Source organism: Nonomuraea sp. NPDC005501 (assembly GCF_040605905.1).
Classification (GTDB): Bacteria; Actinomycetota; Actinomycetes; order Streptosporangiales; family Streptosporangiaceae; genus Nonomuraea.
Map to the genome: position 1 here is coordinate 225,682 of NZ_JBEXDT010000001.1, position 54,878 is coordinate 280,559.

The following is a 54,878-nucleotide window of genomic DNA, read 5'->3' on the forward strand; positions in this document are numbered from 1 at the left end:
TCCGTCGCGTCCTGCGGTCCGCCCTTGGTCACGCCCTGCGGGAGGAACTGATCTCGAAGAACGTCGCATCGCTCACCACGCTGCCAAGCCCCAACACGACCAAGAAGAAGCGCCAGCACGCAGTGTGGACGGTCGACGAGGCCCGCAAGTTCCTCGAACACCTCAGAGAGGCTGATGACCCGCTCTACGCGGCCTACGTGCTCATTCTCGTCCTGGGCTTGCGCCGCGGGGAAGTCCTCGGCCTGGCCTGGGACTGCGTGGACCTGGGCGGCGAACAACTCTGGATCTCCCGCCAGCTCACCAGGGTCGGTGGCCGGCTACTCCACCGCGAGACGACCAAGACAGACGACTCGACGGCCTCCCTCCCCCTGTTCGGCCTCTGCGTCTCCGCACTCCGACACCGCCAGCGCGTCCAGGAGGAGGCACGCAAAGCAGCCGGAGACAGATGGAAGCCCTCAGACCTGACCTTCACCACTCGAACCGGCACACCGATCGAACCGCGCAACTTCAACCGCGCCTTCGAAACCCACTGCCGCAACGCGGGCGTCCCGCGCATCCGCGTACACGACACCCGCCACACCTGCGCCTCGCTCCTGGCCGCCCTCGACGTCCACCCGCGCGTGGCTATGCGTATCCTGCGGCACTCGCAGATCTCGATGACCATGGACGTCTACACCCAGATCCCCAGCCCGGAAACCCGCAAGGCACTCGACCGGCTCGATCAGAGCCTCGACCGCTCAAGCGAGACATAACAAATCTTCCGCTACCGCAAAGCCCCTTTGGAATCACCCTAAAGGGGCTTTGTTCGTTCTCGACCTCTTCTCATAGCCGAATAGGCATGCCGGACTGACTACGGCGACCATTTCGCTTTTCGGCGTATGTGGTTCAAAGGAATAGGGCTTCCAGCGAGTCGCCAGTTCACTTTCCCGAACGTAGCGGAGGGCGAATGACGCACCCTGTGAGTTGTGAACGGGCCAAAGGGCATCAATGTGGATGTTCCGCGTGCGGCGGGGCACAGCATGGCTGGACCCACAGCCTCTTGCTGGCTCGTGACCCCTCCCCCGTGGCTCGTCAAGAGGCGAGAGACGACAGCGACCGCAGATGGGCGGCGGCACCACCGCCCATCGGACGACGACAGCCATCCAGCCGGAGAAAGGCAGCCGCCACCGATAGCGCCACAGCCGATCTCGTCGACTGGCTAGCCGAAAACCCTGACACGATCGAACGCATCCAGGAAGTCGGAGACGTCCTAACCGGCCCCGTAATCGAGGAACTCGATAAGAGGTTCGGCGGCAGCAAGCCACGAGAGGCCAGAAGACGACTTGCCGATCACTTCTGGTGCGACCTCCTCGCCACCCTGGCCGAGGCCATCGAGAAGTTCTCGAAAACCATGGACCAAATACCGGAGTACGTGACGACGGCCATCATGCAGTCCCGAAAGACCGATCGACGCAGCCCTCTCCTCGAACCGCTGGTGGGGCTTGCTGTACGAACGGCGTGGGAGCCCATGATGAGCATGATCCAAGCCACCGGGATCGAGGATCTGCAACGGACGTGCCAGATCCTCGCCGTCCTGATCTGTCCGGCCCCCGAGAATCACAAGGCCGTTCAGGACGGCGCTCTCCTTCCGTTGGCGAAGGAGGGGATGTTGGAAATCAGTAGAGAGCGGCTTGAGCTGGTCTTCCCTGCGGAGTGGGTTCGCCGCCTCCGGGAAGGCCTCGAGGGCGCCTGAGCAGGGTCGTCGGTGGCCGCCCCTGGGGGTCAGGGCGCAGGGCCTGCTGCGTGCGTCGGACTCCGGCTGTGTGAGGCGACGTTGCTGTACAACGCTGCTGTACGGCCACGAAAAAGGCCCTCCAGGATGATCCTGAAGGGCCTTTGATCTGCTGTGCGGCCGGAGGTACTCGAAACCCCAACCTTCTGATCCGTAGTCAGATGCTCTATCCATTGAGCTACGGCCGCTCGCTGCGTAAGCAAGCATAGCGGACCTTCGGCTGTGCCTCGAACCGGATTTGGGGTCAGGATCTGGCGGACTCGGGTTTGCGGGGCCAGAGGGTGTAGCTGACCGGCCAGATCAGTGCGATGAGGGGGATCTTGAGGAGGCCGCCGACGAAGGCGAGGAGGGGGTCCGTGCGTGTCGGGTCGGCTACCAGCCAGATGAGGGCTTGGACGAGGGCCCAGGTGAGGGCGTAGGCGAGGACTATGCGGAGCCATAGGGCCCATTCGTAGCGGGCTCGGGGCATGCCGCCCGCCGGTGGGCGTGGCGGTGGGGGGCCGCCGGCGAAGCGGTGGTGGAACTTGGCGTCGGCCCAGCGGATCGTGCGGTGGCCGAAGACGATCGAGTACGACAGGTAGGCGGTCGCGAGGCCGTGTCTGATGTCCGCCACGGCGCCTCCTCTCATGTCGATGACGGCTGCCGTGAGCAGGATCACGTCCAGGAGCGGTACGCACAGGAGCAGGGCGGTGCTGAGGGTCCGGCGCTTCCACAGGTATCGGGAAGCCAGGCCCAGGGCGAGGAGAAGCCAGAAGCCGATTTCGCAGCCGATGAGGATGGCGACAATCACGACTTCCATGGTGGCGGGGACGAGGGCGTCGTACATCGTCAGGGGATAGGAGCCTGTGGATACATCGAAGGGTGTATCCACAGGTGGCCCGAGGGGGGAGGGGCTTGGCGGCGCGAGGTGGTGGGATGGGGGCATGCGGAGAGCAGGGCTGTGGGCCGTGGCGGCGTTCCTGTGCGGGGCGCTGCTCGTCGCGGGTGGCGCCTACCTTCGCCGTGGGGCGGATGAGTGGGCGCTCCTTGTTCCGCTGGCGTTGACGTGCGCCGGCGTCGCCGTGCGGTGGCGGACACCGCTCGGGGCGTTGGGGCTGGGGACGTTGGGTGTGGTGGTGGACCTCTTCGTGGGGCCTTCGCTGCCTACGTTGTTGATCTATACGGACAACATCTACGCTGCGGCGCTGTATGGGCCGGCGAGGTTCTCGCGGTGGTTGCTGGGGATTGCGTGTTGTCTCGCCGTGTTGGTCGGGGCGTTGACGTGGTTTGTGACTGAGGACTGGCGGTTGCCGGCCGTTTATGCGGTGCAGGCCGGCCTGGTGCTGATTTCGCCGGTTACGACGGCGATGGTGCTGCGGCAGCAGCGGGAGCAGGCCGCCGCCGAGCGGGCTCGGGCGGAGCAGGTGGCGCGCCTCGCGGAGTTGGATCGGCAGGCTGCCATCGCGAGTGAGCGTGCTGCGATGGCGCGGGAGCTGCATGACATGGTGGCCAACCACTTCAGCGCCATTGCCATTCAGGCCACGGCCGTTCTGTCCCGGAAAGATCTGGATTCGATGACCGTGCGGGGGGTCATGGAGTCGGTTCGGGAGAACAGCGTCAAGGGGATGGCTGAGATGCGGGCCATGATCGGGCTGTTACGGCAGGACAGTGGCGAAGGTCCAGGTGGAGGCGCGGGCGGGGGTGGTGGTGACGCCGTGCGGCCTCGGCTGGCGGACGCTGAGAGTTTGGTGGAGCGGGCCCGGCGGGCCGGGATGGAGGTCGGGTTGCGGGTCGAGGGGGAGCCTCGGGAGTTGCCGGCCTCGGTTGATCTGGCGGGGTATCGGATCTTGCAAGAGGCGTTGACCAATGCGCTGAAGCATGGGGAGCGGTCGGCCGAGGTGGTGCTGGGTTATGGGGCTGGGTGCGTGACGGTGATCGTCGACAATCCCGTCCGTGGGTCGAGTGGGGCTGGGGTTGTCGCCCGTACCGGCAATGGTTCGGGGGCTGGGGTTGTCGCCCGTACCGGCAATGGTTCGGGGGCTGGGGTTGTCGCCCGTACCGGCAATGGTTCGGGGACTGCGGTTGGGGTCGGTGGAGGTACGGAACAGGAGCCGGGTGATGGGGTGGGCCTTCGCCGGGGTGAGGTGTGGTTGCCGGGGTCGGGGGCGGGGATCGTCGGGATGCGTGAGAGGGCTGCGCTGGTAGGTGGATCTTGTGAGATCGGGGCTGTCGTCGGAGCTGGTGCCTCGGCTGTGAGGGCGACCGCCGGGTTGGATGCGGCTGGGGTGTGGCGGGTGAAGGCAGTGCTGCCCACCGGGTTGGTCTCCGCGTGAACGGGGGGTGGGTGCGGGCGCCGAGCGGTCGGGTCCAGCAGGTGGTGTGGGCGCCGGACCGCCGGGGCGAGTGGGTCATGTGGGCGCTGGATCGCCGGGGCGAGTGGGTGGTGGGTGGATGACGATCAGAGTGGTGGTGGCGGATGATCACGCGGCGGTTCGGGCCGGGATTGCGCTGATTCTGGGGGGTTTGGATGACATCGAGGTCGTGGGTGAGGCGGCCGACGGGGAGGAGGCGGTGGCGGTCGCTCGGGAGATGCGGCCGGATGTCGTGTTGATGGATGTGCGGATGCCCCGGCTGGATGGGATATCGGCTACTCGGGAGTTGGCCGGGGTCGCCGATGTGCTGATCTTGACGACGTTCGATGTGGATGAGTACGTCTTCGGGGCGCTTCGGGCTGGGGCGGCGGGGTTCTTGTTGAAGAACACCGATGCCGACGGGCTGGTGGAGGCCGTGCGGGTGGTGGCTCGGGGGGATGGGCTGATTTCGCCGGCGGTCACTCGGCGGTTGATCTCGGCGTTCGCGGGGTTGCCTCCGCCTCGCGATCGGCAGGCTGTGGCCGGGTTGACGCCTCGGGAGCGGGAGGTGCTGGCTTGCGTGGCCCGGGGGTTGTCCAACGCGGAGATCGCGAAGGAGCTCGACATGGCGGAGGCCACGACGAAGACGCATGTGAGCAGGGTGCTCAACAAGCTGGGCCTGCGAAGCCGGGTGCAGGCGGCGATCTACTACTCCGCCTATGAGGGGGAAGGGCCGGCTGTCTGACGTCACACCTCTTCTCTGGCAGGCTCCGGGGGCCGGTGGTCAGGCGGGGGGACCGTGAAGGCGGGGGACCGCAAAGGCGGAGGTTCGCACAGGCGGAGGTTCGCAAAGGCGGGGGTCAGTGAAGGCGGGGGACCGTGAAGGCAGGGCCCGTGGGTTCAGGTGGTTGTACGGGTGTAGGTGAGGGTGAAGTCGACGTTCCAGGCGGTGCCGTCCTTGGAGAACTCCCATTGGGCGTCGATGGCGTCCCCCTGGAGGGTGCCGGTGAAGCGTTGGTGGAAGCCGGGGGCATTGCGCCAGATGCGCCAGATGCCGTCGATGAAGGTCATCCGGTAGACGCGGTGAACACCTCGGGCATCGGCGTACAGCATGGTGAACTCGCCCGTGGCGTCGTCCAGGCCGATCAGGACGGTGGTGGGGAAGGGTGCGTGCTCCCGCCACTCCTGAGGAGCGGATTCCGGTATTTCGTCGATGTCGGAGACCTGGCGGAGGAACAGGCCGTTCTCGGCCCAGCTGAACTCGCTCCAGGCGGGGGTGAGGCCGGGTACGTGTGTCTGGACGGTCCAGCGGCCGACGAGGGGTGCCAACGGGGCGAGGAGGGCCGGCGCGGGCTGGAGGTTCGGGTTCATGTCTTGCTCCTCGGCTTTCGCTCGGGTGGCTGCAATCAGCGTGCCCAGTACTGACCGTTCGGGGAGTGGAAACTGAGCGCTCGACGGCCGGACCGGAAGCCGGAAGACAGACGGCCTATCTCCTGTCGGGAGTGGCCCGTAGGCTGGCCGTCGTGAGTTCTCCTCCGCCTCCGCCCTCCCCGGGCCAACCCCCACCCTCACAGACCGGGCAGATCGTCGGGCTGGCCTTCGCGGGCGCCTTCGGGTACTGGATCGTGAACGTGGTCGTGGGCCTGGCCGTGCTGCGCGTCGGGTCCGCGGCCGGGATGGGGGTCGGGGCGGCGTTCCTGGCACTCGGGGCGTTGGGCGGCGGAGTCGTGCTGGTGCTTCGGCGTAAGCCGTGGGCGTTGGGGCTGGGGCTGGGCCTGATGATCGGGTGGGCGTCGGCTTCGATCGTGTCCGCCGGGTTCTGTACGGGGCTCAACCCGGATCTCTACTCGTAGCGGGGAGTGTTCTGAGGATGGGCGCACCACCACCGCCGCCACCGCCGCCGCCGGATGGACCGTACCAGCACGGGCCGCCGCCGTACGGCGCGTGGCCGCCTCCCCCGAAGCCGCCCCGGGAAGGGTCCCCGGGCCTGGTCATCGGGCTGGCGTTCGCCGGGGCGGCTCTCTACAGCCTGGTCAACGTCGTGCTCGGCCTCCTGATGTTCTTCGCCGCCATGGGGCGGAACGGCGGCACGCCGTGGATGGCCGTCGGCGCCGTCGCGCTGGCTCTGGTCGGGCTCGGGGCGGGCGCCGGGTTGCTGTTCGTACGGCGGCCGTGGGCGACGGGGCTGGGGCTCGGGCTGATGATCGGCTGGGCGTTGTGGTCGATGGTGTCCGCCGGGTACTGCACCGGCCTCAACCCGAGTTTGTACGGCTGACATGCCGCTGCATGAGATCTTCGTGGGGCTCGGGGTGCTCGTCGCCTCCGTCGTGTTCGTACGGGAGGCGCGGCGGCGGGGCGCGCTCAGTGAGCAGTCCCTGGTGGCCGTCACCGGCGCGCTGGTCGGCGGCGCCATCGGGATGCGCCTGGCGGGCTGGATGGAGACGCTCGACCTCCAGGATCTGTGGCTGTACGGCTCCCGCAGCATCCTGGGCGGCCTGACCGGAGCGTACGCCGGCGTGCTGATCGCCAAGCGGATCATCGGCTATCAGGAGCGCACCGGCGACCTGTTCGCCCCGGCGGTGGCGCTGGGCATGGCCGTCGGGCGGATCGGCTGCCACCTCACCGAGGCCCCCGGCCGGCCCACCGACCTGCCGTGGGGCGTCCACGCTCCCCCGGCCACCCCCGAGTGTCCCGGCTGCCTGACCGGCCAGGCCATGCACCCGTCGTTCGTCTACGAGATCATCTTCCAGCTCGTGGCGTACGGCGCGCTGGTCTGGGCGCGGGACAGGGTGACGCGGCCGGGTGAGCTGTTCACGCTGTACCTCGCCGGCTACGCGGTCTTCCGGTTCCTGGTGGAGTTCACCCGGGCGAACGAGACCGTGTGGCTCGACCTGACCCGGCCGCAGTGGTTCCTCGTCCCCGGGCTGCTCCTGCTGGCCGTACGGGTCGGGTACGGCTGGCGGCGCGGCCGCTACGATGCGCTTCTCCGGCGAAAGGTCAGGTCATGAGCACTGGGATGGGACTGCGGGGCGACCGCATCCTCAGGTACGTCAACGCGTTCTGCCCGCACTGTCACGGCCAGGAACTGGAGCGGGTGGAGCGGCTCAGCGGTTACCTGGCGGTCCGGGACGGCCGGGTGTGGCTGGAGCGCGGGTGCCGCGAGCACGGCCTGGTCCGGACGTTGTACGACGAGGACCCCGAGATCCTGACGTACCTGGAGGAGTGGACCGCTCCCACCAAGCAGCACGTCCCGGACGTGTCGGGCAACTTCGCGCCGATCCCCGCCGCATACCTCCAGGGTCTGCCGGAGATGCAGACGCAGCACACGTGCATCCTGCTGGAGGACATCGCCGAGGCGTGCAACCTGCGCTGCCCGACCTGCTTCGCCGACAGCTCGCCCGACCTGAGCGGAATCGTCCCGGTCGCGGACGTCCTCGCCAACGTCGACCAGCGCCTGGCCCGCGAGAACGGCCGGCTGGACGTGCTCATGCTGAGCGGCGGCGAGCCGACCCTGCACCCGGAGCTCCCGCTCCTGCTGCGCGAGCTCACCCAGCGGCCGGTCACCCGCATTCTGATCAACACCAACGGCGTCCTCGTCGCCCGCGACGACGACCTGCTCGACCTGCTCACCGAGCACCGCGAGCGCGTCGAGGTCTACCTCCAGTACGACGGGAGCTCGGCCGAGGCGTCACGGCACCACCGCGGCGGTGACCTGCGGCGGCTCAAGGAGCAGGCCGTACGGCGGCTGTCGGAGCGTGAGATCTTCACCACGCTGGTGATGACCGCGGCGCTCGGCGTCAACGACGGCGAGATCGGCGACGTGGTGCGGCTGGCCCTCGACACGCCGTTCGTGGGCGGGGTGTCGCTGCAGCCGCAGTTCGGCTCCGGCCGTTCCGCGCTGATCGACCCGATGGACCGGCTCACCCACACCGGCGTGCTCAGCCGGCTCGGGCCGCAGACCCGTGGGCTGGTGACGTGGCGCGACCTGACCGCGCTGCCCTGCTCGCACCCGCACTGCTGCTCGGTCGGCTACCTGATCCGTGACGACTCGCGGCAGTGGAAGTCGCTGGTGGCGCTGATGGGCCACGACCGCCTCAAGGCCAACCTGGGCCTGGTCTCCAACCGGATCGCCGACAGCGACATCCCGCGCGAGCTGCGGCTGGCCGTACAGGAGTCGCTGCTCGGGCTGCTGTCGGAGCAGTCGTCGCTGTCGCACCCGCGGATCGGCGACCTGTGGCGCGACATCTGCGAGAACTGCGACCTCGGCGTGGCCACCCTGCTCACGCTCGCCTCGTCGGCGCTGCCGGGCCGGCGCGCGAAGCTGCGCCGGATGCTGGGCGAGCGGGTGGTGCGGCTGACGATCAAGCCGTTCATGGACATCTCGACGATGATCGAGGAACGGCTCACGCAGTGCTGCGTCCACGTGGGCACGCGGGCCGAGCAGGACCAGTGCGCGCCGTTCTGCGCGGTGCAGGCGTGGCCGCAGCTCTCGGCGCAGCGGCTGTCGGCGGTGGCGTCGCAGCCCCGGACCCGGCTGCCGCTGGAGGTGCTCACGTGAAGGCCGCCGCCGATGACCCCGGCGTGAAGAAGGCGGAGCCGTACGATCCGCTCCGGCTGTGCGTGTACGCGACGGTCGCGCTGCTGGCGTGGCTGCTCGGGCCGTGGGCGGTGCTGGGGTTCGCCGGATTGGGGTTCGCGGGGTACTGGAAGGCGCGGCGGGCCGGGCTGACCCGCAGCAAGTGCCTGCTGCGGGACACCCGGCTCGTGCTGGCCTACCTGGGACTCCTGGGCGCGGTGGCGGTCGTCGCGATCGTCCTGTCCCTGCGGTGACGGCTACTCGGCGGGGACGTACAGGCTGAGCGTCTCCGCGATGCAGGCCGGCCGCTTCTCGCCCTCGACCTCGATCGTCATCTTCAGGTTGGACAGGTAGCCGGCGGGCGTGCCCTTGACGTCGGTGAGCTCGCCCGAGGCCCTCACCCGCGCCCCGACCGGCACCGGGCGGGGGAAACGGACCTTGTTCAGGCCGTAGTTGACGCCCATGGCGATGCCCTCGACCTTGACCAGCTCGAACATGAACGACGGCAGCAGCGACAGGCTCAGGTAGCCGTGGGCGATCGTGCCGCCGAACGGCCCGCTCTTGGCCCGCTCCACGTCGACGTGGATCCACTGGTGGTCGTCGGTGGCGTCGGCGAACAGGTTGACCTGCTCCTGGGTGACCGTGCGCCACTCGGTCGGGCCGAACGTCTCGCCGACGGCCGCCTTGAGCTCATGTACGTTCGCGAAGGTCCGCATGGGGGTGAACGCTATTGCGCTGGCGGGACGGCTGCCAAGTCCAACAGTCCGTACGCCCCCGGACGCCGGGCCGAAGAGCCTCGGGCCGATCTGTTGCGAAGATCTTTACCCGAAAGCATCGCACGGGCGTTCGAGTCCGCGCTACAGTTCTGGATGTCGAATCGAACAGGGGTTCGGCCAGGTGAGAGGGGGGTCTGTCCGATGACGATGACGGCGACCGCCCCTGCCCGGACACGCCGTACGGCTTTCTGCGCAAATCTACGACGGCCGCTATATCCGGCAATAAAGTCCGAGAGCGTGGACCCTGTACGCAATCCCTACGCCCCCGGAGCCGGGCAGCGTCCGCCCGAGCTCGCCGGCCGTGACCGTGAGCTCCAACAGTTCGAGGTCGTGCTGGAAAGGGTGGCCCGTGGCCGGCCCGAGCGCAGCATGGTCGTCACCGGGCTGCGCGGCGTCGGCAAGACGGTCCTGCTCAACACCTTCAAGTCCATGGCGATGCAGCGGCTGTGGGGCACGGGCAAGATCGAGGCCCGGCCCGAGCAGTCGATCCGCCGTCCCGTCGCCGCCGCCCTGCACATGGCGGTCCGCGAGCTGGCACCGCGCCACCGCGCGCCGGAGCGCATCGAGGAGTTCCTCGGCGTGCTGAAGGCGTTCGCCATGCGTGACCCGGCCGCGGCCAAGGGCACCTCGCACTGGTCGCCGGGTATCGAGGTGCCGGCCAGCCGTGGCCGCGCCGACTCCGGCGACCTGGAGATCGACCTGACCGAGCTGTTCGTCGACGCGGCGAGTGTGGCCACCGACCTGGGCGTCGGCATCTCGCTGTTCATCGACGAGATGCAGGACGTGCCGGCCTCCGACGTCTCGGCGCTGTGCGCCGCCTGCCACGAGCTGTCCCAGTCGGGCGGGCCGCTCATCGTGGTCGGCGCCGGGCTGCCGCACCTGCCGAGCGTGCTGTCGGCCAGCAAGAGCTACTCCGAGCGGCTGTTCCGCTACGCCCGCATCGACCGGCTCGACCGGGAGGCCGCCGACATGGCGCTGATCCTGCCGGCGCGCGAGGAGGAGGTCGAGTTCACCCAGGACGCCCTCGACGCGCTCTACGAGGCGGCCGACGGCTACCCCTACTTCGTGCAGGCGTACGGGAAGGTCGCCTGGGACCTGGCGCCGCGCAGCCCCATCACGGTGGAGGACGTGCAGGTGTCGGCCCCCGAGGCGGAGGAGGAGCTGGCGGTGGGCTTCTTCGGCAGCCGTTACGAGCGGGCGACACCGGCCGAGCGCGACTACATGCACGCCATGGCGCAGATCGGCGACGAGCCGGTCGCGACCGCCGAGGTCGCAGACGCCCTCGGCCGCAAGCCGTCCAGCCTGTCGCCCGCGCGCGACAGCCTCATCAAGAAGGGCCTGATCTACAGCGCCGAGCGCGGGCTGATCGCGTTCACGGTGCCGCATTTCGGGAGGTTCCTGCGGGCTCAGCCGATCTGAGCGGCATCCCCTAATCCTCTATTGGGCTGTCTAGTGGGGAAGCTAGACAGCCCAATAGAGCTACATCAAGCTGTCGTGGGAAATCTACGGCTGTCTAGTGTCAGGCCGATACGTGCGTATATTCCGGCATGGAGCCGCTGTCCTCGCGGTTGACCACGGCCGCCCGCACCACCGGCCGGCGCCCGCTCAGGTACACCGCGAAGACCACGTCCCGGTCGCCCTGCCCGTCGAAGGCGAAGAAGCGCCAGCACAGCTCCCGCCAGCTGTCGTACGGCTCCGCCGCGGCGAGCTCGGCCTGGTGGGCCCGCCACGTTCCGCTGCTCCTGAGCCTCGACAGCGTGACGCCCTCGGCGGGGCCGCGGCGCTGCTCGCAGGGAGCGCGGTAGCGCAGCCGGTCCACCATCTCCTCCAGCTCCGGTGACAGCGCGAGCAGCACGACGAGGCCGGCGAAGGTGTGCCAGGACGGCCGGGCGAACACCGCCCACCCCGGCGTCTCCGCCCACACCGTCATGACGGCCATGCCGGTGAGCACGACGGTCCTCGCGACCGAGCGGAGTCCCACGGGCGCCGAGCTGACCTCGCCGAAGCAGCCGCAGCCCGCGTCGGGCCGGCGTCTGCGCAGCTCCAGCAGCACGTACGTGGACAGCGTGAAGAACGTCACCGTGCCCCAGCGGAACACCGGATGGCCGGTCAGCAGGAGCCCGCCGGCGAGCACCAGCTCGCCGGCGGCGCAGACGATCAGCGCCGGGGCCTGCATGCGCCCCGGCACCAGGACGGCCGGGCCGAGCCGCGACAGCGCCCCCGGCTCTCCTCCGGAGCGCACCGTGATCACCTTGGCCACCGTCCCGAGGACGAGCAGTACGATCAGCACCGGCTGCTGCGATGCCAGCACGAGCGTCACCCCAATCCGATCTGAGCGTTGAAGCAACCCTTGACCAGGTCGCCGCCGAGCTCCACGTACGTCGTCGGCGACAGCTCGGCGATGCGCCCGCGGGGCGACGTGCCGCACTCGACGCAACGGTCACAGAACCTGCCGGCCACGCAGCCACAGGCGACGACCGGCACGTTGGCCGAGCGCTCGGCGCACAGGTTGCGGACCTGCACCAGCGAGCCCATCGCGAGGTACGGCAGGCCCGCGCAGGACACCTCGGCCTCCGGGCAGCCCGTGTCGGAACGCTCCATCATCGGGTACGCCAAGCCCCGCTCCCCCTCGTCGAACGCGTCGGACCAGGTGGCCGCGCCGGAGACGCGCTGCTGGGTGCCGGCGTAGACGGGCGGCGGGTCGGGGACGGCGCGTGCCGGGTAGGCGGGCTGCGAGGTCGCGGGCAGCAGCGCCAGGCAGCCGCCCTCGCGCTGGACGCCGATCGCGTCGAACAGGTAGCCGGGCTCCAGCCGCGGGTGGCGTACCTGGAGCCGGCCGATGGCCCGGTACGGGACGGTGATGGTCCGGCGGCCCCGGTGCGGGCCGCAGGCCAGCTCGACGGCCAGGTCCCCGCGCCCCTCCACGGACAGGATCGTCCCGGTGATGCGGGTGATGCCGGCCCAGATCCGCTCGACGAGCCTGCCCTCGCGCAGCGCCCGCATGACGACGCGGGCGCCGATGGGCAGGTCGGCGGGCGTGGTGTCGGTGCCGTGCCAGGCGGTCGCCCAGGGCGCGATGACCAGGCGCTCCTCCTGGCCGTCGGGAGTCTCGACGAGGACCAGATGGGGGCTGATGTCGCGGATCTCCCCTGTGACGGCGTGCACCGGGTCGCCTTCGTCCAGGGCCGGACCCGGCACCCCGGGCTCCCGGCCCAGTGCCGCGGCGGCGAGCAGCCTGCGCCTGTCAACGCTCGGATGGCCCATGCCTACCCCTTCTCGTCGCCTATAGATTCACACGTCTTGGCCGGTCGTGTGGGGGTGACACCGCATAAGGGAGCAAATTACGCACCCTCGGTGAAGGAGTTCGCACCCGTGGTCGTACAAACCGCCACCAACCTTGACGGACCTTTGTCGTCGGCGGGCCGAATCTTGGGTTCTGGTTCAGCCCTAACGGGGCGTCCGGCTGCGATTCTGACGACGATGCAGATCATCGAGGGCGAAGAGGAGTTCCGCGAGTACGTGCGCGCCCGCGGGCCGTCGCTGCTGCGCACCGCGCACCAGCTCACCGGTCACCCGCTGGACGCCGAGGATCTGCTGCAGAACGCGCTGACCCGGACGTACCTGGCCTGGAACCGCATCGAGGACCGCGGCTCCCTGGACGGCTACGTCAGGCGGGCCATGGTGAACATCAACATCTCGCAGTGGCGGCGGCGCAAGGTCGAGGAGTACCCGTCGGACGAGCTGCCCGAGGTGCCCTGCGCGGCGCACGACTCCCATGGGGCCTACGGGGAGGTCCACGAACGGCTGGAGGAGGCGCTGGGCAACCTGCCCGAGCGCATGCGGGCCGCGATCGTGCTGCGGTACTACGAGGATCTGACCGAGCCGGAGGTCGCCCGGGTGCTCGGCATCAGCGTCGGCACGGTGAAGAGCACGGTGTCGCGGGCCATGGCCAAGCTCCGGAACGAGCTGGGCATCACGGTCGCGGATCCGGAGGTCCCTCCCCCGTCCCCGCTGTAGCGCAGGGCCGTACGACGTCGCGGATCTTGCGGAGGGTGGCGAGGAAGGCCGTGAGCTCCTCGTCGTCCAGCAGGCCGGTGAAACAGCTCTCGATGTCGGACAGGTGCAGCGGCAGCACGGCTTCGAGCCGCGCGCGGCCGGCGTCGGTGAGCGCCGCGTAGGAGGCCCGCCGGTCGGAGGCGCAGGCCACCCGCTCGACGAGGCCGTCACGTTCCAGGCGGTCGACGACCCGGGTGACGCCGCTGGTGGACAGGCCGGTCTGGGCCGCCAGGTCGGTCATGCGCAGCCGCTGGCCGGGCGAACGGCCGAGGCGGAGAATCGTCTCGAAATCGATGTCGGACAGCCCGGCCGCGCTCAGGACGGGCTGCATCCGGGAGTTCAGACCCGCTATGACCTCGGCCACCAGCCCCATGGCGGTCAGCCGAGGGTCGTCGATGTGGTGCACGTTCACACTCTAGCTGGACATAGTTGACGTGAGGAATATTCCTCCTGTAGACCTTTGTTAGCGCAAATATCCGCAAGGCAAGCTTCGTTGGAGGAACCCCCATGAGCACCCGTACCTGGGAAGGCCTGACCATCCCCGCCCCCGGCACCTACAACCTGGACGCCGCCCACACCAGCATCGGCTTCTCGACCAAGCACATGATGGTCAGCAAGGTGCGCGGCACGTTCGGCGAGTTCAGCGGCTCGGTGACCATCGGCGAGACCCCGCTCGAGTCGTCGGCCGAGCTCACGATCCAGACCGCCAGCATCAACACCGGCGTCGCCGACCGTGACGGCCACCTGCGCAGCGACGACTTCCTGGCCACCGACAAGTTCCCGGAGATCACCTTCCGGAGCACCCGCGTCGTCCACCAGTCGGACGACCGCTTCACGGTCGTCGGCGACCTCACGATCCGCGACGTCACCCAGCCGGTCGAGCTCACGGTCGAGTACGGCGGCGCCGGCACGAACCCGTGGGGCCAGTCGGTGTGGGGCTACTCCATCACCACGGAGATCGACCGCGAGGCCTTCGGCCTGACCTGGAACCAGGCCCTGGAGACCGGTGGCGTCCTGGTCGGCAAGAAGATCAAGATTGAGATCGAGGGCGAGGCCAACCCCGCCTAGCGTTGACGTCATGGCGTGCCCGCCCCACCGGGCGGGCTCCATCCACAGGTCTCTGTCCACAGGCTGTGGATAACATGACGGGAAGGCTCGCTGGCCAACCGCTTTGCCGCCTCGCCAGAAGGCCGGTACGCTGTCCTGAGCCGCTTGGCTTCCAGGAGGATTCGCCTAGTCAGGTCTATGGCGCCGCACTGCTAATGCGGTTTGGTGGCAACACCATCCGGGGTTCAAATCCCCGATCCTCCGCAGGTAGAAGGCCCTCGCCCCGGTAACGGGGAGAGGGCCTTTGATCTTTTCGGGGCGTCGTAGTTGCAGTGCTAGTTGCAACGGCTACGGATTTCCCCAGAGGGCGGAGGCGAGGCGCTCCCCCGCGTCGCGCATCAGGGGTGTGGATACGTGGGTGTACCGCTCGGTGGTGGTGACGCGCGTGTGGCCGAGGACCTGCTGCACGATTCGGATGTTCACGCCCTGCTCGATGAGGAGCGTCGCGGCGGTGTGCCGGGCGTCATGGACGCGAACGTCTCGGACGCTGGCCTATTTGAGGATCGCCTTCCAGCACTTCCAGTCCTCGGTTCGTTCGATGGGAGTGCCGTGCTTGGTGGCGAACACCAAGTCGTGGTCCTGCCAGCGCTCCCCCGCTTTCTTGCGCTCGGCGTCCTGGATTTCGCGGTGAGCCTTGAGCTGGGCGAGGAGTTCGGGCGGGCACTGGAGAGTGAGCTTGCTCTTGCCCTTGCGCTGGCGCGGATCTCGCCTGTATCCATGTCGATGTACGACCAGCGGAGCCCAAGAGCTTCGCCCTGGCGGATGCCGAGCGCCAGGGCCACCGACCAGCGGGTGCCGTTCCTCTTGGCCCTGGCCACGTCGAGGATGCGGCGAGCCTCCTCGCGCGTCAGCGGCTCGATCTCCGTTTCCGCGGCTGTGGGCGCCTCCACGAGAGTGGCCACGTTTCGCGTGACCTTGTCGCGGCGGACGGCGACTTTGAGCGCGCGAGAGAGTATGCGGTGCACCTTGAGGACCGTGCTTGTGGACAGGCCCTTGTCGAGCATGGTCGTGTACGCCGTGTCGAGGTGCTCAGGGGCAAGCCGGTTCAGCCGGTGCCGGCCGAGGAGCGGGATGATCCAGTGGCGGGTCTTGGAGCGGTAGTCCGCCTGCGGGTCGCCCGGTTGGTGCCGTGGGGGAGAGCCGGGCGGGCCGTGGGTCCCAACGTTGTCGCCAGGGCATCGGCCCGGCGACCCGTGGCGGGTCGCCGGGCCGGTAACCGGTGGTCAGCTCGGGATTGCGCTGCTCTCGCAACCTTTGCCGATCCGGCCCGTCTCGAAGTAGCGCACCACGTCGGTGGCGCACTCGGGCACCCGGGTGGTCGACACGTGCACGTCGTCGGCGACCGTGTAGACGGTGCCGCCGATGGCGCGCTGCGTCTGCAGCGTCCAGTCGTAGACGGACATGAACTCATACAGGTGCCCCGCCAGCACCAGCGACCCGCTACCCCGCTTCAACGTGGCCTGCTGCACCGGCAACGGCCAGCCGGAACACAAGGAAGTCAGTCCCCAGGACCGGCCGGTCGCCGGATGCCGCTTCACGAGCTGCTGATAGTCACGCCAGGCGGTGTCGAAACCGGGCCGGCTGCTGTCCTCGTTGCACGCGACGGCCAAGTTCATGGTCATGTTCTGCGTTTCGGGCGCGCCGGGCACGGGCGTCCCCATCATCGGTGCGCCGAGCAGGTCCTTGACGGTGGGCGGGGCGGTGGTGCCCGTCGCCGTCCGCAGTTCGGCCAGCGCCTTGCCCGCGCGCACCCACTCGGTCGAGTTGCGCTTGGCCAGATCGGCGACGGCCGAGCCGTCGATGGGCCGCTGCAGGTCGGTGTAGGTCTTGGGGCTCTTGTCGTACGCGCGGACCAGCTTCGCCACCTCTTCGCGCACCTTCCGTGCGGTGGCGCCGAGACCGTAGGTTTCGTCGCGGTCGGCAAGCCAGGCGGCCATGCGCCCGAAGTCACGCTCGGCCGCGTCCGCGCTGTCCTTGATGTGCCGGTCGAAACGAGTCCACGGCGGCGCCGGGCTGTCCAGAAAGGCCCGTCCGGTGTGCTGGGGGAACTGGCTGCGGTACACCATGCCCAGATAGGTGCCCCAGGAGAAACCGAGCAGGTTGAGCGTGCGCTCACCCAACGCGGCCCGTACCAGGTCCAGGTCCTTGGCCACGTTCTCGGTGGTGAGCTGTCCGAGGAAGGCGGGGTCAGAGCGTCCGCAATCCTGGTTGGCGGCGACCTGCCCGTCGTATATCTTCCTGGCCGCCTCCTTGGTCAACGTGCCGGGCTCCTGCGGGCCGTTTGGCGAGAAGGTGCAGGCGACCTTGGTGCTGTAACCCACCCCGCGCGGGTCGAAGCCGATGATGTCGTATCGTTCGTTGAGCTTGGCCATCTGCTTGTTCCTGAGGACGACCCGCAGGACCGGGTCCAGGTACCCGCTGCCGCCCGGCCCTCCCGGCAGGACGGCGGTGGCGCCGAGCCGGTGGGCCTTGTCTGTGGCGGCCAGCCGGGTCACCGCGATGTCGATCTTCCGTCCGGCGGGGTCGCGATGGTTCAGCGGGACGCTGACCGTGCCGCATTCCAGGCGCTTCATCAGGGTGCGGAAGGCCGGAATCTGCTCCTCCGTCACGCGCAGGCTCCGGATCACCTCGTCGGAGTAGTTCGGACAGGATGTCCACTGGACGGACGACACGCCGGAGTTCGGGCTGGAGTTCGCCGTTGCGCTCGTGCTGGCATCAGCGGTGGCGCCTGCCATGGAAGGATGCGCCACTAGCCCCGCCAGCGCCAGTGCCATCAGTGATGTTCGGTACGTCATACGGATCAGAAGTAGCGGTGGTTTTGCTAGATCAACGTAAAGAGCGGTAGGACTGCGCCGAGCGCGGAGACAAGTCCGTGCAGCCCGACAAGCGTTGATCGTTTCGTGGTACAGCCAGATCTCGGAGTCGTCCCGGCCAGGCGTATCCACTGAACATTCTCTCCGCGCTCAACACTGCGGGTGGTGGAGAAGATCAGACGCGGTAGTGGCGGGACGCGGTGTCGGCGCTGACGCCGAGGATGGCGGAGATCTCGTGCCAGGTGGCGCCCGCGGAGCGGTCTGCGGCGACGGCTGCGGCCAGGATGGTGCGGGCCTGGCTGAGCAGGGGCAGGGCTGCGGCGGTGTAGCCGGCAATGGGGCCTTTGATCCAGCCGGTCTGCTGGGTCGGGCTGGAGAGGTCTTCTTCCCGCAGGCTGAGGATGAGTTAGCTGGTGGCGTGGGTCAGGCGCTCGACTCGCTGGCGAAGGTGTCGTCACCTGTGACGGGTGCTGCCTTGGCGTTGGTGTTGCTGGTTGACCCACCGAACAGTGTGGTTGGCGTGCCCGATGAGGCGGGGAAGCGGGGGGAATGGTGGGGAGTCACGGGGAATGCCACCCGCATGCTGAGCTGCGTCTTCCCTGGTGGAACAAGATCAGCGTGCGTCTTTGCAAGCAGGATGTCAGGGAACATTACGCTCCCGGAGCTCCGCGGCGCCTCTCGCTGAACATGCCCATGTCCCGGCGGTTCGCCACGAACAGGTTGATGTCGGGGAGGTCCTCGAGCGTCAGATTGATTTGACCCAAGAGCGGGCGGCTTTCGCCGGCATGCCGAGTTCGACTTGTGCGAGCTGGATTGCTTGCTCTTCATACCCGCGGACCTTGAGCTGGCGGACGCGCCCGGTCAGTTCCTCGGCTCCGAACCGGTCGATGTATCGGAGTACGCGACGCTGCCTGAAGGTCCGGATCACGCCCACCACCCACAAGACGAGGACGCAGAGGAACAGTCCGGGGACAGCTAAGCCGACGATTTCATAGAGCGTGAGGTCGGGCACAAGATGATCATAAGATTCTTGGCCGCCGTCCAGAAGGCTCCCGTAGATATGATCGCCGTGGGTTGCAGTTTGGGTTGCAGTCCCCCGTCGTTCCATCCCGTTCGCCCCAGACCGTCGAGTCGCATCGGCCCACATGGGGCGGTTGCGTCCACGGGAGTGGTGTAAGAGTTTGGCCTGATCACAAGTGTGGCGGCCGTGAAATAGGGACGGCCATCGCGTGATCCTTTGAGTGCTATCCGAGATCAAAGGAGAGGGCGATGGCCGTAGACAACAGTGTGACGCCTGGGCAGTGGCTGGCGAAGCAGATCGAGACAAGCAACCCCGACGTGTTGCGATCCATGGTGAAGACCATGGCTGAGGCGTTGATGTCGGCCGAGGCCGACAACCTGTGCGGAGCACCGTATGGAGAACGCAGCCAGGAGCGCACGAACTCGCGTAACGGCTACCGGGCGCGCGAGTGGGACACCCGCGCCGGCACGATCGAACTGGCGATTCCCAAGTTGCGTCAGGGCTCGTACTTCCCGGACTGGCTGCTGGAACGCAGACGGCGGGCCGAGCAAGCGCTGATCAGCGTGGTGGCCACCTCATACCTGCTGGGCGTCTCCACCAGGCGAGTGGACAAGCTGATCGAGCAGCTCGGCATCAAGAACATCTCCAAAAGCCAGGTCTCGCAGATGGCCAAGGTCCTCGATGAGCAGGTCGAAGCCTTCCGCACCCGCGCGTTGGACGCCGGTCCGTACACCTTCGTGTGGCTGGACGCGCTGACCCAAAAGGTGCGCGAGGGCGGGCGGATCATCAACGTCCACGTGCTGGTGGCCACCGCCGTCAATGCTGACGGCCAGCGCGAGATCCTCGGCCTGGAAGTCACCTCCGCCGAGGATGGCGCGGGCTGGCTGGCGTTCCTGCGCAGCCTTCTCGCTCGCGGCCTGTCCGGCGTCCAACTGGTCATCTCCGACGCCCACACCGGCCTGGTGGCCGCCATCGGCGCCACCCTGCCGGGTGCGTCCTGGCAGCGCTGCCGCACCCACTACCTGCGCAACCTGCTCACCGTGGTGCCCAAGTCCGCCCAGCCGTTCGTCGCCACGCTGGTGCGCACCATCTTCGACCAACCGGACGCCGCCTCGGTCAAAGCTCAGCACGCCTGGGTCATCCAAACTCTGGAGACCAAGCATCCGGCCGCGGCCGAGCACCTGGACACCGCCCGCGACGAGCTGATCGCCTTCGCCGCCTTCCCCAAAGAGATCTGGACCCAGATCTGGTCGAACAACCCGCAGGAGCGGCTGAACAAGGAGATCCGCCGCCGCACCGACGTGGTGGGCATCTTCCCCGACCGACTCGCCATCATCCGTCTCGTCGGGGCGGTGCTGGCCGAGCAGACCGACGAGTGGGTCGAAGCCCGCCGCTACATGGGCCTGGAAGCCCTGACCAAGGGCCGCCTGCGGCTCCTGCCCGGCGACACACCCCCACAGAACCAACTCCCGCAGGCACTTACCGCTTAACCTGCAGAAACAGGATCACGCGAAGATCGATTCATACACCACGTCCGTGGACGTGACCCATGGGGCAACCTGGAACAGCCAAGCTCCGAGCTGCTAATGCGGTTTGGTGGCAACACCATCCGGGGTTCAAATCCCCGATCCTCCGCAGGTAGAAGGCCCTTCCCAAGATTCTGGGAAGGGCCTTTTTCGTTGTCTGAGGGGCTGTGGGTTGCAGTTGCCCCGTCAGGGCGAGCCCCAGAGGGCCGAGTCCATACGGTCGCTGGCGTCTCTCATCTGGAGAGTGGCGACGTGCGTGTAGCGCTCGGTTGTGGTCACGCGCGTGTGGCCGAGGATCTCCTGGACGACGCGGATGTGAACGCCCTGCTCTATCAACTGGTCATTTCCGTTGGCGGAGGGTCGCGAGGTAGACGGCCGTTGAGCTCTCGTAGTAGACGATGTCGGCGAGTTCCCAGCCGGTTCCGTTGGCGAGTTCGGCGAGTTCGCGTGGTGCCAGGCTGAGGTAGTCGAACCAGGGCGTCGCGACGTCGCGGTAGCGGACCCGCATGGTGCGTTGTCCGGCTATGCGGCCTGCCCGGAGGTTCTGTTCGTTGTAGGGCAGGTGCAGGGGATCGGCGGAGTCCGTCAGGTTGCGGCCTTGGCCGACGATGATGGCGCCGGGCGCGGCCATCGCTGCCAGCGCCCGCAGGAATTCCGGCGCCCTTTCCCGGCTCTCCAGCAAACCGAGGTTGGCGCCCAGGAGCAGGAAGCTGTCGTATCGCTCTCCCGTCGCGGCATGCTCGTGGACGGTGCCGAGAACGGCGGAACGCACCCCTTGCCGTCGGCATACTTCGAGCGCGCCCGGTGAGATGTCGATCGCTGTAACGGCGTGGCCCCGATCGAGCAACGCGCGTGCGGCCCGCCCTCCGCCGGCGCCGACGTCCAGAACTCTGCCCTTGAGCAAGTCCAGCGCTTGGCGCTCACCGTCCGGCCATTGGTCGACCGGCGCGATCCATGGTTCGACGGGCACGGGCTTCACCAGCCCGTCGCTGCGTTCCGCGATATGGAAGACCGGGGTGGCAGCCGACTCCAGCGATGCGTCGTAAGCATCGCGCAGCATGTCCCCGATCGCGTCCCCGTTACGGGGACCAAATGCCGTCCGTTCTGCCTGCCGGCCTTCTTCCGATGCCTTGTTGCCGGCCTTATCGTCTGCGACGTCGCCGAGGGCGCGGGCGGTGGGAGCGTTCAACGTGTTCTCTCTGCTGGATCGGGTGAAGGAGCCGATGGTTCGGTGGGAGCCAGCGGCCGAAATGTGACGAAGAGCATCAGGACAACCCCGACGCCGCACCATGCTCCGATGACGGTAGAGGTGGAGAAGCGTTCGCTGAGGGCGCCGGTGGCCAGGATCGCGGTGCCCTGGGCGATCTGGATGCCGCTGTTCATGACGCCGAACGCCCGGGCCCGGTATTCGGTGGGAAGCACGCTCTTGAACAGCGCCTGAGCGGCGGGCAGCAGCAGCGACATGACCACGCCCGAGGCGGTGACCAGGAGCAGCACGCCGGCGAGCGGCGGGTCGAGCAGCGCGGGGACCAGCGTGAGGGGGGCCAGGACCGCTAGGGGGCGGATCAGCCGGGTCCTGGTACGCGAGCGCAGCAGCCGGGTCAGCATCAGGCCGCCGATGGCGACACCGAGCGGGTTCGCGGCCATGATGAGCCCCTGTGCCGCGCCGCCGCCGTCGATTTCGGACGCCCAGGCCGCCGCCAGGCCCTCCGGAACGATCACGAAGGTGACCGTTGCGAAGGTTATGAGGGCGATGGCCCGCATCACCGGGTCGCCCAAGACGACGGCGTACCCTTGTCCAGTTTCCCGCCACAGGCCAAGGCGATGGGTGGCACCGAGCGTCGCCGGCCGAAGCTTGACGTAACGGCGCAGCAGGAACGCCGACCCGACGAAGGTACCGGCGTTCAGCAGCAGCGCGGCATGCGGGTTGTAGCCGGCGATCATTCCTCCGGCGGCGTACCCGAAGACCTGGGCCAGGTGGAAGATGGCGTTGTTGAAGGCGAGGCCGAGCGGGTACAGGTCACCGGCCAGGATGTGCGGGAGCTGAGAGGAACGGGCGGCCTCGAACGGTGGGGCGAACAACCCACTGGCGAACAGCAGCACCAGCAGGACCGCCACAGGCACGCCGGGGATCGCGATCAGCCCGATGAGCGCCGCTCTGACCAGATCGCAGAAGATCATCACTGAGCGCGAGGGATACCGTTCGGCCACTGCCGCGAGTAAGGGCCCTGCGGTGAGCCACGGCAGATACCCCACGGCGAAGGCCGCTGCCGAGGCCAGCACCGAGCCGGTGCGATCGAAGACCAGCAGCGCTACCGCGGCTTTGCACAGATAGTCCCCGAGCCAGGAGAGCACGCTCGCGGCGAAGACTGCACGGTACTCCACCAGAACGAACAGATCCCGATAGCCCGCCGGCCGTTCCTCATCCGTCGCCGGACGCCTCATCCATTCTCCGCAAGGCGCTTCATGAAGAGGGCCGGCTCACCGCCGTAGCCTGTGTGCCGGCCGCTGTCACCTCATCCTGGATCAATCCCAGACGGTGTCCTTGCGGGTCATGGGTCATGAGGCACCTCCCTCTCGGCTCTTCAGCATGCTGACGAACTGGCGACTTCAGCAACTAGATCATCTAGTCACATACACCACCTTTTCGGCAACCCTCGAATGTCTGCGCCCTCGTGACCAAAGCCCCGAACGATAGAGGTGTAGCTCGCCCTTAGCGACGGCCGCGATCAAGCGGTGAGGGCATGTCCCTCCTGGTAGCGGTTCTGGTGGACACGTTCGTATTGTCGAGCGAGGTGGTGGCAGCAAGTGCCTCGCTCCCGATCCTGCCTCGCGAGGTGCACCCCGCCGGCCGGCTCGACTGGTCCAAAGCGGTTATCGACAGTCCGGTCCGGGCGCTCAGGGGCGCCCCGAAACGGGGCCGAGCCCGGTCGCCTGCGTATCCGCTGGAAGGGCTTGCGACGACATCCACGAGGCGTACATGACGCTTGGTGACGCGATCATTTGTCGGCGACGCCTCGTCCGCTGATCTTTCTGTTAGGACCTCTGAGACCCGAGATGCTGATGCGGTTTGGTGGAAACGCCATCCGGGGTTCAAATCTCCGATCCTCCGCAGGTGAAAGGCCTTCTCCCGGATTTGGGAGAGGGCCTTTCTGATCTTCTGTGGGCACCGGGGTCGCAGTTGGCCTTCAAGGAGCGCCCGGCGATGCCGCCGGTGTTGCCGGTTGGTTGAGTTGGGTCGTGTACTCGGCGGACAGGTGGCGGCGCTCGCGTGACTGCCGCTCGTTGCACATGTCCGGTCGCTGCGTCAGCGGTGTCGCCGGTACTGCAGATAGATGATCCCGCTGCTGGAGGCGGTGCTGGAGACCAGGTCGAGCTGGTAGGACTTGGGGACGCCGTCGAACAGCCGGGTGCCCTCGCCCGCAACATAGGGGAACATGCTCACCTGGAGCTCGTCGATCAGGTCGAGCCGCATGAGCGACCGCCAGAGGCTGACGCCGCCCCAGACCACGATGTGGCCGTCGCCGCCCAGCCTGAGCTTGTCGATCTCTTCTGCCGTGTCACCAGCGGCGACAGTGGTGTTGGCCCAGTCGGCCGTCTTCAGGGTCCGGGAGAAGACCACTTTGCGCCCGGCGTTCAGGATGTCGGCGAACGGGTGGTCGGTGGACGTTGTCATGGCCCCGGCCATGCCCTCGTAGGCGGTGCGGCCCATGACGTGCGCGTAGGCGCTCTGGAGGAAGTCGAGGTGCGCCGGGGCGTCGGGCTCACGGTTCTCGGGCAGGTCGAAGCAGAACTTCCAGAACTCGGTGCCCTCGTCGGCGAGAAGGCCGTCGAGGGAGTAGTTGAACACTGTCGCTATCAGCTTCCGCATGATCAGAACTCCGTGGTCTCGAGTCGTCCGGGGACCGTGCTCGCCAGGGGCACGTGCTTGTGCCGGGCCGCAGCGCTCGCGTGGCCGCGGCGTCTGTGGCCTGTCGCTGATGCTGTAGACGGCACTGCCGCCCGAAAGTCATCGGTGCCCGGTCTACTGGCTGGTTGCGCGCTCAGGTACCGGGACGTCTTGGAGCAGTGCGCGGCAAGACCAGGCCGCCGCCGGTGCGCGCCGATGTCCGCCACCGGTTACGGAGGGCGCGTTCGCCTCAAGCGAGGCTCCCTGCTCGTGATGTCGGTCGCATGCCCTAGCGTGTCCGCCACGTGCCAAAAGGCGGCCATCTCTCCATGGACCCGGGACAGGAGCGCTTACGTGGGCGTCTTCTTCGAGTACTACCGTGCCGCGGACCGTGCCGCGGCGATCGTTCAACCTGAGCATCCCCGCGAGACCACCGATGCCTCGTGCGGACTTCCGGACTTCGATGTGGTGGTGACCAAATGGATCGACCCCGGAGTGGTCCTGGGCCAGCTCGTCGCGTTCGCCGGCCAGGTCGACTATTCCGTGCGGCTGGTCGAGGTGGTCGTGTTGTATCCACCTCCGGAGGATGCGCCACGCAACGACGAGGAGTGGGATGCCCTGCCCGAAGACTCCCCGTACCTGGAAGGGTCCTGCATCATGGAGCTGCCGGCGGAGGCTCGCGACATGCTCGCCGATGTGGACGACGCCCGCCTGCCGATGCTGGCGGAGCAGTGGGCAGCCATCGAGGAGTTCTCCCACTTCACCGACGATGACGACGGTTACATGCTGTCGCTCACCAAGGAGCTTGTCGGTCTGGCGCGTCGGGCGAGAGAGAACGATCAGCTGCTCTACTGCTGGGTCTCGTTTTGAGGTGCCTGGCGGCCGTGCCCGCTGCGTGCCCTGTCAGGAGTCTGATGCGCTTCGGCTCCAGCTCTCAGAAGGCGACGCAACCGCTGTTCACTGTCTACGCTGTAACAGCGGTGCCTGTGTGCCTGCCAGATGGATGGCGAGTGATCGTGCAACCAGCGGCAGACGACGCAGACTGGCCAAGCGTTATGGCGGACTCGTCACCATGGATTGGGACCCCTGGAGACGACCAATGCACCTGCGCTGAGAGGGGCTGGAGCGTACCAGTCGCGATACCGCACCGTTCGGAGCGTCCGATCTTGGCCAGCGAGGCCGCACGGTCCGGGTCGAACTGATCGGAACGAGGATCCGAGCGATCGCCTCCTATGGATGGTGCTGCTGTTCGTCGCGGGCAGCGGAGTGGGCATCGCGTGGCCGCACATGATTGCGGCCGCCATGACCGTCGGCGGGACACCACAGGCGCCATGATGAGCCGGGTTCACTGCTCCGTGACCTGCCCGAGATGATCGACCTGCCGGCCAGGCTCGGCCGCCACCCCAAGCTGCGCGCGGCCGTCGGCCTGCTGGGCAACGAGGTTCCCGCCGTTTCACCGCGCTGACCGGCCGGCCGCACTGACCTACCTGACCTGGCGGCCGGCCTCCTGCGCGCGTCCGACGCCCCGTTCAGCGAGGTGGCCACCCACGTCGGCTACATCACCTCCGGGTGTACCAACGTCTTCAAGCGCCACTACGGCATCGCCCCCGGCAAGTACCGCCACCAGGGCCACTCAAAGATATTTGACACGACATACATGTCGTGTAACGTAATCCTCATGAGAGACGAGATGGCCAACATGACGAGTCCGATCAAGCACGTCTCGGTGGTCAGCACCGGGACGGTGTCGATCCACCCGGAGCACGTGGCCGCCACCCGCAAGCCGATGTACTGGTGGCTGTTCACCTCGCGCCGGTGGACCCCTCCCCTGCCGATCAACGTCTACGTGATCGAGCATGAGGACGGGCTGGTGCTCTTCGACGCCGGCCAGGACCGGGCGTCGGTGACCGACCCCGGCTACTTCCCCGGTGGCATCACGGGAGTGATGTACGACCGGCTGGCCCGTTTCGACATCGGTCCGGCCGACACCCTCACCGCCCGGCTGGCAGCCGGCGGCTACGACATAGCGGACGTACACACGGTGGTGATCTCCCACCTGCATCAGGACCACATCGGCGGGCTGCGGGAGCTGACCGGTGCCGAGATCGTGGTCAGCGGCAAGGAGTGGCAGACGCTCGACGGAGCCCTGCCGGAGCTGCGAGGACTGCTGCGCTCCCACATCGACCTGCCTGGGCTGCGCTGGCGGCACATCGAGTTCGGCGACGTCCGGGATCCCGGGCTCGCGCCCTTCACGACCGGCCACGACCTGTTCGGCGACGGCAGCCTCGTGCTGCTGCCCACCCCCGGCCACACTCCCGGGTCACTGTCGCTCCTGGTCCGCGGCCCCGGGCACCCGCCGCTGCTGATGGTCGGCGACCTGACGTACGACGCCCATCTGCTGCAGGAGGGCCACACGCCGGGAGTGGGCGAAAGGCGGCAGCTGGCCGACACCACCAAGGCGATCAACTCGCTGCGGGAGCGCAACCCGGGCCTGGTGATCCTGCCGGCCCACGATCCGGGAGCGGCCGCCCGGCTGGCGCCCGTGACCACGGCTCTCGCCAGGAGACGGCAGGCGGTCGCACATGCGAGCCGCTGAAGAACTCCGCTACCTGATCCTGGCCGCGCAGCGGGAGGGCAACCGGCTGCTCGGCCAGGCGCTCAAGCCGCTCGGGATCACGCCCTCCCAGGCCGAGGTCCTCCGCATCCTGGCCGACCACCGGCCCCTCACCCTCTCCGGGCTCGGCGAGCTGCTGGTCTGCGAGAGCGGCAACAGCCCCAGCCGCCTGGTCGACCGGCTCGCCACGGTGGGCCTCGTCGACCGTAAGGTGTCGGCACACGACCGCCGCCACATCGAGCTGTCCCTCACCGAGGAGGGTATGCGCCTGGCCGGGCAGATCACCGACATCGAGCACGATCTCTACCGATCCATCGACGCCGCGGCCGAAGGGCGCGACGTCGATCAGATCACCGGATTCCTCCGGGCGTTCGTCGCCGACCTGCCGGCGGGCCAGGCACTCGCTCGCCGAATCGCCGTCGAGAAGGAGCCCGCCCATGACCGCGCACCAAGAGACGTGCAAGGCTAGTGCCGCAGCAGATCGGGTTTGCCCTGTTTCGTGCGCCATACCGACTGAATCCTGCCTTGGTCGGCATGATCACTTGAGACCGCTCAGGCAGCTGAGCGGGTTCGCGGACGGAAGCCCACAGCTACGCCTACGACGGGAACCCTGGGTCCGCCGAAACGTTCTAACGTGCAGACCGACCTGAGGAGATCTGCGTTGAAAGACCTGTTCCAGTACCTCCCGCTGCTGTTCGTGGCGTTTGGATTAGTGATCATTCTGGTTTCGATCAGAGTGATCATCAACGGCAAGCGGTTCGTACGGCAGGCGCAGCGGGTGCAAGGCGTGGTCAGCGACGTCCGGACCAGGTTCACGGGACGGGGCGAGCACTTGAGGGCGAACCAGTGGCCGGTCCTGACCTTCACGACCCTGGAGGGGCAGGAGATCACCACTGAGGCGGCGACCACCTCCGGCCTCGGCACCGGCGACGAGACCGAGGTGCTCTACGACCCGCAGGACCCAAACACGGCCGTGCCCGCGGAGAACGCCGGCGGCAGCTACGGAGGCATAGTCGTCGGGCTCATCGCGGTCGTGATCGGCGTGGCTTTCTTCTTCGGCTTCTGGGACGGCGGTAGTAAGAGCGGGTGCGAGATCCAGCGCCCCGATGGCTCCTTCGAGAGCGTCGCCTGCCCGCCCGGCATCGGAATTGGCGGATGACCGGCCTCCAGGGCGTGGGCTGCAAGTGCCGCGTCAGGCCACGTTTGTCCTCTTGACGATCCTGCGTGGACGCTCGTCTTGGGTGTGGCTGTTGCGCCAGGCGATATAACGGCGGATCATGCTGCCCTGCTCGCGGTGGGAGGCGTGGTCGGTGCCGTTGAGCGTGAACTCGCGCAGCGCGGTGAACTGGGCTTCGGTCCGGTTCAGCCAGGACGAATTGGTGGGCGTGCAGGCGATCTCGACGTTGTTCGCCTGCGCCCACGGCCCGACCCGCTTGTCCTTCTTGGTCGTCAGGTGCGGGCTGAAGTTGTCTCAGATGATCGCGATGCGGATCTCGGGCGGATAGAGGCTGCGCGGGTAGCGGCAGAACTCCAGGAACTCGCCGCGTCGCCTGCGCTTCTTGACGTGCCCGTACATCTTGTCCTTGCCCAGGTCTAGGGCCGCGAATAAGTGGCGTAAGCCCTGAGTGCGGGTGTAGGTGGCACGCATCCGCTGCCGGGGCCCACGCTCGGGGTCTTTGTACTTGCCGCCGACGTCGGTCCACTGCTTGCCCGGGCGGGGTTGCAGGTTGAGCGGCCCGAACTCGTCCACGCAGAAGATGTGGCGAAGCGACGTGTTTCTGACCGAGGAGATCGACCACGACAAGGACGAACGGGTGTCCTTGTACGGCGGGCCCCGCTGACCTACAAGCGACATCGATCTTCAATCCCCAGGTGCAGGGAACACTCGAAGTTGCTCCTGAACCCCACCGGCCGTTCAGAGGGCGGCACGCTCCACCCGGGGCGAGCGGGTGAAGTGGCCTCGGCGCGCGGGCCTGGACGACCGGGGACGGGCTGGAGGCGTTGTTCGACGCGACGGTGGATGGCTGCCGCGTGGTCCGGTGCGCGTGTGCTCGGATCAGCGAACGCTGCTGTGCTGGAGGGCAGTCGACGGCCGCCGCCGAGAATCTGCCCGCACATCGGCCGGGCCCGGCGCGGCCGCGACCGCGCCCTGCTCGACCGATACACCGGCCTCCGCCTGCACCGCTGCGCGGCAGCCACGCCACTCACCTGGCGACGCCGACGTCCCGCTCCAGCTCACCAGGGGCGGGGTCCGCCACAAGGATTCCCGCCCCCCATGACGTACCCGCTGACCACCCGCTTCTCCCGGAGGAAAGGGGACGCTGCCCTTTCCTCCGTACGCGGTCCACGTCCCCCTTCGGGGGTTGCGGGTCACAGGCTGCGGGCGGTGATGTCGCCGTTCGAGGTGGTGGCGTGGATGTCGAGCTCGGTCGTGCCGTCGTTCTTGAGGGCGTTGGTGATGCGGCCGTGGCTGGTGCCGGCGTCCAGGGAGGCCGAGACGCCGGGGGCGGCGGCGATCGAGATGTCGCCGGACTGGGTGTGGAGCACGACCTTGCCGCTCACGGCCTCGGCGATCCGGATGTCGCCGCGTGCGGTGCTGATCTCCGCGGGGCCGGTCAGCCGGCCGACCTCGACGTCTCCGTCGACTGCGGTGAGGTTGAGGCTCGCGGCCTCGTCGATCTTGATCTGACGGTACGCGCCCTCGAAGGTGACCTCGCCGAGGCGGCCGACGCCGCGGAGCTCCGTGCTGGCCGCCTTGGCCTCGACCCGCGAACCGGCGGGCAGCTGGACCGTCACCTCGACGGCTCCGGAGGGGCCGAAGTACTGGTTCTTCTCCGCGGCGGTCTCGATCCGCAGGACACCGTCGGCGTATTCGACCGTGGCCTGCTCCGCCGCCTTCACGTCGCGGCTCTTCGAGGCGTCCGCGGGCCGGACCTCGACGGTGGTGTCGGCCCGGTCGGCGGCGATGAACTGGACGCGCCCCGCGGGGATGTCCAGGACGGCGGTGATCGGGGCGGAGGTGTCGAACTTCTGCATCATGTGCTCCTTGTGCGCCATGCTGTTTCTGACGTCGCAAACGCTACGTTGCATTCCAAAGCTCTGCAACACCAATGTTGCGGAGAATCGACATAAACGCAGGTAGACATGGCAAAATTGTTGCAACGGTCATCGAGGTAACGCAATGACAGCCACCTGATCATTGCAATGTATTGAAGCTGAACGCTATGCTCCAAGTGTCGAGGAACGCCGAGCAGCGCCGTGGAGCACCCCATGGGGCAGTGAAGGAGGACGGGATGCCGGGAGGCAGGCTCACCCAGCAGGAGCGCCAGCAGATCGCGGTGGGGCTGGCCGACGGCCTGGCCTACGCCGAGATCGCCCGCCGCCTCGACCGTCCCACCTCCACGATCACGCGTGAGGTGTCGCGGAACGGCGGCCCCACCGGCTACCGCGCCGAGTTGGCCCACCGCGCCACCCAGCAGCGCACCCAGCGACGCCGGCAGGCCGCGCCCCGAGGGCCGCAGGCGCCCCCGCAGCCGTACGGACGCGACGCCGAGGCCGTACGCGAGTACGAGGAGATGTGGACCACCGTCCTCATGCAAGGGGGCACGCCCAAGATGATGGCCCGGGTGCTGGCCTGCCTCTACACCACCGACACGGGCAGCCTCACCGCCTCCGAACTCGTCCAGCGCCTCCAGGTCAGCCCGGCCTCCATCTCCAAGGCGATCACCTACCTGGAAAGCCAGGACCTCGTCCGCCGCGAACGCGACGAGCGCCGGCGCGAGCGCTATGTCGTCGACGACGACCTCTGGCACCAGTCGACGATCGCCAGCGGCCGATCGCTCGCGCAGGTCGTCGACCTCGCCCGGCAGGGCGTCGGCGTCCTAGGCCGCGGCACCCCGGCCGCCACCCGCCTGGAGAGCGTCGCCCGCTACCTCGACTTCGTCGGCGAGAGCCTCATCCGGGCCGCCGAACAGGCCCGCGAAATCCTCTACACCAGCACCGAAGGGGCCTCGGACGGCGCCGCCGAGGAGACAGCCGTCCCGACGGCCGCAGCATCGCCTCAGTGAATACTGCCGTTCTCCTTCATGAATGCGCTGTAGATCAGCTTGTCGTCCGCGGAGAACGCGTCTTTGTCGAAGAACTGGAATCCGAACGCGCGGCGGACGATGTTCGTTCTGTTGTACAGCTCGTTGTCGGAATTGGACCAGGCCCCGATGAGCTGCTTGTTGTCGGCATCCTGCATCTGGAACGTGTCGCCGTCGAAGACGCCGTGCCGACAAGGAAGAGTGACATGCTCATGAATTCCCGGCCATTACGGCCGCGGCTAGAAATACCCGGGGCGTAGAATCACATAACGTGGGCCGAGGTAGATACAGTTTCTCCTTCCGCGCCGTATCAGCCGATCTTGGAGCGAAAAGGGCCACCACCGCCGCCGCCGGTTCGCGCACGAGGGTTCCTGATCGTGGAAGCTTTCGCTATGAACACCTCCGCCGACGACGGCTCATCGGGACGGGCAGGCTACCGGCGATCGGCAGGGTCACCGCGGGGCGAGGCCAGGCGTCGGGAACTGCTCGATCGGATCACTGACGACATCGCGGTCAACGGGCTCGTGGACTTCTCGCTGCGGCGTGCCGCGCGGGCGGCCGGCACCACGCACAAGGTGCTGCTCTACCACTTCGACGGCGCCGACGACCTGCTCAAGCAGGCGATACTCGCGCTGCGCGAGAAGCGGACCGTCAACGCGATGGCCGCCGCCACCGTAGGAGGCCGGACGCTGGCGGATCGGGTGCGCGCCATGTGGCCCATGATCGGCGGGGACGATCCCGGCCTGCGGGTGCTCGACCAGGCCATCGGTCTGGCGATGTACGACCCCGGCCGCTACGCGTGGCTCGGGCGGGAGGCGTCGCGGCTCTATCTGCCGTCGTTGGTGTCGCTCTGTCCGGCGGGCTGGTCGGACCGGCGCAAGTTCGAGGTCGCCGAGATGGTCCTGGGAGCGCTCCGGGGGTTCCTGGTGGAGTGGCGGACCAGCGGGGACTCCGAGGGGATCGCCGCGGGGTTCGCGGCCCTGGTCCGGGCGCTGGAACGCGAGGAGGCCGCCGGCGAGTAGCGCCGGCGCGGCGTCGGGCATGGACGCTATGCGAACCACATGGTTCACTTACCGCATGGAGAACATGCCCGCGAAGCGTGCCAAGGTGCGCTTCGCCAACGGCGACACCGAGTGCGCCGCCTGGCACTATCCGGGGACCAACGGCGCCTGCGTGATCATGGCCGGCGGCTTCGCGGTGCCCAAGGAGCCGGCCACCGACCTGTTCGCGCGGCGATTCCACGAGGCCGGTTTCAGCGTCCTCGCCTTCGACTACCGGGGTCTCGGCGAGAGCGGTGGCCGCTCGCGCCTCGTCCTGCCCGTCAGGAGCCAGCTGGCCGACTGGGATGCCGCGATCGCGTTCGCCGCGACCCTGCCGGGGGTCGATCCGGCCAGGCTCGCCCTGTGGGGCTTCTCCGCGTCCGGCGGTCACGTCATCCGCGTCGCGGCGCGCAACCCGCGGCTCGCCGCGGTGATCGCCCAGACGCCGAACGTCGGCGGCCCGGCCGCCACGCGCAGCGTGTCGAGCTTCCAGAAGCCCCTCGGGATGCTGCGCTTCACCGGCCGGGGCATCGCCGACGCCCTCGGCACGCTCGCCGGCCGCCCGCCCTTGCTGGTGCCGCTCGCCGGCGAGCCGGGCGCCGTCGCGATGCTCACGACACCGGACGTCGGGGACGGCCCCAAGGCGCTCGATCCCGACAACAGGCACACGCACTGGCAGCAGCGGGTCGCGGCCCGCTCCGCGCTCCGCCTCGCGTTCTACCAGCCCGGCCGCGACACGCCCCGCGTACGGTGCCCGCTGCTCGTCCTCACCTGCGACCAGGATCAGACCGCTCCCCCCGGGCCCGCCATCGAGGCGGCACGGCGAGCTCCGCGCGCCGAGCTGGTCCGCATGCCCGGCAGGCACTACGCGCCGTTCATGGAGATGCACGAGCGGGCCGTGGACGTCGAGCTGTCATTCCTGCGCCGGCACCTGCTCGATCACGCGCCCGCGGAGCCCGGCACCGGCTCCGCCCGGCACCGAGGCGGGCGGACGTGAAGGACATCTCCGCGGGCTCACCCGAGCGTCCGCCACGCCCTGGCCGTCACGCCACCAGGCCCTGCTCGGCCAGCTCGGCCAGCTTCACCGTGTAGAGGCCGCCGCGCTCGGCCTTCACCTCGGTCACCTTGAGCTGCGTGCCGGGGGCGAGGATGAACTCCTCCTCGCCGGTGAAGGCGGAGAAGCTGCGGATGCCCACGGCCCGCGCCGGAAGCACCTCGAACAGCGTCCGCTTGCCACGGCGGCCGAGGAACGCCTGTGCCACGCTCAGTTTCGACGTGCACGAGGACACGCCCCACCACGTCACGGTCCGGCCGAGCGGGTACTGCGCCCGCAGGTCGAGCGACACCCCGCGCCACAGCGGCTCCTTGCGGGCGGGCAGACGCGACACGGCCGAGAACAGCAGCCGTAGATACGGGAGATAGGGGACGACCTGGGTGCGGTCGGGGTTGCGCAGGGTCGCGTTGATCTGCCGGTAGAACGCCGACTCGCAGGTGTAGAGGTACAGGGCCGCGACCTCGTCGGCGGACAGGCCGGCCTCCGCTTCCCCCGCCTGCTTCTCGCCGAACCGGTGCGACTGCTCCACGTGCCAGTCGAGGCCCGGCAGCAGCTCGGCCGCCGGGGTGATGGCCTCGCGGAAGTCCATGAGCGGGGTGTCGAACACGCCGGTGATCGCGGGCAGGACCAGCCCCTCGTCCTTGACCCCGGCGAGCCGTTCCAGGTAGAGCTTGTGCAGCTCCATCGTGGAGGCGATGAACGCCCCCATCCGGTCGGCCGTGTCCGCGTCCGCCCCGCCGGGCCGCGCCGTGAGCGTGTTCCAGCCCTTGCTCGGCAGCCAGTCGATCTCGCCGGTCCCGAGCTCCCTGAGCGCCGTGTTCACCGCGGCGAAGTGGTCCCCGTCGCAGAAGATGTCGCCCTGTGCCGCGGGGTTGGGGTGGTCGATGTGCCGGACGTCCACCTCGGGGTACTTCTGCTGGAGCCGGAGGACGACCGCCTTCAGGCTGCGGGCATGGACTCCCCACCACGCGAACACCACGCCCCTGTCCTCCTCGTCGGCGTTCTGCTTGGCCTTGAGGATCTCCTCGACCAGCTTCTCGACGACTGGCCGCCAGAACGCGGTGTGCTGGTCGGTGCCCATCGCCCCGTCGCCGCTGGCGGTGAGCGCGGCGTTCAGCAGCAGCACGCCCTGCGTGAGCATCGCCTGGAACCACTCGGGGGGCTGCACGGTGTCGTGCTTCTTCAGCAGGGCACGGATGTCGGCGATCGGGGTCTTCTTGGGGATGCCGTGCTTCCACATCGCCGCCGCCTTGATGATGCAGCGGATGGTGATGACCTTGCCGAACTGGCTGTCGGCCCAGTCGTGGAAGGTGTTGTCGAACATGGCGATGCCGGTGGCGCTCTCCGCCCGCGGGTACGGGTTCTGGCCGAAGACGACGACCTTCCACTTGTGCGGCGGGTTGGGCTTGAGCGCCTGGAAGGTCAGCTCGCGGACGGGTACGACGTTCGGGCTGCGGCCCGGGCCGATGAACGTGGCCGCGGCCGGCAGCGCCTCGATGACCGGCTTCAGGAGCGGCAGCCACGGCTCGCCGCCGCCCTTGAACAGCTCGGCGAGGGCCAGCGGGTCATCCGGGCCGGGCGGGGTCGGCTGGGCGGAGGCGTCGGTGTCGCGCATGGGGACTCCTGGCTGGGCGGGCGTGCCTGCGGCGGCACGGATGGTCGAGGTGGGGGAATTGTGCCGGGTGAAGATCCCGTATGCGAGATCGTCCGTCAAGATCCCGTTCGCCTCCGAGGGGCGATATCTTCGCAGGTGCCGCAGACATCCTTCCCCCGCGACCGGAGTGAGCCATGACCGTCCAGCCCATGAAGCCGCCGCTCGAAGTAGTGCTGGCGGACGTCAACGCGGAGGTGGTGGAGACGTGGCGCTCGGCCTTCGCCGACACCCCTGAAATCAAGATCCTTCAGGGATCGATCCTCGACCAGCACGTCGACGCCTGGGTCAGCCCGACGAACTCCCGCGGGCGGATGGACGGCGGGGTCGACGCGGTCATCAAGAAATACCTCGGGGCGGGGATCCAGCTGCGCGTCCAGCGGGCGATCCGCGACCGGTTCGGGGAGTCCCTGCCGGTCGGAAGCGCCGTCTGCGTGCCGTCGGGGGCGGTCAACCCCAAGTTCCTGATCTCGACGCCGACCATGGAGCAGTCGTCGCAGGACGTGAGTGAGACGCTGAACGTGGCTCTGGCGTGTGCCGCCGCGTTCCAGGCCATCCACATGCAGAACGAGAAGGAGCCGGGCAGCATCGCGTCGGTGGCGCTGGTCGGCATGGGCGCGGCGACGGGCCGGGTACCGGCGAGGGTGTGCGCCAACCTGATGTGGACGGGCTACACCCTGTTCAACGACTATTCCTTCCAGGACTTCGACGACCTGCGGAAGACGATCCGCGAGCAGCTCGACGACATCGAGAGCCGCCCCGAGGAGGAGCGGGTGCGGATCGAGCCGCCCCGATCCCGCGGCTGACGCTGTAAGACCGGGCGGTCCGGCCGCCCGGCCGTCCTGAGGCGCGGCCCCCTCGGCACGGCCCCGTCCGTGAATCCGAAAGCGGGCTTCGGCGGAGTAAGGGTGTACGCCGTCGAAGGGACACCCACCGCATGACCGCCCCGCCCGAACCTCCCGCCCCGCCATTCCGTGCCCGTCGAACGGCTCCGCCATTCCGTGCCCGTCGAACGGCTCCGCCTCCTGCCGGAGCGGCCACCGGGCAGCCGGATCGGGCGGGGAGGCCGGGTTGCGCGTCCATCTAGTGCTCGCGGCCAAGCGCGCGGGCGTCCCGGTGCCGTCCGTGGCTCTCGAAGCGGCGCGGGAGGCGATCACGCGTGCCTTCCCGGTGCCGGCCGAGACCGTCAGGTCGGCCGGATGGCGGTCGGCCGCCGGTGACACGGCGTTGCTGTCCTGGTCCAACGAGCCGGAGGGGCACGGGCTGCCGCTCGTGTGCTCGGGCGGCCGGCTGATGGGCCTCACCGGGCATCTGGCCGAGCCCGCCGAGGTGGAGCGGTTGCTGGCCGCTCCCCGGCTGGGGGAGGCGGCGGTCCGTACCGGCGGCGTCTTCTCGGTCTTCCGGGCCGGCGAGGGAGAGGTGGGCGCGGCCACGGGACTCACCCGGGCGTGCCCCGTCTTCTACGCCGAGACCTCGGACGTCCATGTCGTCGGCAGCCGGGCGCTGCTCGTCCACCTGGTGGCCAGGGCGGCCGAGACGGCGTCGCGCCGGCCGGAGATCGTCTGGGATCTGCCGGCGATGGAGTCGATGGTCCGCGCCGGGTACTTCCTGTCCGACGAGACGCCGTTCCACGGGGTCGGCGCGCTGCCGCCCGCCGCCGAGATCAGGATCACCGCCGGTCGCCGTGCCGTCACCGAGGCCCCGCTCCCCGAGGCACGCCCGGCCCCCGCCTCCAGGCGGGCGACGCGCGCCCAGGTCGACGAGCTCGCCGACGCGCTGCTCGCCGCCGTGCGGCCGCTGCGGAGCACCACCGAGCCGGTACGTCTGTCGCTCACCGGAGGCCGCGACAGCCGTCTCCTCGCCGCGCTGCTGCACAAGGCGGACATCCCGTTCGTGACGTCGACCTCGGGGCACGACGACAACCCCGATGTGGTGATCGCCGGGCACGTCGCGGAGGTGCTCGGCGTCCAGCACCGCGTCACCCGGCCGAAACGGTCCGAGGGCGGCACGGAGCTGATCGTCCCGCATCCCCGCGTTCGCACGCACAACGCGCTGTTCGCCTGTGAGGGCATGATCTCGGCGTACGAGAACATCCCCGGCGGCACACGGTTCGACCCCACGCCCCGGATGTCCGGCCACGGCGGGGAGATCCTGCGGGGCGGCTTCCTGCAGAACCAGGCCGACCTGGACGCCAAGGCCGTCAGGCGCAGGGTGGACGGCCTCTTCGGCAGGAACGCCGACCTGCTGACCGGGGAGGCCAGGGAGCACGGCCGCGCCCTGGCGTCCCCGTGGCTGGACCGCTGCCGGGAGGACGGCGCGAGCGTGCTGGACCGGCTGTACCTGACGTACCGCGTGGGCCGGTGGCACGCCGCGTCCCGCGCGTCGTTGCTGCGCGGCCAGAACCCCGTCCCGCCGTTCCTCGACAACCTGGTCGTACGGACCGCGCTGAGCATGGATCCGCTGTGGCGGCGTTCCGAGGCGCTCATCCACGGGGTGATCGGCGCCTTCGCGCCCCGGTTACGGGACGTCCCCGTGGAGGGCAGGCCGTGGCGGTTCACGACCGAGGAGGCGCCGCGCCGCAGCCTGATGGACCGGCTCCGGCCGCCGAGAGCCCAGGGCTTGCCGGCCGGCGGTCCTGCCCCGGCCGGCAAGCCCTGGAACTGGCGGACGAAGCCCTCTCAGGAGCTGGTCGACCTGATGTCCGCGGGCATCCTCGACGCGCGTGGAGCGCTGAAGGGCGACGGGCTCGCGAGCGTCGTCGACGAGGACGCCGTGGCGCGGCTGCCGGAGTCCCGGATGGACGTCCTGTGGCATCTGTACACGGTCTCGGTGATGCTGACGGACGCCTTCTCCACGCCCGCCCCTCCCGATCTTCCCCCTGTGCACGTTCCCGTCCCGGGCTCCCCGCCCGAGCGTCACCGGTCGTGACGGCCGGGACGTGCCCGCACCAGGCCCGGACGTGCCCCCACCAGGCCCGGACGTGCCCGCACCAGGACGACGCCGACCGCGAGCGCCGTGGCCAGGCAGACAGGGGTGTAGAGGAACAGGTTCAGCCGGTAGAACGCGCTCGCGGTGTCCGTGCCGAGGCCGAAGGCCCATGCCAGCCCGAGCTCCCCGCGCACCAGCACACCGGCGCCCACGGCCAGCGTCACCGCCCTGGCCACCCACCCGCCCCGGCCGCCGGACGCCGCCGCCACCGACAGGGCCGCCAAGCTCAGCAGGAGGACGAGCGGCAGCAGCACCCTGGCGGTGAAGGGAACCTCGACGTCGAGGACGGCCAGCGACAGCGCGCGGGGGTCGGCGACGGGCCGGATCAGCCAGAACAGGTGGACCAGTGCGTCGAGAAGCAGGACGGCGGCCGCGAACGCGCCGGGACGTGAGATGTTCATGCCCTCCAGGAGGCGGCGAACTTCCCGATGGTTCCATGGAACCTTCTGCACCCGCGCCGCCTCTGGAAGGACATGAACTGGCCTGTTGCCGATCTGGACCCGGTGCGCCGGCTGCGCGTGCTCGCCGCCGGCGTCCCCGGCGCGCGTGTCGCCGAGCGGATGCTCCCCGCCCCCTTCGAGCTGGTCTGGGAGGTGGTGAGCGACCTGGAACGGGAGTTCGGCACCTTCGAGCCCGACATGCGGCGGCTGCGGATCGTCGCGGACGACGGAGGCGGGCGGCTGGTGGCCGAGGCCCGCAGCAGGTACGGCATGCGTGCCCGCTTCGACGTGGACCTGCGGCCCGGCTGGTGCTGGATGCAGAGCAGGTTCCTGCTCGTCGGCCTCGCCGCGACCGCCGTTCCGGAAGGCACGCTGGTGGCGCAGACCGGCGGCGTCCGCGTGCCGGGACGTGCCGCGCTGGTGCCCCTGGGCGTCAGGACGGCCGGGGAGAAGGCGCTCGCCCGGCTCGCCGCGCGGATCGCCGAGCGTGCCCGATGACCGCGGCGCTCGTCCTGGCCGCTCAGCGCGGAGACGCGATGGCGATGAACGACCTGCTCAGCGAGCTGACGCCGTACCTCGGCCGGATCTGCGGCCCGATCGCGCTGGACAGCGGGCAGGACGCGGTGCAGGAGGCGTTGATCGCCGTCTTCCGCAACCTGCGCGCGCTGCGCGAGCCCGACGCGCTGTACGGCTGGGCGCGGGCGATAGCCGTGAGAGAGGCCGTCAGGATCGCCAGGCGCGACAACCGGATCGGCCCCGCGGAGCCGGGCGACCTGCCGTCGCGCCAGGACGTGGAGCATGCGGTGGACATCCGCGACGTCCTGGAACGGCTCACGCCCGAGCACCGCGCCGTGCTGGTGCTCCGCGATGTCGAAGGGCTCGACGAGGCCACCGCGGCCAGGCTGCTGGAGGTGCCGGTGGGCACGGTCAAGTCCCGGCTGGCGCGGGCCCGGCTGAGCTTCCGCAGGGCCTGGCAGTCGTGAGGGAACCTCGGCGGGTCCGCCGCCCTCTTCCGATCGGACATCCACCGATTGGAGGGCACCGATGCGAACCCGCACCCTCGTGGTCCTGGCCACGACTCTCACGCTGCTCGTCTGCGCGGCCCTGTACGGCGCCTACGGCTACCGCCCGGCGCGGCAGAGCGGATACCGGCCCGCCTACCCCGAGCACGCGCAGTTCCTGGAGACGCCGCTGGCCCGGTTCCACTACGTCAAGCAGGGCACCGGATCGCCGGTGGTGCTGCTGTCCCCCGGAGCCTCCTGGGTGTACGGCTGGCGCCGGCAACTGCCCGAGCTGGCCCGCGAGCACACCGTCTACGTGGTGGACCTGCCGGGTCAGGGCTTCACCACCCTGAAGGACCGCGGCTTCACCTGGGACCTGGACGGGATGACCGAGGCGATCGGCGCCTTCCTCGACGCGGCGGGCATCGAGCGCCCGGCGCTCGGCGGTCTGTCGTGGAGCGGCGGGTGGGCGCTGGCCTACGCGCAGCGGCATCCCGGGCGCGTGGCCGGCCTGCTCCTGCTGGCGCCCTCAGGCGCGGCCACCCGCGACACCTGGGTCTACGAGATCATGAAATATCCCGTCATCGGAGAGCTGTGGAACAACTGGTTCTACGCGGACAGGTCGAGCTCGCTGGAAGCGCTCAAGCGCATCCACGTCCACCAGGACCAGGTGACGGAGGAGGACGTGGACGCCTTCTGGGCGCCCGGCACCCTGGACGACAACCTGGAGAGCCAGTACCTGCTCGAACGCGGCCTCGACTGGCGCGAGACCATCGCCGCCATGCCCCGCACGACCACGCCCGCCCTGGTGGTCTGGGGCCGGCAGGACACGGTCAACCCCGTCGGACAGGCGCGCGAGTTCCGCCGGCTCATGCCCGGCGCCCGGGTGCACGAGCTGGACGGTTGCGGACACGCCCTCACCACCGACTGCCCCCGGCAGGTCAACCGGCTCCTGGCGGACTTCCTGACCTCCATGTGAGGGCGTTCGCGGGGCCGCGACGCGGTCCTCCGTCGGGACACACCGGGCGGATGGGACAGAATCGGTGCCGTGCAGTTCGGAATCCTCGGGTCGCTTGAGGTGCGGACGGCCACCGGTGAGGCGGTCGCCGTGGGTGGGCCGCGCCCTCGGGCGCTGCTCGCGTTGCTGCTGCTCGACGCCGGGCGGCTGGTCGGCGTGGAGCGGCTCATCGACGGCCAGTACGGCGACGACCCGCCCGCCGGGGCGGCCAACGCCATCCAGGCCCACGTCTCCCGGCTGCGCCGGAACCTGCCGGCCGGGCTGGTGGAGTTCCACGGCGCCGGGTACCGGCTGGCGGTGGAGCCGGAGGACGTCGACGCGCACCGATTCGAGCGGCTGGCTCGGGACGGGCGGAGGCTGCTGGCCGCGGGGCAGCACGAGCCGGCCGCCCGGGTGCTGAAGGAGGCGCTGGCCCTGTGGCGCGGGCCCGCGCTGGCCGACGTGGCCGACGCGCCGTTCGCCCCGCCGCAGGCGGCGCGGCTGGAGGAGGCGCGGCTGGCGGCCAGGGAGGACCTGGCGGAGGCCGAGCTGGCCCTGCCCGGCGGGACCTCGGTCGCCGAGCTGCGCGAGCTGGTGGCGGCCCACCCGCTGCGCGAGCGGCTGCGCGGCCAGCTCATGCGGGCGCTGCACGCGTCCGGGCAGCAGGCCGCCGCGCTGGCGGTCTACGACGAGGTACGCCGGCTGCTGGCCGACGAGCTGGGGACCGACCCGGCGCCGGAGCTGGCGGCGCTGCACCTGGCGATCCTGCGCGCCGAGGGGCGGAAGGAGCAGGCTCCCCGGCTGCGAGTGCCCGCCCCGCTCAACCGGCTCATCGGCCGGGAGGAGGAGCTGGCCAGGATCGCCGCGCTCGGCGACGCCCGGCTGGTCACCGTCGTCGGCCCCGGCGGGACGGGTAAGACGCGGCTCGCCGTCGAGGCCGTCCACCGGGCCGCTCCGGGCCGGGAGGCGGTATTCGCCGATCTGTCGTCGGTCGACGACGGGCTGCAGGTGGCCCCGGCCGTGCTGGGCGCGCTCGGGCTGCGCGAGGCCGGGCTGCAGGCGCCCGCACTGGACCGTCCGGACCCGGCGGACCGCCTCGTCGCCGCCCTCGCCGACCAGTCGCTGCTGCTCGTGCTCGACAACTGCGAGCATGTGGTGGCCGCCGCTGCCGAGCTGGTCCGGCGGCTGCTGGACGCCTGCCCCGGCGTCGCGGTCATGGCGACCAGCCGGGAGCCGCTCGGCCTCACCGGCGAGATGCTGGTCCCCCTCGCGCCGCTCGCCGTGCCGCCGCCGGGCACCGATCCCGCCGACGCCCTCGCCTACCCGGCCGTACGGCTGTTCGCCGAGCGGGCCGCCGCCGTCCGCCCCGGGTTCGCGGCCGGCCCCGACGTCGCCGCCGCCTGCGCCGAGATCTGCGCCACCCTGGACGGCCTGCCGCTGGCCATCGAGCTGGCGGCGGCGCGGCTGCGCACGTTCACCCCGGCGGAGATCGCCGCCCGGCTGAACAAGCACGGCCGCTTCACGCTGCTCTCCCGCGGCGACCGGACCGCGGCGGCCAGGCACCGCACCCTGCACGCCGTGGTCGAGTGGAGCTGGAGCCTGCTCACCCCGGAGGAGCAGGAGGTGGCGAGGCGGTTCTCGGTGTTCGCGGGGGGCGCGTCGCTGGAGGCGGCCGAGTCCGTCTGCGGTGACGGCGACGTGCTGGCCGACCTGGTCGACAAGTCGCTCGTCGAGGCCGATGGCGGACGGTACCGGATGTTCGACACCATCCGCCTGTTCTGCGCCGAGCGGCTGGCCGAGGCGGGAGAGCAGCGGCGGACCCGTGACGCGCACGCCGCCTGGTTCCTCGCCCTGGCCCGGGAGGCCGACCCGTGGCTGCGGCGGGCCGAGCAGCTCGACTGGCTGGCCAGGCTCTCCGCGGAGTACGACAACCTGCGGACCGCGCTCCGGCACACCGTCGAGGACGATCCGGAGACGGCGTCGCGGCTGGTCGCGGCCCTGGCGGCGTACTCGTGGCTGAGCGGGCGGCGCGGGCAGATCACCTCGTCCGCGGCGCGGCTGCTCGGCCGGATCGGCGGCGAGCCCGTCGCGGGGCTGGAGGAGGAGTACGTCCTGTGCGTGCTGCAGGCCGTGCCGGACGTGTCCCCCGAGCAGTGGGCGCGGGCCACGGACATCATGACGACGGTGGACGGCGAGCTGCGCCACCCGTTCCTGGCCGCGCTCTGGGGCATGACGGCGGGCCCGGCCGAGACGGAGACCACCCGGCGGCGCGGACGGCTGCTCGGCTCCGACCCGTGGAGCCAGGCCGTGTCCATGCTGGGAGAGGCGCTGATCCTCCTGCTCGGCGGCCGGGTGGCCGAGAGCGAGCACCTGCTGGAGGAGACGCTGGCCCGCTTCCGCGCCGCCGGTGAGCGCTGGGGGATGGCGCAGGCCCTCGAATGGCTGGCGCTGATCGTGAGCCGGCGTGGCGACTGGGCGGGCGCCAGGCGGCTCTGGGGTCAGGCCGTCGACCTGCACGAGCAGCTCGGCGCGGCGGAGGAGCTGGTGGACGTGCTCTGCCGCAGGTCGGCGGGGCTGACGCGGGAGGGCGACCTGGACGGGGCCCGCGCCGACCTCGAACGCGCCACCGAGCTGGCCCGCCGGACGGGCACGTCGCGCGCGGTGCCGGCGCTGGACCTGGCGTGGGGCGACCTGGCCCGGTTCTCGGGTGAGCACGACGAGGCGCGGGCCCGCTACACCGCCGTGCTGGAGGCCGCCGTTCCCGGTTCGTACGTGACCGAGGGCCTCAGGCCGTTCGCGTGCACCGCGCTCGGCCGGCTGGCCGAGGTCGAGGAAGACCGCGCCGCGGCCAGACGCAGGCACGGCGAGGCGCTGGAGCTGGCGCGCACGGTGGTGCCGGCGGACGCGGCCGAGATCGCCGAGGGCAACGCCGGGCTGGCGCTGCTCGAAGGTGCGGCCGAGCGGGCGGCGTACCTGCTGGGAGTGGGTGCGGCGCTGCGCGGAACGACCGTCACGGGCGATCGGGACGTCGCCAGGGTCGCCGCGGGGGCGACCGAACGGCTGGGCGCGGACGCGTTCGCCGCGCACTTCGCCAAGGGTGCCGCGCTGAGCGGCGAGGAGGCGCTGTCAGCCCTCGTGGGCTGAGGGGGTCGTACTGTCAGCCGGTTGTCCCCGGGGTGTCAGCACGCTCCGCGAGAGTCGTGGACATGCAGAACACGAACGTCCTCATCTCCGGTGCCAGCATCGGCGGCCCCGCCCTCGGCCACTGGCTCGCCCGCTACGGCTTCCGCGTCACGATCGTCGAGAAGGCCCCCGTCCTGCGCCCCGGCGGCCAGGCCGTCGACTTCAAGGGCGACGTCCACCTGACGGTCCTGCGCCGCATGGGCATCCTGGACGACGTGCGCCGCCTGCAGACCGGCGGCACCGACCAGACGTTCGTCGACACGCGCGGCCGGGCGCTCGGGGTGCTGCCCGGCGAGTTCAGCGGCGGCGAGCTGGAGATCGCCCGCGGCGACCTGGCTCGCCTGGTCTACGACACGAGCGTCGAGGCCGGCTGCGCGTACGTCTTCGGCGACTCGATCACCTCGCTCACCGAGACCCCCGGCGGGGTGCACGTCACGTTCGAGCGCTCGGCTCCGCGCACGTTCGACCTGGTGATCGGGGCCGACGGCATCCACTCGAACGTCCGGCGCCTGGTCTTCGGCCCCGAGTCGGACTACGTCGAGTTCCTCGGCCACTACTACGCCCTGGCGGAGGTGCCCGAGCGGTTCGGCGCGGAGGCGCAGATCTACAACGAGCCGGGCAGGATGGTCGCCGCCGGCGGCCCCAAGGCGTCGGCCTTCTTCGTCTTCTCCTCCCCGCGCCTCGACTACGACCGCTACGACACCGAGGCGATGAAGCGGATCGTCCTCGACGCCTACGCCGGGATGGGCTGGCGGACGCCCGAGGTCCTGGACGCGGTGCGCCGCACCCGCGACTTCTACCTCGACTCGATCAGCCGGGTGAAGATCGACCGGTACTCCCAGGGGCGGGTGGCGTTGCTGGGCGACGCGGCCTACGCCAACACGCTGGGCGGGTTCGGGTCCGGACTGGCGCTGGTGGGGGCGTACGTGCTGGCGGGCGAGCTGGCGGTGGCCGGCGGCGACCACCGGGTGGCGTTCCGGCGCTACGAGGAGGGCTTCCGCGAGTACGCCAAGGTCTCCGAGAAGGGCAACGCCGGTCCGTGGCTGGCGCCCCCGTCGAACGCCCGCATCCGGATGCGCAACTGGACGTTCAAGGTGGGCTTCATGCTCAAGCTCATGATGAAGATGACGGACGACTTCGCCGGGAACATCACCCTGAAGGACTACTCGTCGCTGCTCAGCGACGTGACCGGGTGACCGGCGCTGCGAGGGCGGTGAATGGTGACTTTTCCGATCTTTTGGGCTCCCGCCATTCCCTGTGGGGAATTGCCCGATGTCATGGCTCGCCCGGACGATCACCACGTAGCCGAAGCTTGCGGAAGGACGTGCCATGAGGAGCTATCACCTGCGGCCGGGACGCGGTCTCGCCGGGCTGACCGTCGAGGAGCGGGACGAGCCCACGCCGGGACGCGGGCAGGTCGTGGTCAGGATCCGCGCGAACGGGCTGGGCTTCCGCGACCTGTTGGTGCTGGCGAACGACTACCCGCTGCCGATCACCCCCGGCGTCGTGCCCGGCTGCGAGGGCGTGGGCGACGTCGTGGCCGTCGGCGAGGACGTGACCCGCGTCAGGCCGGGCGACCGGGTGGCGGCCACCGTGTTCCCGCGCTGGCTGGACGGGCCGTTCCAGATGGAGAACGCCGCCCAGCTCGGCACCATGACCGACGGAGTGCTGACCGAGTACGCCGTGCTGGGCGAGGACGGCGTGGTGCCCGTCCCCGAGCACCTGTCGTACGAGGAGGCGGCGGCGCTGCCGCTGGCGGCCGTGACCGCGTGGAACGCGCTGACCTCCGGCGGCGCCCCGCGGCCGGGCCAGACCGTGCTGACGCTCGGCTCGGGCGGGGTGTCGCTGTTCACGCTGATGTTCGCCAAGCTGGCCGGCGCCCGGGTGATCGTGACGACGTCCGGCCCGGACAAGGCGGAGCGGCTGCGGAAGCTCGGCGCCGACGAGGTGATCGACTACCGGGCGAACCCCTCGTGGTCGGAGGAGGTCCGCGCGCTCACCGACGGCCTGGGCGCCGACCGCGTCGTGGACCCGGCGGGGCCGCTGGAGCAGTCGTTGAAGTCGGTGGCGTTCGGCGGCGAGGTGGCGATCGTCGGCTACCGGCTGTCCGGCGCCGAGGGCGCCAGGCCGGTCCACCCGGCGCTGCTGTTCGGGGCGGGCGCGGTGCTGCGCGGGGTGGCGACGGGCAGCCGGGCCCACTTCCTCCAGGTCGGTCGCGCGGTCGCCACGCACCGGCTGCGTCCCGTGATCGACCGGGTCTTCCCGTTCGAGGACGTCCACGAGGCGTACCGCTACTGCGAGGCGGGCGGCGGCTTCGGCAAGGTCGTCATCAGCCACGGCTGAGAGCCAGGCTCGACGCGTCAATTGGTGCTTTTCACCTTCAGATGGGGCCCGATATAGCCCACACAGATCAGCCCTGCCGCTTTCACCCCATCGTGATAGTGCATTCTCGGTGCGCGCATCCCGGCTCCGCCGCCGATGCGGATGTGCGCACCCATGAACACCCCGCCTTTCGCGTCCACCTTCAGCGGCACAGGGAAGGTGTGCTGACGCCGCATCTTCAGGTCGTTCTTGACCGCGTCGGACTCGTCGGCGGCCACCTTGCCCGGGGCGATGACGTACTCACCGACAGGAGGCTCCTTGCACCATTGCAGGAAGCTCCCGGCGAACCTGTCCGCGGCGCGGGCGTCCGCGTAGGAGTTCAGCGCCAGCAACGCCTGCCACGTCGTCTGGGCCCAGGAGGAGGCGTTCGGCATCTCGTCGAGGCCCAGGGGCATGCCTATATCGCCGGTGAACACGATCCTGGACAGTTCCTCCATGCGGTCCAGAAGCTCGGCGAAGGAGCCGGGCAGGATCGTCCGCTGCTCTGGCGGCTCGTAGGCATCCTTTTCATGGCCGATGTGGACGAGGCGTCGTTGCAGCCCCCGGACCTGGTCCTCCAGCAGCACCGCCTTCTGGTTGACTGTGTCGAACTCGGCGGACAGCGCCTGCAGCTGCTCATTGAGGTCGGCTATCCGGTCCTCGTTGCGCGCGGCTTCGGCGATCAGCTCGAACGCCGCCTGGAGGTTATGCCGGAGCTGATCGTTCTCGGTACGCAGTTCCTTCATCTCGGCAGGCGCGGAGGTGCGCCCCTGCGCCTGCTTGGGCGTGTCCTCCAGGAGGAGGGTCCGAGTGATGCCGGCGAGCGCCGCCGGCAGGCGTGACTCCGCGCTCAGGGTCCGCGGAAGCCCGGACAGCAACCCCACTGCGCGCCGTACGTCCAGCTCGATCCGCGCCGCTGAGAGAACACGGTGACGTACCGCGTCTTCGGCGCTGGCCGGATCCACCTCCGGAAGAAATGTTCGGATGCTTCCGCCCCATACGCCATGGGACGATCCGATCTCCTTGTTGAAATGCTCGGTGGCGTACGGATCAAGGAGATAGAGCCCGGCCAGCCCTGCGGTGTTCTTCGTCACGGTCTCGACGGTCCGCCGCCATTCCTCGAAAGGTATCTTCGAATGGGCGGTGGCCACGATTGTCGGCAGGCGTCTGTCCGGGTCGCACAACACGTCGATGAGCTCGTCGACGTCGCCCGGTCGGATGAGTCGCGGAATTCTCGCGAGCGTGGCCAGTGAGTCGTTCGCCGGGACCTGATCGAGTAATTCGCCTATCAGCCTGGGGACCGCGGCCTTCGGCCCGCGCCCGGATTCGGCTTCGTCGAGTGCGGCGGGCATGAACTCGACGTCCAGCCAGAACCAGGTACGCGCCGCTTCGGGCGCCCGGCCGGGAGCGTGTACGGTCAGCGCGCTCACCCAGGCGCCCGAGCCGCCCGTCTCGCGGAGCTGCCAGCGCTTGGTCTGCGTGCCGTCCGGGGTGTTGCGTGAGTTGTGCAGCAGGAACGTCCCTGGTCCGAGCCTGGCGTTTCCCTGGTCGAAGGCGTCCACATCGAGCTGCTTCGACCTCAGCCAGCCGCGCAGCGCTCCCTGGGCCGCCGAGAAGGCGTCGGCCGCGGTGAGGCGCGTATGAAAGATGGAGCGGTATCGGCCTGCGGTCACAAGAACCCCTCATCTGCTTGTAATACGCACACATCCCCGATCGAGTAGAACATCCAATTTATTTATACTCAACGCTTCACTCGCGCCATGAACAAGCATGGCAGACTTCGCGACAGGTCATGTTTCGCACCGAGCGCGACTGAGCAATACTTCTCTGGGCCCATATTCGTAAATGTCAGCACTTATGGTGATATGGGGTGTTTCAGTGCAGACGGTGTGCTGGCGTTCGAAGGGGCGCCCTATGTAGGGCGCCCCTTCGAGTCGTGCGCTCGTCAGCAGGCGGAGCGGTCCGTGGCTGTGCCCGTCTCGCAGGCGGAGCGCTGGACGCGGCCGCGGAGCCGGGCCAGCGGCGAGTCGCCGGCGGACCTGAGCTGCGGGGCGGCGCCCGTGGCCGTGGACCGCGGCGTGGCCCCCGTCGAGCTGGGCCGGCCGGAGGGCGAGGCACCCGTGCTCGTGGGCGTGGGCTGCGGCGACGTGGACGTGGGCGTGGGCGTGGGTTGCGCGGTCTGCTCGCCGCCGTCCCCGAGGAGCTGGGCGGCGCGGTTCTCGTCCGTGAGCGGGGCGACCAGCGCCGCGCCCGGCTTCTCCTCGATGAACACACCCTGTCCGATCGGGATGTGCACGGACGCCTGGTACGCCTGCGCCTGCGGCGACGCGGCCCGGCGCTTGGCCCGGGACAGGGCGCTGTCCACGTAGAACAGCCCGCGGCCGGCCGTGCCGATCGACTGGCGGAGGCCGTCGAGCGTGGTGCCGGTGGGCTGCTCGACCCGCAGCCGGATCTGGCCGCCGGTGTAGCCGCGGCCGAGCTTGCCGGCGAGGACCTTGTCGACCTTGACCACGACGCTGGCCCAGCGGATCGCCGCCTCCGCGCTCTCGTACGGCACGACCCGAGGCGTCGGCGAGTCGTCGCCCGAGGCGTACGCGATGCCGGGCTCGACGCCGACGACCGTGCCCTCCACCAGCGCGGCGGCCGGGCGGAACGTGCCGGACGGCCGGGCGCCGGGCGTGATGTCGTCGAGCGAGTCGAACAGGTACTGACCCGTCCCGCCGGCGTCGGTGTGGAGCTGGGACCAGAAGGACCGCTCGGGCTGCCGCTGGGCGGCGCTCTGCTGGGCCGCGCATCCGGCGGTGGAGGCGACGGCGACGGCTGCGACGGTTGTGAGGAGCTTGAGGTTTCGCATCCCGGTCTCCTAGTAGCGGCCGTTGATGTGGGCGACGTCGTGCGCGCTGTACTTGAGGATCTTGTGCGCGCCGGTCTTCAGGCAGGACGTCGACTCGGTGGAGTGGTCGAGGCCGACCGTGTGCCCGATCTCGTGGCACGCCAGGGCCTGCCGCTGGGTCGCGGTCATCCAGTCGATGTCACGCAGGTCGTAGCGGACCTCGTACTGGTCGCAGCGCCACGGCTGGCCGCTGGTGGCCGGGGCGATGGTCTTGACGCACTTCGAGTACGCGAACAGGTTGTAGCCCGTGCTGGAGCCGTCCCAGTCGAGGTCCCAGGCGTCGACGTAGTACTGGTCGAACGACTCGACGTCGGTGCTCGGGTCGGGCGTGCTGTCGGCCGCCACGGTCATGTCGGTCTGGGCGTCCAGGTTCAGCAGGGCGGCCTTCACCGCGGTGCGGGTGCGGGTCTCCAGGGACGCGTAGTTGTACCAGTGCTTGCCGTTGTCGGCGAAGGGACAGCAGCCGTTGCCGGAGCCGAAGCCGTTCGCGCTGGCCGGGGACGCGACGACGGTGGTGACCGCGGCCGCGAGGATGATCGCTGGGAGGAGCTTTCGGTATGACATGTGATCCAGAAATTGGAGGAGAAGGGTGTCCGCTATCTTGCCGGGTGCATAAGAGGGGATCAAACCGGTGTATCCCCCTTTGTCGGCCCTAGGCTGTGCGCTGTGACATCCGGGCGTACGGTCATCGACGGCCGCTTCGAGCTGGTCGAGCGGTTGGGCAGCGGCGGCATGGGCACGGTGTGGCGTGCCTACGACCTGGCCCTGCAACGCGAGGTCGCGCTCAAGGAGGTCCGCCCGTCCGACTCCCCCGACCCGGACTCCAGCCGGGCCCGCATGATGCGCGAACGGGTGCTGCGCGAGGCTCGCGCCCTGGCCCGGCTCGACCATCCGAACGTGGTGACCATCCACCACATCGTGGACACGCCGGCCCTGGCGCACCCGTGGATCGTCATGGAGCTGGTACGCGGCCGGTCGCTGGCCGACCGGCTGGCCCAGGGGCCGATGACGGCCGCCGAGGCGGCGTGGCTGGGGCGCGGGATCCTGGCCGCGTTACGCACCGCCCACGAGGCGGGGATCCGCCATCGCGACGTGAAGCCGGCGAACGTCCTGCTGCGTCCCGACGGCAGCCCGGTGCTGACCGACTTCGGCATCGCGGCCATGCTCGACTCCCCCGGCCTCACGGCCAGCGGCGACGTCGTGGGCTCCCCCGAGTACATCGCGCCGGAACGGCTGCGCGGTCACGAGGGCGATCCCGCCTCGGATCTGTGGTCGCTGGGCATGCTGCTGTACGTGGCGGTGGAGGGCCGCCACCCGCTGCGCCGCGACACCCCGATCGCCACGCTGGCGGCCGTCATGAACGCCCAGGTGCCGCCGGCGCTCCGGGCGGGGCCGCTGGAGAACGTGCTGCGGGCCCTGCTGACACCCGACCCGGCCGCGCGCCCACCGGTGGCGGAGCTCGACCGGATGCTGGCCCAGGCGGCGGAGCAGGCGGCCGGCCACCCCGCGAACACGGGGCCGGCCACGCCGCAGGCACCCCGCCCCGCGTTCCCGACCGGCTCGCAGCACCCCTACGCGAGCCTGCCCACGGGCCCGGTGCGCAAGCGCTCCGCCGGGCGCCGGGCGGTGACGATCGCCGGCGTGGCAGCCGTCGGCGGCATCATCACCGCCGGCCTGATCGTCGGCCCCCGGCTGCAGGGCGACGCCTCCCTCACGGTCTCGCGTACGACATCCCCGACCGGTATCACCACCGAGGAGGACCAGCTCCTCGACCCTGCCGAGACGGAGCCCGCCGAGGAGGAGAAGGCGGCGAACCTGACGACGCCCGCCGGCGTCCGCACCGCCATCGCGGCCCTGGAGAAGGCGTCGGGCGGCACCGGTTTCTTCCGGCTCGTCCTGTACGAGGGTTACGCGATCGCCGATGCCCCGGTACGCACCAGGAAGGGCGTGTACGACCGCTTCACCTACCGGGACGGCCAGGTGAGCCGGGCCGCCGGAGGCACGATCACCCCGGGCCAGAAGGCGGCCACCCTCAGGTCGTTCGACTGGGCCGTCCTCCCGAGCCTGCGCCGCACGGCCGACCGGCGGCTCGGCATCGCGAAGCCGACCATGCGGTACGTGATCGCCGAAGGCGCCTCGCCGTTCGCGGGCAACCAGCCGGCCATCATGTACTACGTCGTCGACGACTACGGCGCCGGGTACCTGTTGGCGAACGCGAAGGGCAAGATCCTCAAGCTGATGCCGCAGAGCGGCGGCTGACCAGGGGTGGTCGCCGGCCGTGGCGGCGACGGGGTCAGCGGCCGAACCTCCAGCCCGGGGGGAAGATGAGGGCCCGCAGGCCGTGGCCCTCGACCTTGCTCGCCCACTCCTCCGGCGTCGTCATGATGTCGCCGTCGCCGTCCACGGCGCTCTTGACCGGCGTGTAGCCGAACCCCGAGCCGAACAGCCGCGCCACCAGCTCGCCGCCCCGCGTGGCGGGACCGGGCAGGCCCAGCTTGGCGAGGTCGTAGCCGAGGACGTAGCCGGTGTTCCCGGCGACGATCCCCCCGAACTCGTGGGCGTTCTCACCCGCCGACCTCGTCGGCCGGCCGTGGGCGGCGTCGCTCATCGCGTCCAGCGTGAGCGCTCCGGCGGCGTAGGCGGGGCCGTCGATGGCGGCGTAGTTGAGCGTGGTCAGCACGTACTTCGGCAGGCAGATCTGCAGGATGCGGCCGACGTTCATCCCGAAGACGGCCTTGGCGGTCTGGGCCAGCTTCACCAGCCGCGCCATCTGGGCGGCGGCCATCGCCTGCGCCACGCCGTACAGCATGGTCGTGAACGGCTGGAAGCAGACCAGCCACAGGAGCTGCACGATGGCCTTGTCCAGCTCGGCGAGCTGCTTGCGCACGGCCTCCACCAGGTCGGCGTACGCGTCGCAGCCGGCGGCGATCACCCGGCAGTCCTTGGCGAAGGCGGCCGGGAAGCCCATGATCCGCAGGATGTAGAGCCGGGCGAAGGCGTCCACCCCCTCGCCGCCGTTGTTGTTCCACACCGAGGCGGCGGCGCGATCGGCCATGCCGGCGGCTCCGCCGGTGTCGCCGTTCGCGGGAGGCGGCTCGGGGCCGTTCAGGTCGTCGGCCAGCGCGCGGAAGGCGGCGGCGGCCTTGCGCAGCTCAGCCGGGTCGATCTCCGGCGCGGTGACGCCCGCGTAGACGCGCAGGGCGACCATCGTCCCGGCGGAGGCCAGGAGCAGGGTCGTCATCAGCGGGACGGGCGACAGGACCCTGGCCCCGTTCAGGGCCGTCGGCGACAGCATCGGCCTGACGGGGATCACGGCCCGTCCTCCGGCCACGTGTAGACCGGCACGTCCGCGAGCTTGATGTCGTCGGCGACGCCCCAGTCGACGACGGCCACGTTGCGGCCCATGGTCACGATGCCGTCGGCGATGTCCGCGTACACGGTCGCGAAGTCCTCGATCATGCGGAGCATCTCGTCGCGCTTCGGCTGGTACCACTCGACGAACGCCTTGTCGGCCGGCTCGTCCACCGGCCAGCCGCCCAGCGCCCCCAGCGCGTCGGCGGCCTTCCGGACGGCCTGCAGCACGGCCGCGGAGGCGTCGTCGAAGGCGGGCGCGGCACGCTGCCTGAGCTGGTCGTGGTCGATGTCGAGGGCGGGCCGCGACGGCCCGTCAGAAGGAGGCTCTGCCATCGCTCACCACTGGTCGAACGGACGGGATGGTCATGCGGCCATGCTCACTATGTGAGATGTCCGGTGCGTCTCCCTGTCGTTACGATCACATCTACCCTTTCCGACATCCGGCGTTCACCGGCTGTTCGCCCCAGGGCCGCGGGCCGGCCCCTCCCCGAGCCGGCCCGCGGACGGGGCCCGGTCACCTGCCGGACGGGTGGTGGTCGCGGTCGTCGTCGCGCGTCACGGTGAACTCGGCCGTCGTCACCCGGCCGGCGACCGTCACGCCCACCCTGTAGCGGCCCGGCTTGGTGGTGCGCGGGACGGTCAGCGTCTTGGTGGCCCTGCCGTCCTTCAGCGTCACCGTGTACGTGGCGCCCTGCGGGCTCTTCACGGTGGCCGTGGTGTCCCGCCGGGCGCCCGCGGCGAGGATGGTGACCCGGTAGGAGTCGCCGGCGGCGACCTCGCCGGGGGTGATTTCGGCCTTGACCGAGAGCCGGGAGTCGTCCTTGACGAGACTCGTCGCCCGGTCCTCGGGGCGGTTGGTCGGATGGGTCGTCGTGGTGGTGCGGGCCGGGTCCTTGACCGGGCTCGTGGCGGCGAGCGAGACGCCCGCGAACGGCACGGCGAGCAGAGCGGCGCCGGCGACACCGACGGCGAACGGCTTCATGAGACGCATGGAATGGATCCCCGATCTCCGGCGGCTCGTGGAGTCCGGTTGACTCCGCCCTTGGAGCCGCCTTCGGGAAGAAACCTAGGAGCGCTGTCTTGGCCTGCCCTGAGGCCCGCATTCCTTTACGTTGAGATGAACGTGAGGATTGTCTGAGTCCGCCGGTCATGCCTCCGCCGAAACGACCTTGTAGCCACAAAACGGTAGTGAAACACTGAAAGGTGACGAAGGGGGACGTCATGATAGAAGTCAAGAGCATCGACAAGCCCGACGAGCGCCGCGACTTCCCGATGGGGCACCTGGAGGTCTGCAACCTGAGCGGCCTGACCTTCGGCGTGGCCACGTTCGAGCCGGGGTGGCGCTGGTCGGCGTCCGTGAAGCCGATCGCCGGCACCGAGTCGTGCGAGGTCCACCACAACGGCTTCGTCGCCAAGGGCAGGCTCCGCATCCGCATGAACGACGGCACCGAGGCCGAGATCGGCCCCGGTGAGGTCTTCGTGGCACCGCCGGGGCACGACGCGTGGGTGGTCGGCGACGAGGCGACCATCGTGTTCGACTTCGCGGGCGGGGCCGCGGAGTACGCCAAGGCCAAGGACGCCTAGCCGACCGAAGGTTGATCGCCGGGGGCCGCGTCACCGGCCTCCGGCGTCGTCAGGTCCCCCAGGCATGCCTCGAACGCGGCGGTCAGGCGGGCGAGGTCGGCCGGGGTCGGCTCCTCCGGCCCGAGGTTGCGGCGCACCGCCCCCACCCCCAGGAACACCGCCGTCGCCAGCCGGGCGCGGGCCACCGCGTCGGGCCCGTCGAGGCGCGCGGCCAGCGGCTCGACCAGGGCCGTGCGCACCCGCTCGCCGACGAGCTGCCGGATCTCGGGGTCGCCGGCCGAGCGTTCGAGCGAGCGCAGGATGCGACTCTCGGGGTCGGCGTGCATGCGCAGCGCGGCGTACTCGGCCAGCCGCGCGGGCAGGCCGGCCCGGTCGCCGTCGAGGACGTGAGCGAGGGTCGGCTCCCCGGCGAGCACCTCGCGGAACAGCCCTGCCTTCGACCCGAAGTAGCGGCCGACCAGCGAGAGGTTGGCCCCGGCCGCGGCGGCGATCATGCGTACGGTGACGTGCTCGTAGCCGTGCTCGCCGAACAGCGCGCGGGCGGCGGCGAGCAGGCGGCCGCGCGTCGCCTCGCGATCCCTCGGCCGCGCCTCCACCTGGACATGGTCCACCCCGCAAACTCTAGCGCCTGGGACCCCACTTGCCGCACGGCTAGTAAACGTACGTATACTAGCCAGATCTGCGCTCATTTCCGGCTTACCCGGCCGGCCCCCACCAGTCTGGAAAAGGAGGCATGACGCCCTGATGACTCAGACGCGGCATTACACCCACCGCGAGATTCTGAAGGTGATGTCGGGGCTCATGCTCGCCATGCTGACCTCGATGATCTCGACATCGGTGGTCGGCACGGCCCTGCCGACGATCGTCGGCGAGCTCGGCGGCCAGGACCAGTACTCCTGGGTGGCCTCCGCCACCATGCTCACGATGACCGTGTCCACGCCGCTGTGGGGCAAGCTGTCCGACATCTTCGGCCGCAAGCTGCTCTTCCAGATCGCCCTCGGCCTGTTCGTCGCCGCCTCCCTCGTGGCCGGCCTGTCCCAGGACATGGGCCAGCTCATCGCGGCACGGGCCGTGCAGGGCGTCGGCGTCGGCGGCCTGTCCGCCCTCGCGCAGGTGATCCTCGGCGACATCGTGTCGCCCCGCGAGCGCGGCCGCTACTCCGGCTACATGGGAGCCGTCTTCGGCATCTCCACCGTCGCCGGGCCGCTGCTCGGCGGGTTCATCGTGGACGCCGACTGGCTCGGCTGGCGCTGGTGCTTCTACGTCGTGGTGCCGTTCGCGGTGGTCGCCTTCGTGGTGATCCAGCGGACGCTGAAGCTGCCCAGGATCAAGCGGGACACCACGATCGACATCTGGGGCGCCACCACGATCACCGGCAGCGCCACGGCCCTCATGCTGCTGCTCACGCTCGGCGGGCAGGAGTTCGAGTGGAACTCCCCGTGGACGTACCTGCTCGGCGCCGCCAGCGTGCTCATGCTGGCCCTGGCCGTCCTGGCCGAGCGCACCGCCCGCACGCCCATCCTGCCGCCCCGGCTGTTCCGCAACCGCACGTTCGTGCTGACCAGCGCCGCCTCCCTGTTCGTCGGCATGGCGATGTTCGGCGCGATGATCTACCTGCCGCAGTACCTCCAGATCGTCAAGGGCCTCAGCCCGGCCAACTCCGGCCTGATGACCCTGCCCATGGTCCTCTCGCTGTTCGTCTCCGGCGTCGTCTCCGGCCGCATCGTCACCCGTACCGGCAAGTGGAAGATCTTCCCCGTGGTCGGGC

The 54,878-nt window shown here is 69.7% G+C and carries 57 protein-coding genes and 2 tRNA genes (2 of these 59 only partly in view); 33 read left to right on the forward strand and 26 right to left on the reverse strand.

Annotation, left to right across the window (positions count from 1 at the left end; translation table 11 throughout):
- On the forward strand, positions 1 to 752 hold the 3' portion of the coding sequence (locus ABZS51_RS01100) for a site-specific integrase (protein ID WP_355434501.1). It extends 490 nt beyond the left edge of the window; 752 of the gene's 1,242 nt are visible here — the last part of the coding sequence; its start codon lies beyond the left edge, outside the window; the stop codon is at positions 750 to 752.
- Positions 753 to 1,063: 311 nt separating this feature from the next.
- A complete protein-coding gene (locus tag ABZS51_RS01105; protein ID WP_355434505.1) occupies positions 1,064 to 1,732 on the forward strand; it encodes a hypothetical protein in 669 nt (222 codons plus the stop codon).
- A gap of 154 nt (positions 1,733 to 1,886) precedes the next feature.
- Here ABZS51_RS01105 and ABZS51_RS01110 read toward each other — a convergent pair.
- Positions 1,887 to 1,959, reverse strand: a tRNA-Arg gene (locus tag ABZS51_RS01110).
- Positions 1,960 to 2,015: 56 nt separating this feature from the next.
- Positions 2,016 to 2,561, reverse strand: coding sequence for a hypothetical protein (locus ABZS51_RS01115; protein WP_355434508.1), 546 nt, complete (start codon positions 2,559 to 2,561; stop codon positions 2,016 to 2,018).
- Positions 2,562 to 2,718: 157 nt separating this feature from the next.
- On the opposite strand from ABZS51_RS01115, the gene ABZS51_RS01120 reads away from it, so the two are divergent.
- Entirely contained in the window at positions 2,719 to 4,083 is a 1,365-nt protein-coding gene (locus ABZS51_RS01120; RefSeq protein WP_355434511.1) for a histidine kinase, read from the forward strand.
- Positions 4,084 to 4,201: 118 nt separating this feature from the next.
- Complete coding sequence (locus ABZS51_RS01125; RefSeq protein ID WP_355434513.1) at positions 4,202 to 4,846, forward strand: response regulator transcription factor; 645 nt, start codon at positions 4,202 to 4,204, stop codon at positions 4,844 to 4,846.
- Between the two features lie 155 nt (positions 4,847 to 5,001).
- Here ABZS51_RS01125 and ABZS51_RS01130 read toward each other — a convergent pair whose 3' ends face one another.
- Positions 5,002 to 5,472: a hypothetical protein gene (locus tag ABZS51_RS01130; protein ID WP_355434516.1), complete on the reverse strand. Its 471-nt coding sequence runs from the start codon at positions 5,470 to 5,472 to the stop codon at positions 5,002 to 5,004.
- Between the two features lie 152 nt (positions 5,473 to 5,624).
- Here ABZS51_RS01130 and ABZS51_RS01135 point away from each other — a divergent pair, with 152 nt between their 5' ends.
- The 5 genes from ABZS51_RS01135 to ABZS51_RS01155 are packed head-to-tail and all read left to right on the forward strand — an operon-like array spanning position 5,625 to position 8,931.
- A complete protein-coding gene (locus tag ABZS51_RS01135; RefSeq protein WP_355434518.1) occupies positions 5,625 to 5,954 on the forward strand; it encodes a hypothetical protein in 330 nt (109 codons plus the stop codon).
- Positions 5,955 to 5,971: 17 nt separating this feature from the next.
- Positions 5,972 to 6,376 carry a hypothetical protein gene (locus ABZS51_RS01140; RefSeq protein ID WP_355434521.1) on the forward strand — a complete coding sequence of 135 codons (405 nt, stop codon included), beginning with the start codon at positions 5,972 to 5,974 and terminating at the stop codon, positions 6,374 to 6,376.
- A gap of 1 nt (position 6,377) precedes the next feature.
- A complete protein-coding gene (locus ABZS51_RS01145) occupies positions 6,378 to 7,109 on the forward strand; it encodes a prolipoprotein diacylglyceryl transferase family protein (RefSeq protein ID WP_355434524.1) in 732 nt (243 codons plus the stop codon).
- Complete coding sequence (locus ABZS51_RS01150; RefSeq protein ID WP_310707471.1) at positions 7,106 to 8,659, forward strand: radical SAM protein; 1,554 nt, start codon at positions 7,106 to 7,108, stop codon at positions 8,657 to 8,659. The genes ABZS51_RS01145 and ABZS51_RS01150 overlap by 4 nt, the downstream gene beginning before the upstream one ends.
- Positions 8,656 to 8,931 (forward strand): hypothetical protein, encoded by a 276-nt coding sequence (locus ABZS51_RS01155; protein ID WP_310707472.1) that lies wholly within the window; start codon positions 8,656 to 8,658, stop codon positions 8,929 to 8,931. Before ABZS51_RS01150 ends, ABZS51_RS01155 begins: the two co-directional genes overlap by 4 nt.
- A gap of 3 nt (positions 8,932 to 8,934) precedes the next feature.
- On the opposite strand, the gene ABZS51_RS01160 is transcribed toward ABZS51_RS01155, so the two are convergent.
- Entirely contained in the window at positions 8,935 to 9,393 is a 459-nt protein-coding gene (locus ABZS51_RS01160) for a MaoC family dehydratase (RefSeq protein WP_310707473.1), read from the reverse strand.
- A 297-nt stretch (positions 9,394 to 9,690) separates the two neighbouring features.
- Here ABZS51_RS01160 and ABZS51_RS01165 point away from each other — a divergent pair, with 297 nt between their 5' ends.
- A complete protein-coding gene (locus tag ABZS51_RS01165; RefSeq protein WP_355434528.1) occupies positions 9,691 to 10,872 on the forward strand; it encodes an ATP-binding protein in 1,182 nt (393 codons plus the stop codon).
- A 100-nt stretch (positions 10,873 to 10,972) separates the two neighbouring features.
- Here the strand turns inward: ABZS51_RS01165 and ABZS51_RS01170 are convergent, their stop codons facing one another.
- Together ABZS51_RS01170 and ABZS51_RS01175 are read right to left on the reverse strand one after the other, a co-directional pair.
- Positions 10,973 to 11,764: a MauE/DoxX family redox-associated membrane protein gene (locus tag ABZS51_RS01170; protein WP_310707475.1), complete on the reverse strand. Its 792-nt coding sequence runs from the start codon at positions 11,762 to 11,764 to the stop codon at positions 10,973 to 10,975.
- Between the two features lie 5 nt (positions 11,765 to 11,769).
- On the reverse strand, positions 11,770 to 12,717 hold the full coding sequence (locus tag ABZS51_RS01175; protein ID WP_355434531.1) for a hypothetical protein: 948 nt from the start codon (positions 12,715 to 12,717) through the stop codon (positions 11,770 to 11,772).
- A 216-nt stretch (positions 12,718 to 12,933) separates the two neighbouring features.
- On the opposite strand from ABZS51_RS01175, the gene ABZS51_RS01180 reads away from it, so the two are divergent.
- Positions 12,934 to 13,470 (forward strand): SigE family RNA polymerase sigma factor, encoded by a 537-nt coding sequence (locus tag ABZS51_RS01180; RefSeq protein ID WP_355434534.1) that lies wholly within the window; start codon positions 12,934 to 12,936, stop codon positions 13,468 to 13,470.
- Here ABZS51_RS01180 and ABZS51_RS01185 read toward each other — a convergent pair.
- Positions 13,427 to 13,915, reverse strand: coding sequence for a MarR family transcriptional regulator (locus tag ABZS51_RS01185; protein WP_355434536.1), 489 nt, complete (start codon positions 13,913 to 13,915; stop codon positions 13,427 to 13,429). The genes ABZS51_RS01180 and ABZS51_RS01185 overlap by 44 nt on opposite strands.
- A 101-nt stretch (positions 13,916 to 14,016) precedes the next feature.
- Between ABZS51_RS01185 and ABZS51_RS01190 the strand changes: the two genes are divergently transcribed.
- Both ABZS51_RS01190 and ABZS51_RS01195 read left to right on the forward strand, forming a co-directional pair.
- The gene (locus tag ABZS51_RS01190; RefSeq protein ID WP_310707479.1) at positions 14,017 to 14,577 is read left to right on the forward strand and encodes a YceI family protein; all 561 of its coding nucleotides are present in this window, start codon (positions 14,017 to 14,019) and stop codon (positions 14,575 to 14,577) included.
- A 154-nt stretch (positions 14,578 to 14,731) separates the two neighbouring features.
- Positions 14,732 to 14,820, forward strand: a tRNA-Ser gene (locus ABZS51_RS01195).
- 84 nt (positions 14,821 to 14,904) lie between these two features.
- Here the strand turns inward: ABZS51_RS01195 and ABZS51_RS01200 are convergent.
- On the reverse strand, positions 14,905 to 15,039 hold the full coding sequence (locus tag ABZS51_RS01200) for a hypothetical protein (protein ID WP_355434539.1): 135 nt from the start codon (positions 15,037 to 15,039) through the stop codon (positions 14,905 to 14,907).
- Between ABZS51_RS01200 and ABZS51_RS01205 the strand changes: the two genes are divergently transcribed.
- Positions 15,004 to 15,717 carry a hypothetical protein gene (locus ABZS51_RS01205; protein WP_355434877.1) on the forward strand — a complete coding sequence of 238 codons (714 nt, stop codon included), beginning with the start codon at positions 15,004 to 15,006 and terminating at the stop codon, positions 15,715 to 15,717. The genes ABZS51_RS01200 and ABZS51_RS01205 overlap by 36 nt on opposite strands.
- 122 nt (positions 15,718 to 15,839) lie before the next feature.
- Here ABZS51_RS01205 and ABZS51_RS01210 read toward each other — a convergent pair whose 3' ends face one another.
- The gene (locus tag ABZS51_RS01210; protein WP_355434542.1) at positions 15,840 to 17,390 is read right to left on the reverse strand and encodes an alpha/beta fold hydrolase; all 1,551 of its coding nucleotides are present in this window, start codon (positions 17,388 to 17,390) and stop codon (positions 15,840 to 15,842) included.
- Between the two features lie 784 nt (positions 17,391 to 18,174).
- A complete protein-coding gene (locus ABZS51_RS01215) occupies positions 18,175 to 18,441 on the reverse strand; it encodes a hypothetical protein (RefSeq protein ID WP_355434544.1) in 267 nt (88 codons plus the stop codon).
- A 257-nt stretch (positions 18,442 to 18,698) separates the two neighbouring features.
- Here ABZS51_RS01215 and ABZS51_RS01220 point away from each other — a divergent pair, with 257 nt between their 5' ends.
- On the forward strand, positions 18,699 to 19,940 hold the full coding sequence (locus tag ABZS51_RS01220) for an IS256 family transposase (protein ID WP_355434547.1): 1,242 nt from the start codon (positions 18,699 to 18,701) through the stop codon (positions 19,938 to 19,940).
- Positions 19,941 to 20,162: 222 nt separating this feature from the next.
- Here the strand turns inward: ABZS51_RS01220 and ABZS51_RS01225 are convergent, their stop codons facing one another.
- From ABZS51_RS01225 to ABZS51_RS01240, 4 genes are all read right to left on the reverse strand, one after another.
- Positions 20,163 to 20,312, reverse strand: coding sequence for a tyrosine-type recombinase/integrase (locus ABZS51_RS01225; protein WP_355434550.1), 150 nt, complete (start codon positions 20,310 to 20,312; stop codon positions 20,163 to 20,165).
- A gap of 4 nt (positions 20,313 to 20,316) precedes the next feature.
- Positions 20,317 to 21,165: a methyltransferase domain-containing protein gene (locus ABZS51_RS01230; protein ID WP_355434553.1), complete on the reverse strand. Its 849-nt coding sequence runs from the start codon at positions 21,163 to 21,165 to the stop codon at positions 20,317 to 20,319.
- Entirely contained in the window at positions 21,162 to 22,421 is a 1,260-nt protein-coding gene (locus ABZS51_RS01235; RefSeq protein WP_355434556.1) for an MFS transporter, read from the reverse strand. The genes ABZS51_RS01230 and ABZS51_RS01235 overlap by 4 nt, the downstream gene beginning before the upstream one ends.
- An 862-nt stretch (positions 22,422 to 23,283) precedes the next feature.
- On the reverse strand, positions 23,284 to 23,847 hold the full coding sequence (locus ABZS51_RS01240) for a dihydrofolate reductase family protein (protein ID WP_310707511.1): 564 nt from the start codon (positions 23,845 to 23,847) through the stop codon (positions 23,284 to 23,286).
- A 372-nt stretch (positions 23,848 to 24,219) separates the two neighbouring features.
- Between ABZS51_RS01240 and ABZS51_RS01245 the strand changes: the two genes are divergently transcribed.
- The 4 genes from ABZS51_RS01245 to ABZS51_RS01260 all read left to right on the forward strand — a co-directional run bounded on the left by ABZS51_RS01245 (position 24,220) and on the right by ABZS51_RS01260 (position 27,638).
- Positions 24,220 to 24,735, forward strand: coding sequence for a hypothetical protein (locus ABZS51_RS01245; RefSeq protein ID WP_355434561.1), 516 nt, complete (start codon positions 24,220 to 24,222; stop codon positions 24,733 to 24,735).
- A gap of 808 nt (positions 24,736 to 25,543) precedes the next feature.
- On the forward strand, positions 25,544 to 26,461 hold the full coding sequence (locus tag ABZS51_RS01250; protein WP_355434564.1) for an N-acyl homoserine lactonase family protein: 918 nt from the start codon (positions 25,544 to 25,546) through the stop codon (positions 26,459 to 26,461).
- The gene (locus ABZS51_RS01255; protein ID WP_355434566.1) at positions 26,448 to 26,948 is read left to right on the forward strand and encodes a MarR family transcriptional regulator; all 501 of its coding nucleotides are present in this window, start codon (positions 26,448 to 26,450) and stop codon (positions 26,946 to 26,948) included. The genes ABZS51_RS01250 and ABZS51_RS01255 overlap by 14 nt, the downstream gene beginning before the upstream one ends.
- Before the next feature lie 165 nt (positions 26,949 to 27,113).
- Complete coding sequence (locus tag ABZS51_RS01260; RefSeq protein WP_355434569.1) at positions 27,114 to 27,638, forward strand: DUF3592 domain-containing protein; 525 nt, start codon at positions 27,114 to 27,116, stop codon at positions 27,636 to 27,638.
- Between the two features lie 312 nt (positions 27,639 to 27,950).
- Here the strand turns inward: ABZS51_RS01260 and ABZS51_RS01265 are convergent, their stop codons facing one another.
- A complete protein-coding gene (locus tag ABZS51_RS01265; RefSeq protein WP_355434572.1) occupies positions 27,951 to 28,334 on the reverse strand; it encodes a hypothetical protein in 384 nt (127 codons plus the stop codon).
- Between the two features lie 515 nt (positions 28,335 to 28,849).
- On the reverse strand, positions 28,850 to 29,515 hold the full coding sequence (locus ABZS51_RS01270; protein WP_355434576.1) for a DUF4097 family beta strand repeat-containing protein: 666 nt from the start codon (positions 29,513 to 29,515) through the stop codon (positions 28,850 to 28,852).
- A 257-nt stretch (positions 29,516 to 29,772) separates the two neighbouring features.
- Here ABZS51_RS01270 and ABZS51_RS01275 point away from each other — a divergent pair, with 257 nt between their 5' ends.
- Positions 29,773 to 30,546 carry a helix-turn-helix domain-containing protein gene (locus ABZS51_RS01275; RefSeq protein WP_355434578.1) on the forward strand — a complete coding sequence of 258 codons (774 nt, stop codon included), beginning with the start codon at positions 29,773 to 29,775 and terminating at the stop codon, positions 30,544 to 30,546.
- Here ABZS51_RS01275 and ABZS51_RS01280 read toward each other — a convergent pair.
- Positions 30,540 to 30,722, reverse strand: coding sequence for a hypothetical protein (locus tag ABZS51_RS01280; protein ID WP_355434581.1), 183 nt, complete (start codon positions 30,720 to 30,722; stop codon positions 30,540 to 30,542). The two genes, ABZS51_RS01275 and ABZS51_RS01280, sit on opposite strands and share 7 nt — an antisense overlap.
- 219 nt (positions 30,723 to 30,941) lie before the next feature.
- On the opposite strand from ABZS51_RS01280, the gene ABZS51_RS01285 reads away from it, so the two are divergent.
- Together ABZS51_RS01285 and ABZS51_RS01290 are read left to right on the forward strand one after the other, a co-directional pair.
- Positions 30,942 to 31,586 (forward strand): hypothetical protein, encoded by a 645-nt coding sequence (locus tag ABZS51_RS01285; RefSeq protein ID WP_310707556.1) that lies wholly within the window; start codon positions 30,942 to 30,944, stop codon positions 31,584 to 31,586.
- 64 nt (positions 31,587 to 31,650) lie between these two features.
- A complete protein-coding gene (locus tag ABZS51_RS01290; RefSeq protein ID WP_355434585.1) occupies positions 31,651 to 32,601 on the forward strand; it encodes an alpha/beta fold hydrolase in 951 nt (316 codons plus the stop codon).
- Positions 32,602 to 32,647: 46 nt separating this feature from the next.
- On the opposite strand, the gene ABZS51_RS01295 is transcribed toward ABZS51_RS01290, so the two are convergent.
- Positions 32,648 to 34,273, reverse strand: a complete 1,626-nt coding sequence (locus tag ABZS51_RS01295) for an ADP-ribosyltransferase domain-containing protein (protein WP_355434588.1) — start codon at positions 34,271 to 34,273, stop codon at positions 32,648 to 32,650.
- Positions 34,274 to 34,446: 173 nt separating this feature from the next.
- On the opposite strand from ABZS51_RS01295, the gene ABZS51_RS01300 reads away from it, so the two are divergent.
- On the forward strand, positions 34,447 to 35,115 hold the full coding sequence (locus ABZS51_RS01300) for a macro domain-containing protein (protein ID WP_355434592.1): 669 nt from the start codon (positions 34,447 to 34,449) through the stop codon (positions 35,113 to 35,115).
- A gap of 265 nt (positions 35,116 to 35,380) precedes the next feature.
- Positions 35,381 to 37,237, forward strand: a complete 1,857-nt coding sequence (locus tag ABZS51_RS01305; RefSeq protein ID WP_355434595.1) for an asparagine synthase-related protein — start codon at positions 35,381 to 35,383, stop codon at positions 37,235 to 37,237.
- Here the strand turns inward: ABZS51_RS01305 and ABZS51_RS01310 are convergent.
- On the reverse strand, positions 37,225 to 37,698 hold the full coding sequence (locus ABZS51_RS01310; RefSeq protein ID WP_355434598.1) for a hypothetical protein: 474 nt from the start codon (positions 37,696 to 37,698) through the stop codon (positions 37,225 to 37,227). The two genes, ABZS51_RS01305 and ABZS51_RS01310, sit on opposite strands and share 13 nt — an antisense overlap.
- A 72-nt stretch (positions 37,699 to 37,770) precedes the next feature.
- On the opposite strand from ABZS51_RS01310, the gene ABZS51_RS01315 reads away from it, so the two are divergent.
- The 6 genes from ABZS51_RS01315 to ABZS51_RS01340 all read left to right on the forward strand — a co-directional run bounded on the left by ABZS51_RS01315 (position 37,771) and on the right by ABZS51_RS01340 (position 45,261).
- The gene (locus tag ABZS51_RS01315; protein WP_355434601.1) at positions 37,771 to 38,235 is read left to right on the forward strand and encodes a hypothetical protein; all 465 of its coding nucleotides are present in this window, start codon (positions 37,771 to 37,773) and stop codon (positions 38,233 to 38,235) included.
- Positions 38,232 to 38,720 carry a sigma-70 family RNA polymerase sigma factor gene (locus ABZS51_RS01320; RefSeq protein WP_355434603.1) on the forward strand — a complete coding sequence of 163 codons (489 nt, stop codon included), beginning with the start codon at positions 38,232 to 38,234 and terminating at the stop codon, positions 38,718 to 38,720. The genes ABZS51_RS01315 and ABZS51_RS01320 overlap by 4 nt, the downstream gene beginning before the upstream one ends.
- Before the next feature lie 61 nt (positions 38,721 to 38,781).
- Positions 38,782 to 39,717, forward strand: a complete 936-nt coding sequence (locus ABZS51_RS01325; protein WP_355434606.1) for an alpha/beta hydrolase — start codon at positions 38,782 to 38,784, stop codon at positions 39,715 to 39,717.
- A gap of 69 nt (positions 39,718 to 39,786) precedes the next feature.
- Positions 39,787 to 42,879, forward strand: a complete 3,093-nt coding sequence (locus ABZS51_RS01330) for a BTAD domain-containing putative transcriptional regulator (RefSeq protein WP_355434608.1) — start codon at positions 39,787 to 39,789, stop codon at positions 42,877 to 42,879.
- Between the two features lie 62 nt (positions 42,880 to 42,941).
- Complete coding sequence (locus ABZS51_RS01335; RefSeq protein ID WP_355434611.1) at positions 42,942 to 44,114, forward strand: FAD-dependent monooxygenase; 1,173 nt, start codon at positions 42,942 to 42,944, stop codon at positions 44,112 to 44,114.
- 133 nt (positions 44,115 to 44,247) lie between these two features.
- A complete protein-coding gene (locus tag ABZS51_RS01340; RefSeq protein ID WP_355434614.1) occupies positions 44,248 to 45,261 on the forward strand; it encodes an NAD(P)-dependent alcohol dehydrogenase in 1,014 nt (337 codons plus the stop codon).
- A 17-nt stretch (positions 45,262 to 45,278) separates the two neighbouring features.
- Here the strand turns inward: ABZS51_RS01340 and ABZS51_RS01345 are convergent, their stop codons facing one another.
- The 3 genes from ABZS51_RS01345 to ABZS51_RS01355 all read right to left on the reverse strand — a co-directional run bounded on the left by ABZS51_RS01345 (position 45,279) and on the right by ABZS51_RS01355 (position 48,736).
- The gene (locus ABZS51_RS01345; RefSeq protein ID WP_355434617.1) at positions 45,279 to 46,952 is read right to left on the reverse strand and encodes a hypothetical protein; all 1,674 of its coding nucleotides are present in this window, start codon (positions 46,950 to 46,952) and stop codon (positions 45,279 to 45,281) included.
- Positions 46,953 to 47,224: 272 nt separating this feature from the next.
- Entirely contained in the window at positions 47,225 to 48,133 is a 909-nt protein-coding gene (locus tag ABZS51_RS01350; protein ID WP_355434620.1) for a hypothetical protein, read from the reverse strand.
- A 9-nt stretch (positions 48,134 to 48,142) separates the two neighbouring features.
- The gene (locus tag ABZS51_RS01355) at positions 48,143 to 48,736 is read right to left on the reverse strand and encodes a matrixin family metalloprotease (protein ID WP_355434623.1); all 594 of its coding nucleotides are present in this window, start codon (positions 48,734 to 48,736) and stop codon (positions 48,143 to 48,145) included.
- 102 nt (positions 48,737 to 48,838) lie between these two features.
- On the opposite strand from ABZS51_RS01355, the gene ABZS51_RS01360 reads away from it, so the two are divergent.
- On the forward strand, positions 48,839 to 50,431 hold the full coding sequence (locus ABZS51_RS01360) for a serine/threonine-protein kinase (RefSeq protein ID WP_355434625.1): 1,593 nt from the start codon (positions 48,839 to 48,841) through the stop codon (positions 50,429 to 50,431).
- A gap of 34 nt (positions 50,432 to 50,465) precedes the next feature.
- On the opposite strand, the gene ABZS51_RS01365 is transcribed toward ABZS51_RS01360, so the two are convergent.
- From ABZS51_RS01365 to ABZS51_RS01375, 3 genes are all read right to left on the reverse strand, one after another.
- Positions 50,466 to 51,485, reverse strand: coding sequence for a hypothetical protein (locus ABZS51_RS01365; RefSeq protein ID WP_355434627.1), 1,020 nt, complete (start codon positions 51,483 to 51,485; stop codon positions 50,466 to 50,468).
- Positions 51,482 to 51,859 (reverse strand): hypothetical protein, encoded by a 378-nt coding sequence (locus ABZS51_RS01370; protein ID WP_355434629.1) that lies wholly within the window; start codon positions 51,857 to 51,859, stop codon positions 51,482 to 51,484. Before ABZS51_RS01370 ends, ABZS51_RS01365 begins: the two co-directional genes overlap by 4 nt.
- Before the next feature lie 181 nt (positions 51,860 to 52,040).
- Entirely contained in the window at positions 52,041 to 52,517 is a 477-nt protein-coding gene (locus ABZS51_RS01375) for a hypothetical protein (RefSeq protein ID WP_355434632.1), read from the reverse strand.
- A 230-nt stretch (positions 52,518 to 52,747) separates the two neighbouring features.
- On the opposite strand from ABZS51_RS01375, the gene ABZS51_RS01380 reads away from it, so the two are divergent.
- Positions 52,748 to 53,110: a cupin domain-containing protein gene (locus tag ABZS51_RS01380; protein ID WP_355434635.1), complete on the forward strand. Its 363-nt coding sequence runs from the start codon at positions 52,748 to 52,750 to the stop codon at positions 53,108 to 53,110.
- On the opposite strand, the gene ABZS51_RS01385 is transcribed toward ABZS51_RS01380, so the two are convergent.
- Complete coding sequence (locus ABZS51_RS01385; RefSeq protein ID WP_355434638.1) at positions 53,107 to 53,721, reverse strand: TetR family transcriptional regulator; 615 nt, start codon at positions 53,719 to 53,721, stop codon at positions 53,107 to 53,109. The genes ABZS51_RS01380 and ABZS51_RS01385 overlap by 4 nt on opposite strands.
- Positions 53,722 to 53,854: 133 nt before the next feature.
- Between ABZS51_RS01385 and ABZS51_RS01390 the strand changes: the two genes are divergently transcribed.
- Positions 53,855 to 54,878: the 5' portion of an MDR family MFS transporter gene (locus tag ABZS51_RS01390; RefSeq protein WP_355434641.1), read on the forward strand. 854 nt of this gene lie beyond the right edge of the window; 1,024 of the gene's 1,878 nt are visible here — the first part of the coding sequence; its start codon is at positions 53,855 to 53,857; its stop codon lies off the right edge, out of view.

Excerpts from the sequence above, each read along its gene's own strand:
- ABZS51_RS01210 (WP_355434542.1), bottom strand. The coding sequence starts at position 17,390 with ATGGCACTGGCGCTGGCGGGGCTAGTGGCGCATCCTTCCATGGCAGGC.
- ABZS51_RS01175 (WP_355434531.1), bottom strand. The coding sequence starts at position 12,717 with ATGGGCCATCCGAGCGTTGACAGGCGCAGGCTGCTCGCCGCCGCGGCA.
- ABZS51_RS01250 (WP_355434564.1), top strand. The coding sequence starts at position 25,544 with ATGAGAGACGAGATGGCCAACATGACGAGTCCGATCAAGCACGTCTCG.
- ABZS51_RS01290 (WP_355434585.1), top strand. The coding sequence starts at position 31,651 with ATGCCCGCGAAGCGTGCCAAGGTGCGCTTCGCCAACGGCGACACCGAG.
- ABZS51_RS01220 (WP_355434547.1), top strand. The coding sequence starts at position 18,699 with ATGGCCGTAGACAACAGTGTGACGCCTGGGCAGTGGCTGGCGAAGCAG.
- ABZS51_RS01350 (WP_355434620.1), bottom strand. The coding sequence starts at position 48,133 with ATGCGAAACCTCAAGCTCCTCACAACCGTCGCAGCCGTCGCCGTCGCC.
- ABZS51_RS01340 (WP_355434614.1), top strand. The coding sequence starts at position 44,248 with ATGAGGAGCTATCACCTGCGGCCGGGACGCGGTCTCGCCGGGCTGACC.
- ABZS51_RS01235 (WP_355434556.1), bottom strand. The coding sequence starts at position 22,421 with ATGAGGCGTCCGGCGACGGATGAGGAACGGCCGGCGGGCTATCGGGAT.
- ABZS51_RS01180 (WP_355434534.1), top strand. The coding sequence starts at position 12,934 with ATGCAGATCATCGAGGGCGAAGAGGAGTTCCGCGAGTACGTGCGCGCC.
- ABZS51_RS01355 (WP_355434623.1), bottom strand. The coding sequence starts at position 48,736 with ATGTCATACCGAAAGCTCCTCCCAGCGATCATCCTCGCGGCCGCGGTC.
- ABZS51_RS01150 (WP_310707471.1), top strand. The coding sequence starts at position 7,106 with ATGAGCACTGGGATGGGACTGCGGGGCGACCGCATCCTCAGGTACGTC.
- ABZS51_RS01320 (WP_355434603.1), top strand. The coding sequence starts at position 38,232 with ATGACCGCGGCGCTCGTCCTGGCCGCTCAGCGCGGAGACGCGATGGCG.
- ABZS51_RS01295 (WP_355434588.1), bottom strand. The coding sequence starts at position 34,273 with ATGCGCGACACCGACGCCTCCGCCCAGCCGACCCCGCCCGGCCCGGAT.
- ABZS51_RS01275 (WP_355434578.1), top strand. The coding sequence starts at position 29,773 with ATGCCGGGAGGCAGGCTCACCCAGCAGGAGCGCCAGCAGATCGCGGTG.
- ABZS51_RS01270 (WP_355434576.1), bottom strand. The coding sequence starts at position 29,515 with ATGCAGAAGTTCGACACCTCCGCCCCGATCACCGCCGTCCTGGACATC.
- ABZS51_RS01265 (WP_355434572.1), bottom strand. The coding sequence starts at position 28,334 with ATGTCGCTTGTAGGTCAGCGGGGCCCGCCGTACAAGGACACCCGTTCG.
- ABZS51_RS01315 (WP_355434601.1), top strand. The coding sequence starts at position 37,771 with ATGAACTGGCCTGTTGCCGATCTGGACCCGGTGCGCCGGCTGCGCGTG.
- ABZS51_RS01310 (WP_355434598.1), bottom strand. The coding sequence starts at position 37,698 with ATGAACATCTCACGTCCCGGCGCGTTCGCGGCCGCCGTCCTGCTTCTC.
- ABZS51_RS01240 (WP_310707511.1), bottom strand. The coding sequence starts at position 23,847 with ATGCGGAAGCTGATAGCGACAGTGTTCAACTACTCCCTCGACGGCCTT.
- ABZS51_RS01130 (WP_355434516.1), bottom strand. The coding sequence starts at position 5,472 with ATGAACCCGAACCTCCAGCCCGCGCCGGCCCTCCTCGCCCCGTTGGCA.
- ABZS51_RS01145 (WP_355434524.1), top strand. The coding sequence starts at position 6,378 with ATGCCGCTGCATGAGATCTTCGTGGGGCTCGGGGTGCTCGTCGCCTCC.
- ABZS51_RS01140 (WP_355434521.1), top strand. The coding sequence starts at position 5,972 with ATGGGCGCACCACCACCGCCGCCACCGCCGCCGCCGGATGGACCGTAC.
- ABZS51_RS01255 (WP_355434566.1), top strand. The coding sequence starts at position 26,448 with ATGCGAGCCGCTGAAGAACTCCGCTACCTGATCCTGGCCGCGCAGCGG.
- ABZS51_RS01280 (WP_355434581.1), bottom strand. The coding sequence starts at position 30,722 with ATGCAGGATGCCGACAACAAGCAGCTCATCGGGGCCTGGTCCAATTCC.
- ABZS51_RS01125 (WP_355434513.1), top strand. The coding sequence starts at position 4,202 with ATGACGATCAGAGTGGTGGTGGCGGATGATCACGCGGCGGTTCGGGCC.
- ABZS51_RS01190 (WP_310707479.1), top strand. The coding sequence starts at position 14,017 with ATGAGCACCCGTACCTGGGAAGGCCTGACCATCCCCGCCCCCGGCACC.
- ABZS51_RS01380 (WP_355434635.1), top strand. The coding sequence starts at position 52,748 with ATGATAGAAGTCAAGAGCATCGACAAGCCCGACGAGCGCCGCGACTTC.
- ABZS51_RS01375 (WP_355434632.1), bottom strand. The coding sequence starts at position 52,517 with ATGCGTCTCATGAAGCCGTTCGCCGTCGGTGTCGCCGGCGCCGCTCTG.
- ABZS51_RS01370 (WP_355434629.1), bottom strand. The coding sequence starts at position 51,859 with ATGGCAGAGCCTCCTTCTGACGGGCCGTCGCGGCCCGCCCTCGACATC.
- ABZS51_RS01325 (WP_355434606.1), top strand. The coding sequence starts at position 38,782 with ATGCGAACCCGCACCCTCGTGGTCCTGGCCACGACTCTCACGCTGCTC.
- ABZS51_RS01160 (WP_310707473.1), bottom strand. The coding sequence starts at position 9,393 with ATGCGGACCTTCGCGAACGTACATGAGCTCAAGGCGGCCGTCGGCGAG.
- ABZS51_RS01335 (WP_355434611.1), top strand. The coding sequence starts at position 42,942 with ATGCAGAACACGAACGTCCTCATCTCCGGTGCCAGCATCGGCGGCCCC.
- ABZS51_RS01300 (WP_355434592.1), top strand. The coding sequence starts at position 34,447 with ATGACCGTCCAGCCCATGAAGCCGCCGCTCGAAGTAGTGCTGGCGGAC.